This window comes from Agrobacterium sp. 5Ca50, from assembly GCF_055381905.1.
The window spans coordinates 111,612-168,339 of record NZ_AP026438.1; the positions used below are offsets into that span (position 1 = coordinate 111,612).

The window sequence follows — 56,728 nt, forward strand, 5'->3', positions numbered from 1 at the left end:
GTACAGAGATTTGGCAGCGATGGCTGCAGTTCTGATGCAGATGTCATTCATCAGTCCTGCAATGGCCGATCAGGCTATTTCCTGCGCCTCACTGACCGTGATCGACGGCGACACCATCAAATGCGACGGGCAGAACATGCGATTGCTTGGCGGCGGCGTGCCGTTCAAATCTGGAGTTGACGCACCAGAGATAGGCAGCCGCGCCAAGTGCGAGGCAGAACGGTTGCTTGCACTGAAAGCCAAAGCCAGATTGAAAGAACTGCTGCTGTCTGGCATTCCTCGTATCGAGGACAGCGGCGCAAGAGATAAAACCTCAAGCCGCCGTCCGTTGATCAACATCTACCTTGCCGATGGGCGCGAGGTCGGCAAGGTGCTTATGTCTGAAGGCTTGGCAAGGCCGTGGTCGCCCAAGCAGCGCATTGATTGGTGTAGGTGAGCCAAGCTATCTGCTGGCGCACTTTTTTAAGCCGCTCTTACCACCATATGTCGGCGCTTTTTGCATTTGCGGAACCAGGTGACCGCCAACGCCTTCCAAAACTGGATTTTGTGGGTCACGGCCAATAACTTTGCTTCTTCCTCGGCGGTCGTGAGCAAATCGATGATGGCTTCCGTAAGGTCGTCACCGGATATCTTGTCTTTGTATTCTGGATCGTTGAGCAGAAGTTCCACGGCCTTGATTTGCGGAGCGGTCATCGGCCCTCGATCAGCATTAGCCAAGACCTCCAGGACCTCACGAGCGGCGATAGGTCCTCTTCTCCCTATCATCGCGTCTATTTGCTTAATGGCTATGGTCTGGCGAGAGCCTGTGCCGGTGTAAGCGTTGGTGGTTTTAAGGACTTTCACATTTGCGCGGGCACAAACCAGTTCCAGAGTTTGAGCGTCTTCGTCGCCGGCCGCAATTGCTGCTTGGTGAAGCTGGAGATTTGTTACTCCCAACCTGTCGGTATTTTGGCCGATAAACGCCTTTGCTTGATCTACCGTGCTCTCGGCTTCGACTATCATAACGGGAATTGTCGGAACGTGTGGATTGGAGGCGGCTGCAATTGCAGTGTGTTGCCCATCGAGTACTTTGAGTATGGTTTTCCCATTCCACTCAGCGTAGGCGCAAATGGGCGGCTTGTATCTGGTCCAATCGAAATTCTCGATTATCCGCCGGATTTGCCGCATCCCTTTTTCGCTTACGTTTCGCTGATATGCGGGGTCGACGTACAATTCCGATGGCCGCACCATTTCAAAAATAGGCATCCCGGTCGCGGGTACATTGGCCGTAAGACCAGCAATGCTCACGGGTGAAACAACTCTCACATTATCTTCCATCGTGGGTTCCTCGTGTTGAACGCGGTGACCTCCATTTGTACGGACCGATTTGAAATGGCTTCCAATTGACCTTGCGCCGAAGGTTAACATCCACAACGCGGTGCCCAGCTTTGGGTCACAAAGTGGATAACCCCGCAGAGGATGAGGACGTTGTGCATTCCGCGCTTGAAAACGTCGGGCGAAAGTTTCAATCAGGCGTAACTAATGCTTCTCGACTCCCGATTGAGTCCGTGCTTATTTGTGCACGGGGAAATTTGGGGGCAATCTTGCCAAACATATCAATTACACGGGCGCTTCTTGCGCTTGCGTTGTCGTGCGCGCTTGGCGCCTGCACAACTTCGCAGGATGCATTTCGCAGCAATCCAAAATCAATCGATCAAGTAACTCTTTGCAGGACATATCTGAAAAGCACAGATCCGGTATTCCAGCAGGATTTGGCCAAGGAGTTGAGCCGGCGGAATGTACCGTTCTATCAATGCCCTGAGCTGGTTCAGCGGCAGGAAGCTGCAGCAGCGGCTATCCTGGCTGTTGCGCTTGTTGGGACGGCGGTGGCTGTCTGCGCCAATAACAATTGCGGGGGCGGCGGCTACGCACCACGGCGCTATCCGGGAAATTGCTACTCCTACTATGACCGTGCTGCGGACGGCAGCCTGTGCGGCCATCGAAGCGCTTTGTCGCGGCCTGGCGGGTGGTGAGTCTTTTTCACGGATCAAGCGATAGTTAGTACTTGTAAGCCAAACGTCTCAACTAGTTCACAAAACAGGATAGGAAATGGAGCCTGCAAAAGAATTCAACCGGTGGGAAAAGGCCAATGTTTTTCTGGCAGTTTTAACACCTCTCGCAATCGCTGGGGCAGGTTATTACCTGAGTGAAACGGCAAACGAGAGAGCTATGGATCTTAGCCGCCAACAAGCTGCGATTGCTCAAGCCAACGCTGACCGGGAAGACAGGAGGGAAAGACTAGCGTTGATCCCTACCTTCATTGATGCACTTACCGGAGACGATCAGAAGAAAAAAGAGCTCGCCATCAAAACCATACGATCTATTCTACCAGACGATGGGCCGACTTTGCTTGTTGGACTAGAGGGCGAGCAGACAGCAGCTCTTTCTCTGGAAAGTAGGGCTGTCATCGACAGTGCGGCACTAAGTCTGGCCAACGACATTTTTTCACAATCGTTTAGGAAAAGGGACCGCGCATACATGGCAATGGCGTCTGGAGCGATACATAACGATGCGGTTGTTAGTTCTCTGCTCTCAAATATTAAAGCAAATCCTCGGAACGAGGACGGTGTAGTAAATGCGCTAAGATTACTAAATGCACTTCCGCCTGAAAGCTTAACACCATTTACAGTGGGCTTGCGAGAAACCTTACCGCTTGTGTCGTCCAATGGTGATGTTACCAACGCTCTGACAACGGCCATCGAAGAGAAACTACAGTAACAGTATAGAGGTCACGAGGCGAGAAGATGGCTCTAGTATACGAGTGCACGAAGGATTTTCCTCAACTTGACTGGGTTCGTAATTTCCCAAGAGGAATAGCCTATGAGACGACCACACATTACGTTCATCTCGCAGGGGTTGATAATAACGTTTTCACGATTTCATCGGGATTAACGGTAGCCGAACGTAAATTTGGCATCACTCTCCAAGACTGGGTTACACGTCGATTTGGAGCCCAGCAAATCCAGACTACGACGACTCAAGAAGGCCACGTTGTTGGCAAAGTGTGGCGTCCGGGGCTTTACTACGCATCGGACGTCTACCAGGCAATGAACGTTACCGTTTCTGAAGTGAAGCAGAGCGAACGCAGCATTGTGCTCTTGATTCGCCGACTTAGCGAAATTCTCGACTTCATCGAGCCGTCTGGGCATGGACTTCAATCATTCGGCCACAGAATGCGCGAGCTGTTAATACTTGCATGTACAGATGCCGAAGACCATTGGACTAAGCTTCTGCGCGCGGGTGGAATTACTAAGCCGATACTGAAAACAACCGATTTTGTTGCACTTAGAGATCCATTCCACTTAGGCGAGTTTGAGGTGGAAATGCCAGGTTACACAGCCGTACCCGCGATGCGGCCTTTTGCAAGCTGGAACGATAATAGGCCCACACAGTCGCTTCCGTGGTACGACGCGTACAATAAAGTGAAGCATGATAAATCTGGGTCACTTCCACTAGCTAGTCTTGAGAATACGATTAAAGCCGTAGCCGCGAATATCGTGATGTTCTGTGCTCAGTTTGGGCCCCATATGTTGTATGAGAGCGCAGGGACTGTTGGAGGTCACTTCAATGAGTTGTTTACGGTGAAGCTTGTGAACCCTGATTTCCGCAGCTTCTACGCACCCGTTATCGATGCCTCTAAGTGGCCCAAAACATGTTGGGGCGAATCAAGAAATCTCTCTGTTCCGCGGACTATCGACCCACTTCTTTTGTAAACAGGTTCGTTTGCCGCGGAGAGACGATGGCAGTCTGCGGAGTTTACCGAGGCGCCGAATAAAAAAGCTTACGCTTTGCGTGCGCGCGTACTTGGTCCGGGTTAAGCCGCCAAGCAGTGCGTGATTATGCGTCTTGTGGTATTACCAAACGTAATAACGTTGCTCTTGAGCTGAGGATAACCGATCACCCGGGGGCAGCTGTGTGATTAGCAATTAAATGCCTTCTGTTCGACTCACAGATCAACGGAGGCGCGTCTTGAGTGTTTTTTGATCGGATTGTGTGGCATGCGCCGAAAACGCTCTTGCGGTCATCTGTGGTGGTGTTTGAGGTGCGTCGACTTCTCGCATAAAGCCAGTTCTCCGATAGTGGGCATGTTGCATATTGATGGGTGCTTTTTGATCTCGATATCACCGCGCATCCGCAACTGCGGAAGTTTAGCTCCTATGGTGTTGAGCTTCTTCGTTTTTTGTCCTTCGTATCCCAATAAGTCGGGCGGGCTTTTCCGTAATATTCCCCACTAATTTAGTGGAACGCGACCGCTTCGTGTAACGTGAGAAACTGGAATAACCTACCAAACTAGCGATGTTTTTTGAGCTGACTGGTTGGAAGCCCCCCTGTTTCTGCTCTGTATTATCAGTGCCGTTTGGGTGCCTCACGGACAGTTTTCCAGTCTCTATTTTAAAATGGGCATCAACTTGTTTCTAAACGATTTCACCACCTCGCGCGCACGCGCGTACTGGTCCGAAAAATCCGCGGACAGTTGACTCTGGTTTTATCCGTCCTCGTCTTTTTACGGCTTCCGAAAATTGCCTTCTATGTAGTTCGTTTTTGAAGTTCTTTCGCCTATTTCAGTCTATTTTACGCTCCAAGGGTGACTGAAAAAAAGCGGGAACAAGGCTTCCCCGTATTTGCCCCGTTATTTCGGGGGAGGGGATATAAGGATGGCTGTGTGGCGCGGCCACCACTGAGACCGTTAATTCCCCACTTCTCCAATTTTGAACTCCGCCATAACATTTGATAACAGAGGGAAAGCTTGGTTTTATTCCTGGATGGACGTCAGGATTAAGGGTGGGGTAAATGCGGCGTGCTTTATTGTCGTTTCTGGTTGCTTTGGTTTGCTCAAGTGCTGCGTATGCAAACAGCTATTTGTGCATAGGCGATGCGGCCGGCGGCCTTAAATTCCTTGACGGCGCATGGAGAGGCACTTCATTCAAATCTGGCAGTAAATTCCTCGTGGCCAGAAGCCCAGAAAACTCGAAGCATTGGACAGTCACAGAAATTGGGGACCCATTTCCCTCACATCGATGCACCATGAATACCGGCCCTGATGGTATCGATTCCGAACAACTTGTTTGCGGCGGTCTCGGTTACGGGATGATTATAAATTTCTCCAAGCTTAGGTTCACCCAAGTCTACACGATTGGCTTTATCGAGGACGACAGGAGCGGCGAAAACACGCCGTTTGTAAGCGGCGGGCTTTGCTCAAAAATCAACTGAACCTATTCTTAGAAATCGTGGAGTAGTCACTCAAAAATCGCCTGACTCGAATACTCCGGGAAAGTCACGGCCAGAAGCCAGTAGTTTTTCCGCCGTGGCCCTCAAGACATATTCGTTTACGGAAAGCCCCTCACGCTGTGTTGCATCGAACAAGGCTGTTCGAAATCCCGAGGTTACCCGGGTGTCGCGCAGCATAAGATTTACAATCTCGGTTTGGTTGCGCTCATGTCGCCCATTCACCACCGTAAGCCTCCTGAAATCCGATTGCAAAAATCATAGGGCATTCGGAACGTGGTTTGGATTTGACATGTTTGGACACATTTTTAGGAGTGGGGCACTATCTCCCCGTTAATCGGCGATGCAGCACATTATCATCTACTACTTAAGATGATTGACGGACGACTTTCTGTCTCCAGAAAAAAGATGATTTAGCAGATCCTTCATCGTCGGTCCGAGATAACGTGCGCTAACCAGCTCCAAAATCACCGCAGTGCTCAAGGATATGGATGCGACTAGTATGGCGGCGAACAATGGGTCAATGCTTGCCAATTGCACAGAGAGAACAACCAGCACAGGAAAGTGGACTAGGTACAAAGGATACGACATTTCTCCTACCATTCTGTCCAAGGCCCAATCTTTCGTTAAATGGAACAGACAAGGTATAGCCAAGAACGCTGCCAACAGCGTCAGTGAAGAGTTTATCGAGATTGAAAAAAACCGAAACTCCGGGAACAACGGATAGATCACCAATGCCACTATGAGGCCAATAGCGTTGGCTGGATTAAGAAACCTTCCTTCGACATAAAATCGATGCGCCACCATTCCGCCCACAAAGAAAGTCAATTCAAACGGGAAGAAACGGTAACGCCATGGATCGCCATCAAACCCAAACTGATAAGCGACCACGCGAAGAACGCCCATCAACAGTGCGATTATAATTAGAGTTGCTGTACATCTTCTCGAGAACCACGGCGCCAAACAGTAGAACATCAGTTCAAGGCTCAAGGTCCAAGAAGGCTCGATTAGTAAAAGGTTGTATGGTTGAGGCCCTTCACCTTGACCAAGAGCATCGACCAACGTCGTGCCCATTTCCGTGACCTTGGCGAAAAACAAGCCATCTTGCCCGAATAGAACAATGTTCGAAATCATCGCCCAGATTGTATAGAGCGGCCCTAGTTCAGTCGCGCTTCTCAAAACATTGGACTTTGAGACAACTGCCCAAGTCACCATACAAACCAACACCACCCAGTATGCGGGATAAATTCGGGTTGCTCTAGCGATGTAATAATCTGTCAGCCTTAAACTACCATCGGCTCTTCGGTACTTATCAGACAGGACCAGAGACATGTAAAAGCCTGAGATTATGAAGAAAATTTCGACGGCTACTTCACCGCCAACTAGCGGGCGAAAACTGGTCCACCATGATGGCAGATGCGCAACAACAACCGAAATTGCAAGTATAAGTCTAAGAGCTCCCATAAGGCTCGCTGACATGGTGTACTGCTGATGTCAAGCTATACGGATAGCCCTACACTCAAACTTCTTATGATAAGGCTAGACCAGAACGGCTTCAGACCACATCTCATCAACCTGGGAAGAGTGCAGCCCCAAAGCCTCGGCAACTAGCAAGAGTGTTGGATGATTACGGCTGAAGTAACTCGCATCCTCCCATTCAATCTGTGCCTCGGACTTTTGCAGGCCGTCCGGCATGGCATTGATTGCTGTTTCGACAGATGACAAGGGTATGCCATTACGCACCAGAGTGAGGCACAACTGCCTTTTGGTGATCGAAGAGCTCGGCTGTGGAGGGTTAAGGAAAGCAACAACTTCATCGTTGTTTTCGGGCAAAACCTCCGCTGCAACATCTTGCTCACAGGCATATAAACCAGTGATTACTCCGTTCGTTCTCGCAACAAAATAATTCATCATCCAATCCTCGGGATAGTAACGTCTGTCCAACCATGGCAACGGAGTGTGAAAGTCGGAGCTGTTGGATTATTTCCAACGGCTGCCGTCCTTCTACCGATTTGGCGTGATGTGTTCGTCAAAACAACTTCAGTGGCCGCAGACCCTGTCGTGTTATTTAAGGTGTTCACATCAGTGAGAATATCAATGATACCGCCTGCTGTTATGTTGCCGCCATCCGTTAAGCCCAAGGTGTACCCGGATATCGACGTGGCACTCGACATGAACAAAGTTGCGGAAAGTATTGGTCGAACCGGTATGACAGAGGGGACACTGGACAGTGTTATAGGCGACAACGCCTGCAAGCTATTTTCTGTTGCCTCCACAACAAAAGTGGTGAACGCAACTCTGCTGCCCGCTTGAGTGAATAGTCTGATATTGCCGCTACTGTCAGTAACCACCGAACCAACGCGTTGAACTCCAGTCCAACCGCTTGGCACGGTCGGAGCGGTAGCGGAAAGCGAGAACAGGGCATCAAACGCCAGCGTCGTATTATTGACGATTGAATGCATGTGGTAGGTAGTGCTGTTTGCCTTGGATCCGGCGTCAAGGCCGCCATTACCAGAGCCAGCCGACCAATTCGCATCCAGCCGCTTGGTAAACGTGCCAGAGTTGGTGACGACTTTCTGACCTGCCTTCGCAGTGCCGGCCGAAATGTCGATATCGTTGCTGGCGTCAGATGAGTTGTTGGCAAGCGTCAGACCCTGAACGAAGTCGGGAATAATATTTCCTTCCGCCGGCAGGGTCGCAGCCTTGGTGTAGTTGCTGCAACGCCAGTTGCCCGATCCGTCAGATACAAACTCTGCGAAATCACCGGCTGCCGTGGTGATGTCTGCTGCACCTGGAAGAATGAGGCTTGTGGCGTTGTAGGTCAGCGTGAGCGCGCCAGCGAACCGCAGGCGCCGGAATGTCCCAGACGCTACCGTGCCGAGGCTGGTGATGGTCGTTGTGCCGGTAACGCGGAGGTTCTGCGAAGGAACAGCGCCGATGTCTGCTGTTGCAGCGCTGGCGATATCGGTCACAGGGTCGAGGCGCAGATAGTCCTTTTCGGCAAAGAACGATGTGCCGTCACACCAGATGACCGTTGAATAGCCGTTTGGGATGACAATCGTTGTTGCACCGTTGATGGTTTCAGAGCCATTCGGATCAATGGTGACGTTGCCACCATCAGCCACAACCGCCATGTGCCAGTTTGCACCGAGCGTGGCGGCTGCCGTAAGCGCCAAGGTGTAAGTGCCGGTAAAGCGGACAATCGCGTTGTTGTCGTTGAGAACGGCGGTGTAACCGGTTGATTTTGTGCTTGCGATAGCCTTGTAGTCAACGCCGGTCCTGATCTGCGACATCATTGTACGAAGCGCATTGCTAAAGTTGGAAACGGCGTTCGTACCCTGAATGCCGATACCAGCTATATCAGTGTTATTGCCGGGTACGGCGTCCCAATCAAGAATAGAATTTTTGGGCATCTGAGGTCTCCTGTTCCGTTGAGCTTAGGAGACCTCAGCGTTTTTGTGCATTTGACATGTGTGGACACACCACATGCGCCTCAGGCCGGAACCCCGATCCGATCGATGTAACGCTGAACAGCTGGATGTGTTCGGTCATTGGTCCGAAGGAGTTCAAGCGCTTCCAAGTCGCCCTCCATGACCATTTCTAGTGCGATAGCAGAAACATGAAGGGGTGCCCCGGCACAGGACTGGCGAGCTATTCCGTGGGCACGATTCCAGCGCCTGATGGTGCGACTGCATACTCTAGCCCTGTATGCCGCTTCATCGATCCTGATTATCTCATCGGGTAGCATTGGAACGGGTTTCAAAACACGCCCTCCGAATGCGCAATCCGGCTCGAGGCATTCCAGATTGACGACTGTTTTTTTAAATCAGGCGCATAAGTCTTTTTCTCTGTTTTTGTCTTTATCTTTTTCTCAGTCTCGTCTCTGTCTCGGTATAAGTCTCTGTCTCTGTCTCTGTCTCTGTCTCTGTATATCGATAGGGTTTTGATACAGTATCGATAGCGTATCATCCTTGCCTCCTCGTCATGTACCCGGTTGCGGTGAGGCGGTTAGGCATGCCCAGAACATTTGAATCGGCAGGTTCGGTGCCTTGCTTGTCGAAATCCTTGCGCGTCATCTCAAACTCTTGTGTTGCGGCTTCTCGCAACATCTCGCTTTCAATTCCCAAAATTGCCCGCTCGACCCCAAGCGCGTGCTTCTTGTTCATGGCTGAATTGGTTTCGAACCAGCCGCTAACGAAAAGCTCCAAAGTATTCGGGTCAGAGACAACCAACCCGGCATCAGTGAGCGTGGATAAGCAACTACGGTATTTGTCCGAGGGCCAACCCAAGTCATCGAGGGCGTAACCTTCAGGTAGACGAAAGCAGCCCGCGCTGTTTTGGTGTTCGCTGGTCATGAGGTAGAGCATCAGCAGTCGCGCCTCATCGGTCGGCAATGCCTTGAAGGCTTTGCTGCGCCAAATTTTCGGGGAAACCTTTGTGAAATCGCGCATTAGCCATACGCCTTTCGAACAAGGCGGAAGTTGTGCGCCAGCTTGCACGCTTCGCATGCTTCCAGCGCCGACAATCCGAAACGGTCTTTGAGGGTTGGAACCGCCTGGGGTGGCGGCTCCTGTTGATCGGCAAGCCACTGGGCTGCGCTGGTCACTCTGGGGTTGTCGTGGGGCTCCCTCATGCTGAACGTCCGAAATCGTTGAATGAGGGCTTAACCTCTGAGATGGACTTGTAGGCCGCTGCCAACTCATTCCAAGTAGTCGGCCGTTTATCGGCTGCATCTTCAACCGGAAGGATTTCTACCTCTGTATGCAATACGTAGCGCGCATGAGATCCAGGGAACGGTCCATCGTGGTTCTCGTTCAAGGTCTCGATAACTAGGCCGTACTCCTTGCGCAGCTTGTGAACATAGGCCGACCAGCGCGGGCCGGGGTGATCAATCGGAGTGCAGCCGCGCTTGCCAGCTGTCACAAGGTTATTGAGTGCCCATCCAAACCGACCGACGAGCTTGAACGGCTGCCCATCTGGAAGAATGCGCGCGGTGGTGATGATACGCTTTGTCATGCTGCAAGACCTCCAAGGCCGTGAAGCTGGCAAATCGTCTTGGCATGCCAGAATGACACGCGGCACCGACGCATGACGGACTTGACCGCCAGCAATTCAGATTGATTTTCAGGGGTGGATTCTGTAGGGTTCCAGTTATCAAGCCCTGCCAGAGCATTGATATTGGAACCCGGATTAGCGCCTGCACGCGCTGCCGGGTTTTCCGTTTTCATGGGAAAACCTCAAGCTGCGCGCTGCTGTTTCGCGGCGTCGATAGAGCCTAGAATGTCAGACTGTGGGAAACGGCTAGACCGTCCGAATTTTAGGGGCTTCTGAATGGTGCCGTCTTTTACTCGGTTCCAGACTGAGGCGCGGGAAATGCCGAGAAGTGCGCCGACTTCCTTGTCGGTCAAAAGCCGTTCGTTGCTATTCGTCGCATCCATGTGATTTACCTCGTTAGGCTGCGGGGGTTAACGAGGGTAGACTACAATAGGCAAAATCCGCAGGCTAAACAAAGGCTTGCGGATGATTGCGGCGCCGTTGCGGAACGCTTGCGCCTGTTCTGCGGATGCGTTGCGGGTGGCCTAATGAAAGGCGCCGACCTTTTTACGTTCCCATACCAAGCGCGATATGGTCGAGGAAATGCCTTCGGCTTTGCAAGCTTCTTCGTGAGCGTCCCGCGACACATTACCATTTATCTCTGTGTGAAGCCGGTCGTAAATAAGTGCCGCAGCGTCTTCTTTGCCCTTGATTTCCTTTGCTGTCTTCGGCTTAGGGGGGGGCGGCAAAATTTGGCTTAGGCTGTTTCCACTGACAAAGATATGCGCGTAGCCGCGCCCCGCGAACCCCGCGCTAAATGGATCTTCTGGATTTAGACGGCACATGGTCAACCGGCTTTCTATGCCCGGCACGTTCCACCACTCCTTAGGTCGGATAGACGAGAACGCACCGCCATGCGTCGGCAATGTCACGCATTCTAGGTTGCCATCCCGCAGCGCGCCCTTGACGATAGAGACAACGCGCTCCCACCGCTCTTTAGCTTTGGCTCGCCTTTGGTTTTCTTCGGGTACAAGGCTTTCCCCATATCGTACCGCTTCGGCACTCAATACCTGGCGAGTTCTCAGGCCGTTATCGGCGGTACCGGGAAGGCTCCTCGCTGTGCGAAGTGGCGTCAACACTCGATAACTTTCGACCTCCCAAGACAGCTTAGACACATCGTTCGACGCGATTAACTTTGATATTTCGCGTAAAAAATTCTCTACCCCTCTGCCATATTCCGCCCCGCTCCGACTACGAGCAATAATATCCTGCTTCGTTTCGATTGGAGGGGGGGCAAACGGCTCGCTATCTGTCCACTCATGGGGGTACATAGCTCTACCGACCCGCAGCAGTGCGCGTGCTAAAAATACATATCCATACGCATCATCGGGCCATGAGCCCGGATTAGTCCAGAATTGAAACCGTTCGTTCATTCGCTGCACTCCGCGAGAGCACCTGATACCGTGAGGAAACCAAAGGTGCATTTGGCTTGTCGGCTGGCCGGCCTATCCCCACGGATTCGAAATCGCTATCCCTCCGCGACCAGTCGCAGGACTTGCCCGCCTTTGCCGGTCACATGATTTGCCCAGCGCTCGAGAAGCTTGCGGCGCTGCTCCAAGAAATCAGTACGCCGATATGCGCGCTCAACCTTGCCGCCGACGGTATGCCCGAGCGTAGTTTCAGCGATATCGTGCGGGGTATCCGTCGCTTCTGCTATCCAATCGCGCAAGGACGAGCGAAACCCGTGCGGGCGATATGCGATTTCATCGCGCTCCATCAGTCTCGACATGGTTGCGTCGGAAATAACGCCCTTCTTGATACTGGGGAACAGGAAGCCATCACGGGAGAGGGGCAACGCGACATTGATAATATCCAGCGCTTCAGGAGTGAGCGGAACGCGGAAATCTGGCGTCTTCCCTTTCCTACCCTTCATAGCTTCCCCAGGAATTGTCCACACGTCGCCGTCGATCTGGTCAACATGTAGGAAGCGCAGCGGCCGGGAACGCACGCCGGTAAGGATGAGAAGTCGCAAGGCAAGGTGCGTTATCGAACCTTCGGAAAGACGGGTGTAGAAAGCTGGCACCTCATGCCAAGGCATAGCGGGAATGTTGGTTGCTTCGTGCCGCTGCTGACCTAGAAGCGCCCGAGCCTTGGCTACAGCTTGGATATCTACTTCAAGGCCAAGGGCGGCAGCGTGGCGCATGCAGATATCGAGGCGATTGAGGGCCTTGCGGGCTGTCTCTGCCTTTGTGTGCCAGATTGGCGAAAGCACATCGCGGATTTGGCTCTGATCGATCTCGGCAACTGGCGTCTTTCCGAGCTTCGGCAGGATATGAAGCTCGAGAGGGCTGAACCACCGCCCCGCTTTCCCGTCACCCTTCAATTCAGCCTTGCGGCTTTCAAACGCGTCCTCGGCCACGTCCTTGAGAAGATGCAGGCGCTTGACCGCTTCCCGCCTCTGTTTCTCGCGCTGGATAATAGGGTCTAGGCCAGACCGGGTAACCCCGCGCCAGCGTTCTGCCTCCTCTCGGGCTTCCTTCAACGGAACTTCGGTTATTGAACCCAAGCCCATTTCTCGGCGTCTTCCGTGGATCGTCACACGCAACACCCACTGGCCGCCGCCATCCTCGCGCTTGAACAGCCAAAGCCCGCCGCCATCGGCATACTTTCCGGCCGAAGCGTTCTTCACGGAAAGCGCCGAAAGTCTGTTGAGAGTACGTGCCACCAATCCACCTTTCAATCCACCCGAGGCACCTAGACTTGCGTAGGCTTTCTTATACAGAACTAGGCTAGGATAATCAGCAGGAAACTTTGCCGGTCAAGGTGTATTAGAAGGCGCTAGACGACGCTAGAAACCGGTAGACTTCAATTCAATGCACGTAAGCGGCACCATTTCTCCCTGATATCAAAAACTGAATATCTGCAGTCGCGAGTTTTGCTGCGCATTTCATTTGCGTTCATGGCGCATGGTAGCGCTGAATATGGCGAAGAGCTCAGAGCAAATGATCGGACAATCAGCATGATTTTGCTGCGTCATATCAATCTGAAAATCTTTGAGAAAAGAAGTGGTGCCCGAACGCGGATTTGAACCACGGACACGCGGATTTTCAATCCGCTGCTCTACCAACTGAGCTATTCGGGCACTTTACCTCGTATGAGGCTCGACCTTTTCAGGTCACCGAGAGTTTTGCTCTCCCGAAAGTGAGCGGGGTTATAACATCTTGTTCGGCCATGTCCAGCGCCTGGAAGCATTTTTTTTGAGGAATTTCACGGTTAAAAAAAATGACGGCTGATTAGCCGCCAAAATTTTCACTAGTCCCTTGATAAATATGGGCTTTCCGTTCTCAATCTTCCACAGCTGGCTTGCGGCGGGTGTTCATATTCCGGCGCACATACCATGTTGCAACCGCAACCATCAGCGCAAGGACATACCAGGTGATGGCGTAGGAGAGGTGGCTGTTGGGGAATTTCAACTGTGTCAGGCCGCCGATCGGCACGCCGCCATCATTCGGGGTGGCATCGGCATCAATGTAAAATGGCGCAGTGTCGCTCAGCCCATTCGCGGCTGCGATCTCTTCAATATTGCGCGAATACCAGCGGGCATTGGCGGGATCATTTGTGCGCAAGAAAAGTCCGCCATGTTCCGGTGCACGCATCAGGCCAACCACCGTCGCAGAACCGGTTATCTGGCCCTGCTGGCGCGTTTCGGCCAAGCGTTTGTCCGTGGGCACAAAACCGCGGTTGATGATGACTGTGGAGCCATCCTCAAGCCGCAGTGGCGTCAAGATCCAGTAGCCTGGGCCATAATCGGTAACCGTATAAACGGCCGCTTCCTTTTCATTCTGGAACTCACCAGAAAGCTGAACGCGGCGATATTCATAATCTTCGGGTTTCAAGGCCGCCCACTCAGCGCGTGTGGGTGGTGCAACAGGCTCGGCATGCACACGCGCATTGATGCGCTCAATCAGATCCAGCTTCCAGCCAAGCCGCTGTACCTGCCATGTGCCGAGCGCCAACAGTGAGGTGATCAGGCAGGCGGACAGCGTATAGAGAACGGCAACAGCCAGACGTGAAGGGCCGGTACGGTGCGCAACTGGCGTGGAATGGGGTGTCGGGGTGGTCATGGGGATCTTTCCTGCCTGTTCCGGCCCTGCACTCAATGTCTGTGCCGGAAAGAAAAACGCCGTGCATTCGGGTGAATGCACGGCGCTGACATTGCCCTGAAAGATCAGGGCAAGTTTCGCATTTGCTCGATTGTCATGGTCGGCATCATGTTCTTGTTCATGTTGTACATGACCCAGAGCGAGCCGATCAGCGTGATCATCACCACAACAACGGTGAAAATCAGCGCCATGAAGGTCCAGCCGCCTTCAGACTTCGTGTTCATATGCAGGAAGTAGATCATATGAACGAAAATCTGGATGACGCCGAGGCCCATGATCAGCAGAACGGTGAAGGTCTTGTTATCAAGAACGTCGCCCATAACCAACCAGAACGGAACAGCTGTCAGGAGAACCGACAGGATGAAGCCGATCATATAGGACTTGAAGCTGCCGTGATCTGCGCCATCGTGATGATCGTGTTCATGATCATCGTGGTGTGCGTGTGTTTCGGAACCCATCACAGAACTCCCATCAGATATACGAAGGAAAATACGCCGATCCAGACCACGTCAAGGAAGTGCCAGAACATCGACAGGCACATCAGACGACGCTTGTTGGCCTGGATAAGGCCATGCTTGCCAACCTGGAACATCAATGTGACCAGCCAGATGATACCGAAGGTCACGTGCAGACCGTGTGTACCAACCAGCGCAAAGAACGCCGAGAGGAACGCGGAGCGCTGCGGTGTCGCACCTTCGTGGATCAGGTGGTAGAACTCATAAAGTTCAACGCATAGGAAGGCGAGGCCGAACACGCCGGTAATGCCGAGCCATATCAACGTCGTCTTGATATTCTTCTTTTCCGATTCCAGCATGGCAAAGCCATAGGTGATCGAGGAAAGAAGCAGGAACGCCGTGTTGATGGCAACCAGCTTGAGGTCGAAAAGGTCTGCACCGGAAGGACCGGCCGCATAACTGCGGCCGAGCACGGCATAGGTTGCAAACAGGGTTGCGAAGATGAGGCAGTCGCTCATCAGGTAGAGCCAGAAACCCAGCGATGTGCCGTTTTCCGGGTGGTGGTCTTCCTTCAGGTAAAAGACCGGCGCTTCGCCTGTATCGGCGGTTGGTGCGTGTGTCTGGGCCATTCTGTTACGCCTGTTCTGCGAGCAGCTTGGTGCGCTCCGCTTCTACTTTGGTCACGTCCGAAGCCGGAATGTAGTAGTCGCGATTGTAGTTGAAGGTATGAGCGATGGAGACGCCGATGATGGCAAGCAATGATAGCGCAGCCAACCACCAGATATGCCACACCAGAGCAAAGCCAAGTGCAATGCTGATGGCGCTGAGAATGACGCCCGTACCGGTGTTCTTCGGCATGTGAATGGGAATGAACCCTTCCACAGGACGTTCTGCACCGCGCTTCTTCATGTCGGCCCAAGCATCGACTTCATGCACGACAGGCGTGAAAGCGAAGTTATAGGCCGGTGGCGGAGAAGACGTCGACCATTCCAGCGTACGACCGTTGAAGGGGTCGCCGGTCACGTCGCGCAACTGGTCACGCTTCAGGAAGCTTACGAAGAGCTGGATCAGGAAGCATGCAATACCGAGTGCGATAAGGAACGCACCGAATGCGGCAATGATGAACCAGATCTGCAGCGACGTGTCTTCGAACTGGCTGAGGCGGCGGGTAACGCCCATCAGGCCGAGAACGTAGAGCGGCATAAAGGCGAAGTAGAAGCCGACAAACCAGAACCAGAAAGACAGTTTGCCCCAAAACGGATCAAGGCGGTAACCGAATGCCTTCGGGAACCAGTAGACGATGCCGGCGAGAACGCCGAACAGCACGCCGCCGATGATCACGTTATGGAAGTGGGCGATCAGGAACAGCGAGTTGTGCAGCACGAAGTCTGCTGGAGGAACGGCAAGAAGAACGCCGGTCATACCACCGATGACGAAGGTGATCATGAAACCGATGGTCCACAGCATGGGGACATCGAAATTGATGCGGCCCTTATACATGGTGAACAGCCAGTTGAAGATCTTGGCACCCGTGGGAATGGAGATAATCATCGTCGTTATGCCGAAGAAGGCATTGACGCTGGCGCCGGATCCCATGGTGAAGAAGTGGTGCAGCCAAACGATATAGGCCAGAATGGTGATCACCACCGACGCGTAAACCATCGAAGCGTAACCGAAGAGACGCTTGCGCGAGAAGGTGGAGACGATTTCGGAGAAAACGCCGAAGGCCGGCAGGATCAGAATGTAGACTTCTGGGTGGCCCCAGATCCAGATGAGGTTGACGTACATCATCGGGTTGCCGCCGAGATCATTGGTGAAGAAGTTCGTACCAACGTAACGGTCAAGCGTCAGCAGGGCGATCGTTCCGGTCAGGATCGGGAACGAAGCCACGATCAGGATGTTGGAACACAGCGATGTCCAGACGAAGATCGGCAGGCGCATCATGGTCATGCCCGGTGCGCGCATCTTGATGATGGTGACGATCAGGTTGATACCCGACAGCGTCGTTCCCACACCGGCAATCTGTAGACCCCAGATGTAATAATCGACGCCAACGCCGGGGCTGCCCTCAATGCCTGAAAGCGGCGGATAGGCCAGCCAGCCTGTCTGTGCATATTCACCGATGAACAACGAGATCATGGTGATGATAGCGCCAGCTGTCGTCATCCAGAACGAGAAGTTGTTGAGGAAGGGGAAAGAAACGTCACGCGCACCGATTTGCAAGGGAATGACGAAGTTCATCAGACCGGTAATCATCGGCATTGCCACGAACAAGATCATGATCACGCCGTGTGCCGTGAAGATCTGGTCATAGTGGTGCGGGTTGAGATAACCTTCGGATCCGCCTGAAGCGATGGCCTGCTGGATGCGCATCATGATGGCGTCGGCAAAGCCACGCAGCAGCATCACGAGGGCCAGAATGATGTACATGATACCGATCTTCTTGTGATCGATGCTGGTAAACCATTCTTTCCACAGGTAGCCCCAAACGCGGAAATAGGTGAGAATACCGAGAAGTGCCGCGCCACCGAGGGCAACAGCCGCGAAAGTTACAACGAGAATTGGCTCGTGGAGCGGGATGGACTCCCACGTCAGCTTCCCGAAAAGGAAGGACGTTTGATCGGAATTGACGACCATTTTAGCCTCTTGCGATTCAAAACAAATGTCGGCGCGGGGGTTCCGCGCCGTTGAAAGTCAGTGATGCCAGTCAGCCGGCAACCGGTTTGCTTTCCGGCAGGGCAGCCTTGATGTCAGGCAGAGCAGCAGGAACGAATGTCTGGCCTTCGATAGCCGCCGGCGTGGACTGCGAACCGGATGCCATGCCGTAAGGCGAAAGCGGGGTGCAGATCACGGAGTTCAGCGCCTTGGCGATATCGATGCCTTCCTTGCCGCCGCCGCCATTGGCGTCGATGTGCATCATGTCACGCATGCAAAGCTTGTTCGGCTCTACGCAGCGGTTGAGGATTGCGTCATACAGCTGTGGGTCGACACTGGCGAAATACTCGACAGGATTACGCTCGCTCGGCTTGGCGAATTCGAGGTATTCCATACGGCCAAAGCCCTTGCCGCCGTCCTTGACCTTGGCAACCCACTGGTCGAAGCCTTCATTGCTCAGACCGTGGAACTTGAAGCGCATGTGCGAAAAGCCAGGGCCGGAGAAGTTCGCCGAGAAGCCGTCATAAACGCCTTCCTTGTTGATGACTGCGTGCAGCTTGGTCTGCATGCCGCCCATGGCGTAAATCTGGCCAGCCAGTGCAGGCACGTAGAACGAGTTCATCGCCGTGGTACCGGTAATCTTGAAGTTGATCGGAACATCGATCGGAGCAGCAAATTCATTGACGCTGCCAATGCCCAGTTCCGGGTAGAAGAACAGCCACTTCCAGTCCATGGCCACAACCTCGACCGTCAGGGTCTTGGTTTCGGCTGTCACAGGACGGTCCGCATCAATGCGGTCGATCGGGCGGTACGGATCCAGACGGTGGGTTGCGATCCACGTCACGGTTCCCAACATGAGAATGATGGCAACGGGCGCAGACCAGATCACCATTTCAAGGCGCGTGGAGTGGTGCCACTCTGGATCGTAATCTTCAGCCTTCGCCGATTCACGGTACTTCCATGCAAAGAACAGCGTCAATGCAAGAACCGGAACGATGATGAGCAGCATCAACACTGTTGAGGTGATGATGAGATCACGTTGCTGGATGGCAATGTCCCCGGAAGGGTTCATAACCACGAGATCGCAGCCGCTGAGCAGCAGCAACGACGAAAATGCCATGAAGGCAGAAGAAAATTTCTTGATCGTGGGCACGTTCTTAAAACTCGTACTGTTTCAATTGTACCGCGAATAATTGCCAAACGTCATTATTGTAATGAGGTATTTTGTCGCGGTGCAGCGGGATCGCCGCAGCGCAACAGCCACGGCATGGCTGGGTGCATTATCTCATAGAAGGCCCTTGGAGCAAGCCCTTCCTGTAATCTTCATTTGACGGCTGTGCGCAGACTGTGTGACAATCCGCCGCAGGTAACGCAACGGAAGAGGAGCCAGCGCGTTACCCAACATGGTGCGCCATACGCAGGAGGAATAAAATGAGTTATATCAATAGTTCGCAGACCTATCCTGAAACACCTGCGACAGTCGATCCGGACCGCATCACCATCGCGGTCATTCTGGCAAGAATGACAGAGTTTTTTGACTTTTTTGTCTACGCCATCGCATCGGCATTGGTTTTTCCCTACGTCTTCTTCTCATATGCAGATCCGCTGACAGCAACTCTTTATTCCTTCGCGGTCTTTTCACTGGCCTTTATTGCCCGCCCCATCGGCTCAATGATCTCGCTGCAGATCGACAGAAAGTTTGGGCGTGCGGCGAAATTGACCGTCGCATTGTTTACACTCTGTGGTTCCACCATGGCGATCAGCTTCCTGCCGTCCTTTGCGGACGCCGGCATGATGGCGCCAGTCCTGCTCGCCGTGTTCCGTATAGGGCAGGGACTTGGTCTGGGTGGTGCATGGGACGGCCTCACCTCTCTTCTGGCGATGAACGCACCTGCGAAACAACGTGGCTGGTATGCCATGATGCCGCAGATCGGTGCGGCTATGGGTTTTGGTCTGGCAAGCGCCTTCTTCATCGTTTTCTTCACTCAGCTGTCACATGCTGAATTCCTGGCATGGGGCTGGCGTTTCCCGTTCTTCGTGGCATTGGCACTTAATGTGCTGGCGCTGTTTGCCCGTCTTCGCATGATTGTGACTCCGGAATTTCAGGCCATGGTGCAAAGCCATGAGCTGGAACCCAGGCCGGTTTTCGAAATGCTGCGGTCGCAGTCACGCATCGTTCTGACCGGTGCCTTCGTTCCGCTGGCCAGTTTTGCACTGTTCCATCTGGTCACCGTGTTCCCGCTCAGCTGGGTCACGCTCAACACCAACCAGAAGATTTCAGACTTCCTGTTCGTACAGTTCGTCAGCGCCATCATCTGTGGTGGCATGATTGTCGTGTCCGGCGTACTGGCTGACAAATTCGGCCGTCGCAAACTGCTCGGCGCGGCTGCTGTTCTGATCGCGCTCTTCAGTCTCGTCACACCGCTGCTGCTTAACTCGGGCGATATTGGCCGTTACCTGTTCGTGTTGATCGGCTTTTCGCTGCTGGGTCTGTCCTTCGGTCAGGCAAGCGGTGCGCTTGCTTCGCGTTTCAGCCGTGAATACCGCTATACCGGTGCGTCTCTGACATCGGATATCTCATGGCTCATCGGTGCCGGTTTCGCACCACTGGTGGCTCTTGGGTTCTCGTCAGAATTTGGTCTCATAGCGGCCGGACTTTATTTGCTCTCCGGCGCAGTCGCGACGCTTATTGCCCTTGTATTCAGTACGACACTCGATGCGACCTGATTGATTTTTAGCAACAAACTAACCTGAGTAACCTTGAAGCCGTGAAATTCGTAAAGGATTTCACGGCTTTTCGTATTTTTATTGCGCGGACGTTAATTAATCTTGATTTCTGAAATCAACATAGATATGTAAGTCATGCTGACATAAATTGGCGCGATGTTCGTGTCGACAGCACAGTTTGGCGCGGGTCATGAAATACGTTTCGACCATAAAATCGATGAAAGCGGCGATTGCCGGCACCGCGGTGCCAGCCAATACGCGCACGTCGATTATTCGCGCCGCGAAACGCCGATAACAGAAATCTGAAAAGGAGCAGTCAGGTCACCTGCGGCTCCGCCTGCGGGTGAAAAAGGTGACGCCTCGCTGCGCAAGTGCGCCGGAACGGGAGAGACCGATGAGCGTGAATGACCCTGATTATGGCCTTTATGACATTGCTGCCGAGAAGAGCAGCTGCGGCGTTGGCTTTATTACGCGCAAAGACGGTTTGCAGACCCATGACGTGCTGAAGCGTGGCCACGAAGCGCTTTGTGCCGTACCGCATCGCGGTGGCATGTCGGCAGAAGGCGTTGGTGATGGCGCCGGTATCTCGGTGGATCTGTCCCTATCTTTTTTTCGTCAACTGACCGGCTCTGTCAAACTGGAAGCCGATCGGTTTGGTGTCGGTAATTTCTTCCTGCCGCAAAACGCCGCCTTCCATGATGAGGCTATAGAGATCATCGAAAAGGCGCTTGAGGAGCAGGGTTTCTCCGTGCTTCTGGTGCGCGACGTCCCGGTTGATAACAGCGCCATTCGTGAAGCTGCGGTTCGTTACCAGCTTCCCATTCGCCAATGGGTGTTTTCGGCCCATGCAGGTTGCCGCGATCGTGGCGAGTTTGACTGGCGTATCCATAAGGCCTTGCTGGCCATCGAAGCCATTGCCTACACGCGCCCGGACCTGTCGGGTTTTTACCCGCTGTCGCTGAGTGCCCGCACCCAGGTTTTCAAAGGTCGTCTCAATTCGACGGAAGTCATGCCATACTTCTGCGACCTGGTGGACCCGCGCCATGAAGTACACACGATGTACTTTCACACCCGCTTCTCCACCAACACCGACCCGCATCCATCCATGGCGCAGCCATTCCGCCTGATGGCACATAATGGCGAACTGAACACCGACAAGAAGAACCGCCTGTCTGAAGCTGCTGTCGCCTTGGCACGCAATGCCAGCATCATCCGCCCCAAGGGGCAGTCGGATAGCTGCCGTCTCGACCAGACGCTGCAGGCCCGCGTTATGGAAGACGGGCTTGATCTGGTAACTGCTGTCGTTTCGATGATGCCGCCTGCCTGGGAAAATGACGAGACATTGTCGCCGCAAGTGCGGGCGATGTTTGAATATTTTTCCCTTTACGAAGAGAAGAACGATGGTCCCGCCGCGCTGATCTTTGGCGATGGCACCATCGTCGGTGCACGCCTGGACCGTCTGGGCTTACGCCCACTGCGCACGGTCGAAACAGACGAGTATCTCTGCGTAATGTCGGAAGCAGGCCAGATTGCCTTCCCGCCGGAAAGCGTCATCCATCGCGGCCGTATCGAAGCCGGCGGCATGCTGTATTTCGATCAGGCTGAGCGCCGTGCATGGTCGACCGTCGAAGCGCTGGAAATGCTGGCATCGCGCCGCGATTATCCAACGTTGCTGCGTGAAGCCCGTGTCACGCTGGAAGAACTGCCTGAGATTCCTGCAGAAAATCAGGGATCGCCCCAACGTTACAATGGCGATCTGGAACGCCATCAGCGTTATGTCGCTTATTCGCACAATCAGGAAAGCTTCAAGTTCCTGATGGACCCGATGCTGGCGACCGGCGCTGAAAAAATTTCCGCCATGGGGTATGGCAACGCCATCAATGCGCTGTCGGATCAGGAAGGCGGCGTCGCGAAATATTTCTCGCAGCGTTTTGCGCAGGTCACCAACCCGCCGCTCGACAGTATCCGTGAAGCCGACGGCATGACGTTGCGCGTTGCGCTGGGCGCTAAGCCCAATATCGGCGCAAAGGCTGCCCGCCAGATCGTCGTGCGCTCGCCGATCCTGACCCATCTCGACATGCTGAAAATCCGTGAGCAGACGGAAACGCCGGTTCGTCGTTTTGAGATGCTCTACACCCCGGTTTACAACGATCCCAAGGCCAACGAGGCCGCGTTGCAGGCGGGTATCGACAGTGTTTGCAACAAGGTCGCAGCCTTCGCTGCCGAAGAGGGTGGCATTGCTGTCATCACCGATCGCCACGTTGCCACTGATCGCGCTGCCCTGCCGATGATCATTGCTATCTCGGCATTAAACCAGAAGCTGATCGAGGAAGGCTTGCGCCTTCGCGTGTCGTTGATTGCCGAAAGCGGTCAATTCTCCTCGTCGCATCACATTGCAGCGGCCCTCGGCTTTGGTGCATCCGGCGTTTATCCGCTCGGTGTGCAGTTCCGCGCCGAGGAAAAGTTTGGTGCAGATGCCGACAAGGCCTTCAAACGTTTCGCCAAGGCTGCTGAAAAGTCTTTGATGAAGACCATGGGCAAGGTCGGACTTTGCACCGCTGAAAGCTATATCGGCGGTGAGTTCTTTGAACCGAACTTTCTCGACACCAGCGATCCGGTGCTGAAGAAGTACTTCCCCAACGTCAAGACGCCGGTTGGTGGTGTCAACTTTGCCGTTATCGCGCAGGCCGTCGCCGACTGGCACCGCAAGGCGTTGACCGTCAAGGGTGAGAACGACATTCCGCTGCTTGGCTTGTTCAAGGAACGTGCCGAAGGTGCTGGCCATTCCTATGGCACCACGGCTGTGCGTGGTTTCGTTGACATGACCGAGGAAAAGATCGCGTTCGACAAGGACGCCGAAAACGGCGTTGGCGAAAACGAAGACATGTTGCGCCTGCTGCCGCTCAACCGGCTGGAAGATGCCTTCGGCCTCAACGATTCCGCCTATTACCACAACAGCTTCGATCGTCTGACACCGGAGGCAATCGACAAGTTTCAGATCACGCCGGGTTATCGTGCCTTTACCCGCATGATGAGCGAAGAACGTATGCGCCGCCCGTCTGCGTTGCGCGATGTGCTGGACCTGCCAGCTGACGTCACCTTTGCCAATTCGCCAGCAGAATTCCGCAAGGAAATGGGCCGTTTTTCCCGCAAGGGCAACAACAGCTTCATGGTGCGTGGGCTGACGGTTGAGAGCGTTGGTGACGAAGAGTTCCGCCTGCGTCTGACCGGCCCGTCCGGTAGTGACCTGACACGGCTTGCTGCCCTTGGCCAATCACTGGTCATCCGTTTCGGGCAGGATATTGTCGGTCATTGGCTGGAGGGCGGCGCATTGGCCGTTCAGGTCAAGGGACAGGCACTGGATTACCTGTCGCTGATCCACACTGCGCCTGCCAGCATCCCGCTTGAGGATGTTCAAAAGGCAAGTGACATCACCAGACTTCTCGCTTCCGGCGCCATGAGCCATGGCGCGCTGGTTGCCGCCGCTCATGAAGCGGTGGCGCATGGCACCAACATGGTTGGCGGCATGTCCAACTCCGGCGAAGGTGGTGAGCATATCTCGCGTTACGGCACCATACGTGCCTCGCGTATCAAGCAGTTCGCGTCCGGTCGTTTTGGCGTCTGGGCAGGTTATCTTGCTGACCCGATGCTGGAAGAGATCGAGATCAAGATCGGTCAGGGTGCAAAGCCAGGCGAGGGTGGTCAGCTGCCTTCGCCAAAGGTCACGGTGGAAATCGCCGCAGCTCGTGGCGGCACGCCGGGCGTTGAACTGGTTTCGCCACCACCGCACCACGACACCTATTCGATCGAAGATTTGGCGCAGCTGATCCATGATGCCAAAGCGGCGCGTGTCCGGGTTATCGTCAAGCTCGTATCGTCGGAAGGCATTGGCACGATTGCGGTTGGCGTTGCCAAGGCCGGTGCAGATGTCATCAACGTTGCCGGCAACACCGGCGGCACGGGTGCTGCTGCCGTTACCAGCCTGAAATATACCGGCCGTTCGGCGGAAATCGGCATTGCCGAAGTGCATCAGGCACTGTGCGCCAATGGTCTGCGTGCCAAGGTTCTGTTGCGTTGCTCCGGCGCACACCAGACCGCAAGTGATGTCGTCAAGTCAGCCCTTTTGGGCGGCGACAGCTTCGAATTCGGCACCACGGCGCTGATGATGCTGAAATGCGTCATGGCCAAGAACTGCAACATCAAGTGCCCGGCTGGTCTCACCACCAACCAGGAAGTTTTCAATGGTGACCCGCGCGCTCTGGCGCAGTATCTGATGAACATTGCCCACGAAACACGCGAGATCCTGGCGGCCCTTGGTCTGCAGTCTCTGGCGCAGGCACGTGGCCGTTCCGATCTTCTTCACCTTCTCGACCATCCATCCAGCGTTGGCCAGCTTGACCTCCGGGCAATGTTGACTGTGGTTGAGGAGGTGAAGATCGCCAACCCGGTTTACATGGAAAAGGACTTCGCCCTCGATGATGCTTTTATCGAACTGGTGCGTTCGGCCCTGGTTGATGGCAAGCGTGACACCATCGAGCTTGGTGGCAACCGCTTCCTCAACAACTGCAACAAGAGTGTTGGCGGTCAGCTTGCGGTCGATATCGAGCGCATTCTGAACCATGAACTGAGTGATGAACAGGTGGCGACACTGCCTGCCGTCCGTCAGGATGAACGTGGTCGTCGTTTTCTGGAGCCCGGTGCCGTGCGTATCGCCACATCGGGGTCTGCCGGTCAATCCTTCGGTGCCTTCTGCAATGACGGCATGGTCATGGTTCACACCGGCACCTGCAATGACGGTGTTGGCAAGAGCGCCTGCGGCGGCACCATTGTCGTGCGTTCGCCAGGTGGCGGTTCGGCCGAGGCTGGTGGCAACGTTCTGGTTGGCAACTTCGCCCTGTTCGGTGCAACGGGTGGCCGCACCTTTGTTGAAGGGCAGGCGGGTGACCGCTTTGCAGTGCGCAACTCCGGTGCGACAGCGGTTGTTGAAGGTGTCGGCGACTTTGCCTGCGAATACATGACCAATGGTGCGGTCCTCAACCTCGGCAGCTTCGGCAAGGGTTTCGGCAACGGCATGAGTGGCGGTTTCGTCTACCAGTATGACCCCTATGGCGATCTGCCAAAGAAGGTCAGCCACGATTCCATTCTTCTGGGCTCGATCACCGGTGATGATGAACAGGCCGCGATCCATAACCAGGCCGTTCACCAACTGCTGAGCTGGCATTTTGCCGAAACCGGTTCTGCCAAGGCCACATGGCTTCTGGAAAACTGGGAGAGCGAGCAGCATAACTTCGTGTACGGCATGCCGCGCGCCTTGCTGCTCTACCAGGACAGCAACGAAATCCTGAAGGCAAAGCCCCGCAAGGAACTGCTGGAGGAACTGGCAACGGCGCTTGCTGCCCATCAGGTTCGCAAGTTCAAGCTGGCCTATCGTGACAAGCGGGCGGTGTTGAACGGTTCGGTACCTGGTTATGGCGAGACCGATACCGAGGAGATGTATGCGCTTCTGAACAATTACACGGTGCTCAGCATGGCGCAGGCCATTGCCATGCAGCGTGTACCATTTGCGCGTGGCCCATCCGAACCGGCGATTGAAAAGGCGGTACGCAATCTCATTCTGACCGAGGATTTTGCGCTGATGCAACGTCTGCTGAAATATGCACGTGAAGCATTGGCTGGCCATATTGACGAGCAGCTTGCTGTGATGATCGCCGCCAAGCGACTGGACGACTACAGGCAGGCGCTTTCCAAGCGCAACATCCTGTCTATGGACAGCCCGGGCACCTATGGCTGGATCATTCAGCAGAACGCCAGAAACATTGAAAAGATCGGACGCCTGCCGGGCTTCGAGGAACTGTTCGCAGCCAATGCGTTGCCGGACCTTGCCCTCGCAGCCAGACAGAACTGACTGAGACAGATTGAACTGAGTGAGAACGATGAAGATACCTTACATTCCAGAAGATGCTCCGTTCAATGGCGACCAGCGTGCATGGTTGTCCGGTTTTCTGGCCGGCCTGCACTCACGCATCAGTATTGGTGGTGAAGGCTCTACAGCCGTGGCCGCAGGTCAGTCTCCGAAGGCCGCAGCTGCGGTACTGAATGTACTTTACGGTACTCAAACAGGTAATGCCGAAGGACTGGCGATGGACATAGCGGCCGCTGCCCGCACACAGGGCATGCAGCCAGTTGTCACCGCATTGGACGATATTTCCATGGAAAACCTCGCTGTTATGAAGCGGGTGATCGTGGTTGCCTCGACCTATGGCGAAGGTGAAATGCCCGACAATGCCCAACTGTTCTGGGATGCGCTTTCCGCCGATACCGCGCCACGGTTGGAAACCGTCAATTTTGCGGTTTTGGCGCTGGGTGACACCGGTTATGACGGCTTCTGCCAGGCCGGAAAACTGATCGATACGCGCTTTGAGCAACTGGGTGCCAAGCGTCTGCATGCCCGCCTTGATTGCGATATCGATTATGAAGATGCCGCTGCCGCTTGGATTGGTGAGGCACTGCCCGTCGCTGGCGCTATCGATGGTGGTGATGCCGCGGCGAATGCAGTTCCAGTCGCTGTTGTGGAACCGGCAAATGCGAAGTCCGCATGGAACCGCAAGAACCCGTTCTCTTCGGTCGTCTCGGTCAATCGTCGCCTGTCGGGTATCGATTCCGCCAAGGAAATCCGTCACTATGAATTCGATCTCGGTGACAGTGGTCTGGAATATGAAGCCGGTGACGCCTTGGGTGTTGTCCCGTTCAATGACCCGGCACTGGTTGACGCCATTCTCCAGCGTCTTGGTGCCAAAGCCGATGATGCCGTTGCCGGTCTCGATCAGCCACTTGGCGATGCGCTGCTGAAACAGTTTGAAATTTCGACCCCGTCTCGCGATCTGGTGCAGGATGTTGGCAAGCGTGCCAATCATGAAGAGCTGAACCATATCTTGCGCAATGGTGACAAGCAGGCGCTGGACGCCTTCCTATGGAGCAAGGACACACTTGATCTCCTGTCGCTTAACTCGGCGATGGATTTGAACGCGGCAGATTTTGTGAAGCTGCTGAAGCCGCTGCAGCATCGCGCTTATTCCATCTCGTCCAGCCCACTTGCCGCCGAAGGTAGCGTACATCTCACCATTGCCAGCGTGCGTTACCACGCGCAGGGTCGTGATCATGGTGGTGTTTGCTCAACCTATCTGGCCGACCGCGTTGCGCAGGGGGAAAATGCCGGTATCTTCGTGTCGCAGAACAAGGCCTTTCGTGTGCCAGCCAACAATGACGCACCCATGATCATGGTTGGCCCGGGCACCGGCATTGCACCATTCCGTGCCTTCCTGCAGGAACGGAAGCAGCGTGGTGCCAAGGGCAAGAACTGGCTGTTCTTCGGTGACCAGCATCGTGCCAATGACTTCATATACGAGCAGGAACTGGGCGAAATGAGCAGCAACGGAGTTTTGACACGCCTTGATCTGGCTTTCTCCCGCGATCAGGCAGAAAAAATCTACGTGCAGACCCGCATGAAGGAAAACGGCAAGGCGCTCTATGCCTGGTTGGAAGAAGGCGGCCATTTCTATGTCTGCGGAGATGCAACGCGCATGGCCAAGGATGTCGACGATGCCTTGCATGATATCGTTGCCAGCCATGGCGGCCTGTCAGCGGAAGCAGCGGGTGATTACGTCAATGGGCTGAAGCGCGAGAAGCGATATCTGCGCGACGTTTATTGATTGCCTTGAAAGAAGAAATCCTCGGGGGCGGCCTCGAGGATTTTACGGAATGTTGCTGCGGATATCCCTGGATTGATCAGCAATTTGTGCAGGCAAGCGTCGTACCAGCACGCTGACGGAAGAAGTCTTCCCGCGAAATATTCACCGTCTTGACCTGCGGCGGCATAACGCTTGGCATGAACATCAGCAATTCATGCGGAATAGTCAGTTCCGACCGGACAAGAAACGTATTGGCAACTGTAAGGGCGCTTGGAATGGTCACAGCTGCACCCACAGCATAAGGCCGCGAGTCGTCCTGTGCCCAAGACCAGGCGACTGTCGGTTTTGATGACGCATCAATGGAAATGCCAGTAATTTTCAGCTTGAGCCCGGTGATGCCGTAAGGCTCAAAAATGCCGTCGGCAGCATTGATCATGGTTTTCAGATAGGCCTTGTTGACGCTGGTCTGCTGCGTCACGATATCGGCGATTGAGCCGGAGGCACGCGTCGCACGTTTTGCCACGCTCAAGCCAATCGTCAACTCGAAAGATGTGATGTAGACCATCAGCAAAATGGGCACGATAATCGCAAACTCGACGGCACCCATGCCCTCGCGATCTTTCGCCAGTCTTCTGAATATTCCGGAAAAGCTACGTTGTTGCTTCATCGTCCGCTCAATTGAATCGTGGTTCATTCTGGTAGGCCGATGTTGCGACAATCAGAAAATAGGACGGTACGGAGGCATCCGTCGGGCGAATATTGCTGATATAAGGCCGGATAAGGTCAGTAATGACCTGCCACTTGTAATAGGCGCGCAGCATGTTGATCGTGCCGGGACCGCCGGGTTCATATTTAAATGCCGACGTGTCGAGATCACCGTTCTTGACGGGCACTGAGCTCGGCATATCGGCAAAATTGGTAAAGGTACGTGCGTCGATAAACAGCTTTTGTGGTGTCTTTGCCTCCGTCGTGGAGCAAGTGATCATGATGGCAATTTCATTGCAGAACAGCTGGCGAAACTGTTCGGCTTCCTTGTCCGTCGTGGAATCGATCTTGTAGGTGATCTGCCCCGTGCGCAATTTGCGCGACATGTTTTCAACGGCATTGGAAACCAGCTGTTCGCCGGTAAAGGCAATGAAGGTTTCAACGATCGCAAAGATGATCATGAAGTAGGGAATGGCAAGAATTGCGAATTCTATCGCGGCGGCGCCATCGCTCGATTTCCGCAGTTTTCTGATCTGTCCGAAAAATCTGAATACTGAACGCATGAGGCGTGACTATCTTCATGATGCATGGCGCCTGCCGATGCTCATCAACGGCAATACGCGGTCACGTTAGAAGCTCAATGTTTAAAATATCTTGCGCTGGTCGGAAGAATGCGACGCAAATGTAGCTTTAACGGTCATTTTTTGCTGAAATGACCGGTTTCAAAACAAAAAGCCTGCCGTTGATAAAACGACAGGCTCTAATCGTGTCGTCTGAAACTGGATCAGTCGTGATCGGCTTTCGACAGTACCTCAAGCGTTGGCGTCGAGGTGATGTTGAAGCCGCAGTCGACGTAATGACATTCACCGGTCACGCCACGTGATAGGTTGGACAACAGGTAAAGTGCAGATCCACCGATATCCTCGATGTCGGCGGTGCGACGAAGCGGAGCGTTTTTCTGGTTCCAGGCAAAGATGGCGCGTGCATCGGAAATGCCTGCGCCAGCAAGTGTGCGTACCGGGCCGGCAGAGATCGCGTTGACGCGAATATCGCGCGGACCGTAATCCGCAGCCAGATAACGTACAGACGCTTCAAGAGCGGCCTTGGCAACGCCCATGACGTTGTAGTTCGGGATTACACGCTGCGAACCATTATAGGTCAGCGTCAGCATGGAACCGCCATCGGTCATCAGTTCAGCGGCGCGCTTGGCAATTTCCGTAAACGAGAAGCAGGAAATGACCATGGTACGGCTGAAGTTTTCACGCGTCGTATCGGCATAGAGGCCCTTCAGCTCGTTCTTGTCGGAAAAGCCGATGGCGTGAACGACGAAATCGATCTTGCCCCAACGTTCTTTCAAAGTCGCAAAAAGCGCGTCGACAGAAGCAATGTCTTCAACATCGCATGGCACCACGAAATCAGAATTCAGCTCTGCAGCAAGCGGCCTTACGCGCTTGCCCAGTGCTTCGCCCTGATAGGTAAAGGCAAGCTCAGCACCCTGTGCAGAGAGCGCCTTGGAGATACCCCAGGCAATAGAATGGTTGTTGGCCACACCCATGATGAGGCCACGTTTTCCCTGCATGATGCCATTCATGGCTTTTATCCGTTGTAGCGCTGGAATACGAGCGTGGCGTTGGTGCCGCCGAAACCGAAGGAATTGGACAGAACGGTATCGATCTTTGCATTGTCGATACGGCTGCGAACGATCGGCACGCCATTAAATTCCGGGTCTAGCTCGGAAATATGGGCACTCTCGCCGATGAAACGATCCTGCATCATCAACAGGCCATAGATGGATTCCTGTACGCCAGCAGCGCCGAGTGAGTGACCCGTGAGCGACTTGGTAGACTGGATGTGCGGGATGTTGGAACCGAACACTTCACGGATCGCGCCGATTTCCTTGCTGTCGCCAACAGGTGTCGAGGTGCCGTGTGTGTTGATGTAGTCTACGTCACCCTTTACGGTCGACAGAGCCTGACGCATGCAGCGGATCGCGCCTTCGCCCGACGGAGCAACCATGTCGTAGCCGTCAGAGGTTGCGCCGTAACCGACGACTTCCGCGTAGATTTTTGCGCCGCGTGCCTTGGCATGTTCCAGCTCTTCCAAAACCAGAACGCCCGCGCCGCCGGCGATGACGAAACCGTCGCGGTTTGCGTCATAAGCGCGCGAAGCCGTTTCAGGTGTGTCGTTGTACTTGGAAGACATTGCGCCCATGGCGTCGAACAGGTTGGACATCGACCAGTCGAGGTCTTCATGACCGCCAGCAAACATGATGTCCTGCTTGCCCCACTGGATCATTTCAGCAGCATTGCCGATGCAGTGTGCGGATGTCGAGCAGGCCGAAGAGATCGAATAGTTGACGCCGTGGATCTTGAACCAGGTGGCAAGTGTCGCGGACGCGGTTGAAGACATCGCCTTCGGCACGGCAAACGGGCCGATGCGCTTCGGGCTGTTATTCTTCAGCGTGATGTCGGATGCTTCAACGATGGTGCGCGTGGATGGACCGCCGGAACCCATGATGATGCCGGTGCGCTCGTTTTCGCTGATGTCTTTGTCCTCAAGACCGGAATCCGCAATCGCCTGCTTCATGGCAACATGGTTCCATGCACCGCCCTGGCTCAGGAAGCGCATTGCACGACGATCAACCAAGTCGGTCGGGTCGAGCGAAGGCTTGCCCCATACCTGGCATTTGAAACCGTGTTCAGCGAAATCTGGCGAGAATGAAATGCCGGACTTTGCGCCTCTGAGGGATGCTGTTACCTCTGCGGCATCGCTGCCGATGGAAGAAACAATGCCGAGGCCGGTGACAACTACGCGTCTCATGAACGTGGACCTTTTCTTTAGATTGTCGCTTGGCGGTCAAAATACCGCCGGGCGCCTGTCAGACTCTAACTGCCAGGTTCAGGCAGTCTTTTCTTTCGAAAGACCAACCCGAAGGTCGGATGCCTGGTAAATGGTTTCGCCATCGGCTTTCAGCCAGCCATCTGCGGTGCCCAGTACAAGGCGACCACGCATGACGCGCTTGAAGTCGATGCCGTATTCGAGAAGCTTGGTGTGTGGGCGAACCATGCCCTTGAACTTCACCTCGCCGGTGGAAAGCGCCATGCCGCGGCCTTCTTCGCCCAGCCAGCCAAGGAAGAAGCCAGTCAGCTGCCACATGCCATCGAGGCCAAGGCAGCCAGGCATGATTGGGTTGCCCTGGAAATGGCAAGGGAAATACCAGTCGTCGGGGCTGACATCGTAAGCTGCACGAATGAAGCCCTTGTCAAAAGCGCCGCCGGTTTCGGATATTTCAGTAATACGATGAACCATAAGCATGGGAGGCAGAGGGAGCTGCGCGTTGCCGGGGCCGAAAAGCTCTCCGCGGCCGCATGCCAGGATTTCCTCGTAATTGTAGCTTGATTGCCTCGTCGTCATGCTCTTTTCCGTTTCCCCAATACTATTCAACTCAAATCTGTCTAGAGCATGTGAGGTTCAAAATGAAGCGTTGCAAGGGGTCGGCGGCGCGTCATCATGATGCATGCAAATAACAAATCCTAATGTTCTTTCCGGTCCGCATACAGGAAGCAGTCCTTATGAACCAGAGAAAAAATCAAAAACACGGCCAATTCACAGGTGTTGCAGCTTCTGCAGGCCATAGAAGCTATTGAAACGTATTCTTGTAAAAGTTATATGCTTTAAGAGATTAACCTGAAATTGGATGGTTTTTAGGAACGGCCTGTATGTCACTAGACGCAAATATCGATATCGGTTCCCGGCTTCGCCGTTATGGCTTGCGCCCAACACGGCAGCGTGTTGCGCTGGGTGACCTGTTGTTTGCCAAGGGTGACCGCCACCTGACAGTCGAAGAACTGCATGAAGAAGCCGTGTTGGCTGGCGTGCCGGTTTCTCTGGCTACCGTCTATAATACGCTTCACCAGTTTACCGAAGCCGGGCTTATCCGTGTGTTGGCCATGGAAGGTGCGCGCACCTATTTCGATACCAACGTGTCTGACCACCACCACTTCTTTGTCGAAGACGACAATGAAGTGCTCGATATCCCGGTCAGCAACATTCAGATCGATAATCTGCCGGAGCCTCCTCCGGGCATGGAAATCGCCCATGTGGATGTTGTCATCAGGCTTCGCCGCACCCGCGATTGATCCGCGAATTTCCGAATTTCTTGCCTTTATTATAGAACGTCTTCCGGCGGGCGGCCTGGACGTGTGCGATAACGCGGGAAAGTCCAGCCGAAAATCAATGCGCCGCTTCTGATCGCAAATGCCGTCGTCACGCCAGCGGCCGATGCAGCATAAAGCGGAAAGCCCATGGCATTGGCTGCTGTGAAAACGCAGGCGCCTGCCAGCGCGCAGGTTATATAGACTTCAGGGCGCAGCAACACAGATGGTTCTCCCGCCAGAAGATCACGCAAGATGCCGCCGAATGTTGCGGTCAGTGTGCCGGTAACAATGGCAACGGTCGGTGAGCCGGTGGCCGCAAGGCCCTTGGCGGCGCCCATCACGCAATAGGCCGACAGACCGATGGCATCTAGCCAGATCAGTAGACGGTACCGTGACTCGAACAAGTGCGCGGTAAAAAACACCAGGACAGCCACCGAGACACAAACGAGAATGTATGTCGGGTTGAGGACCCAGAAGACCGGAGCGCGACCAAGGACCAGATCCCGCAACGTGCCGCCGCCAATACCGGTTACGGCAGCCAGAAACATGAAGCCGATAAAGTCGAGCTGTTTGCGGGATGCGGCAAGCGCGCCCGTCGCGGCAAACACGGCAACGCCTGCATAATCAAGAAAACCGAGCAGGGTCATGCAATTTACCTCGAATTCAGCAAAACGGCGTCAGTGTCACGCAAGCACAATGGCTTAATTTCTTGGGCCAAGCTTCGCAGACATCCATAGCGGAAAGCAATGCAAAGGAAAATGCCGTGAGATTGCCAATCGTAATCCTGCTTCAGTTGTTATTCATGTTGCCCTTTTTTTCGCAAGGTGTGTTGGCGCAGCAGGAATTGGTGCGGGATCCTGCCGAATATGAACAAGCCCACTTCAGCAAGGTCTGCGAGAAAGTGGAGTTTGGGGATGACTTCATTACGCAACTGGACATCAACAATGATGGCCTGATGGATGTGGTTACCAATCACGGCGCAATCACCTGCGACGGTGAGAAGGGCATGAACTGCACCGACGAAGGTTGCCCCTACAACTTCTATGTCCAGGTTCAGGAAGGCGGTCATATCATGATCGCAACGGCACAGCTCTACAGCTATGACTTCATCAAGCGTTTCGGCAACATGGTCTTCGTATTCAAGATGCATCCAAAATATTGCGAACGCACAGATGAGCGCCAGTGCGAGATGACGGTTCGCGTGCGCGGCACCCGTTTTGTGACTATTTCCAAGAACTGATCCGGTTGCACCCGCTTCAGGGGGTAGGCATCTTTCTTATTGTCACGCGCTGATTGTAACGATGCCGCAGTGAGCGCGGCATCAGCATGGTGATGAAGGCCAGTAGCGTGACGATGGCGGCAACGATCCAAAGGGACGCATAGTCCATATACGCCCCGACAACAGCACCGCATAAAGCACCGCTCAACATGCCAAGCCACGGCACAATTTGGATGGTCCAGTCCTTCTTGCGCTCACCGATCAGCCAGCGGCCAATGCCACGCCCGAAGCGGGACAGCGCCCCGGTCACATAGGTCAGCCCGATCGGCAGGCCCTCGACATGCTCGACGGCGGCATTGATCATGCCCATGGCCAGAACCACCAAATAGAATTGTACAAGTGGCAGTTCACTGGTCGGCATGACCGAGGCGACGGCCAATGTTGCACCAACTGCGGCAAGCACCGCAAAGATGCGGTTGTCGGCCCTGTGCGCAATGACAATCCCCACCGCATTTCCCAGCACAAAGGTGGCAATAGCCCCCAACAGTTTCAGGGCATGGCCCCAGTTACCGTCCTGCAAGGACATGGCTGCCCGTGTTGTGTTGCCTGTCATGAAGGAGACGAAGTCGCCGGACATGCGAAGGCCTATGGCGTCCGTCATGCCGGCGATAAAGGAAAGGGTAGCGACAAGGGCAATACCCATGCCGGTGCGTTTGGCCTTGATAAGAGAGCGGCGTCTTTGTCGTGTCATGATCTGCTCGACTGCGAATAGGTTTCGCGGGCCGGCGAGCCGTGGTGATGCGCGGGTCGGGTCCGACTCAAAATAGAGTGCTTGAGCTTTTGTTGTAGGCTTATTCCCCTGATCACTGCAACTTTACAACGCAGCTTCCCCGCTCAATCCGCTTTGTACGCGAGGGACAAGGTCGCAATGTACCTTGCCTGCGGTTGTGGTCGCGCTACACCAATTTGTGATTTTCACATGGGCTTGTGGGCAAATCCCCGTAGGTCAAGGTCCAGCTTCGTACAAAAACATCCAAAAAGTACAAGACTCTGCAAATCGGTAAATATATAGTTGCCAAACGTACTCATGTTTATTATCGGACTGCTATGAAAGAGAGCCGGGGCATCCTCGCTCAATTGAGCCAAAGGCTTGACGGTATTCATGGGTGCTCTTTTTTTACGGTAGACCGGGAAACCAATATCATGCTCGCCGAAACGTCCATCACCTCATCTGCTACCAGCGCGCGACGCAGCAATACATCCATTGCGTCTTTTTACGCTGTCGCTTTAGCAGCTCTTATGACTGCGGGTAGTGTCGCGGCGCAGACTTCGGCTCCTTCTGTAAGTTCTGAACAACCGGCAGCTGTCCAGGCACCTGCAGCGACCACCGCCCCGGTATCGCCGGCGCCGGCAACATCGACCCAGCAAAATCCTGCACAAGCAATTCCGGTTCAGGCGGCTCCTACAACCCCGGCAGCGACACCTGCACCGCAGGCCGCCGAGCCATCAACCAACGCGCCAGCAACTGGCAGTGAACAGACACCACCTGCTGCTACACCTGCGCCGAATGCGGCCCAGACTGGTCCCGCACAACAGCCAGCGGCTGCTCCGCAGTCCGAGCCAGCAGCGCAAGAACCAGAGGCCGCGCCAGCAGAAACTGAGCAGCCCGCTACCATGCTGGAGCAGATTTTCCAGAGCCCAGGCGAACGCTCCGACATTCCGCACGACCTGTCGCCTGTCGGCATGTTCATGGCAGCGGACTGGGTGGTCAAGGCGGTTATGATCGGGCTTGCTTTCGCATCGATCGTCACCTGGACCGTTGGTTTTGCCAAGATTATCGAACTGGCCGGTGCGCGCGTGCGCGTTGGCGCCGCCTTGCGCATTGTTCGTCGTGCCCGTTCGCTGGAGGAAGCTGTTCAGGCGGTTGAAAACAAGGGCGGCCCTGCAGCATTGATGCTGAAGGTGGCATCTTTCGAAACGAAGGTTTCCGATCCGGTTGTAGAACACACCGATGGTGCCGGCATCAAGGAGCGGGTGGCCTCTGCCCTGTCGCGTATTGAAAGCCACGGCGGGCGCCGCATGTCGCGCGGTACGGGTGTACTGGCGACCATTGGTTCCACCGCACCGTTTGTCGGTCTGTTTGGCACGGTCTGGGGCATCATGAACTCGTTCATCAGCATCTCGGAATCGCAGACCACCAACCTTGCCGTTGTGGCACCGGGTATCGCTGAAGCTCTGCTGGCAACTGCGATCGGTCTTGTCGCCGCTATTCCTGCTGTTGTGATCTATAACGTGTTTGCCCGTTCGATTACCGGTTATCGCCACCTGCTGGCAGACGTTGCGGCAGGTGTCGAGCGTCTCGTTAGCCGTGATCTCGATTTCCGTCGCGTTCCCCCCAGCGACAACAAACCTTCCGTTTCGCTTGTTGGGAGATAAGGGCTATGGCTGGCGGTATTCGTGAAGAAAGCGGCGACGATCTCTCCGAAAACCATGAGATCAATGTCACGCCATTTATCGACGTCATGCTGGTGCTGCTCATCATCTTCATGGTGGCAGCACCTCTGGCCACGGTCGACGTCAATGTTGACCTGCCGGCCTCGACGGCCAAACCTGCAGAGCGTCCGGATGAACCGATCTATCTGACGGTGAAGGAAGACTTGAGCCTTAATCTTGGCAATGATCCCGTCGAAAAGGACAACCTTGCCTCGATGCTGGATGGCAAGACACAGGGCAACAAGGATGCCCGCATTTTTCTGCGCGCAGACAAAACTGTCGATTACGGGCAGTTCATGGAAGTCATGAATGCACTGCGTGATGCTGGTTATCTCAAGATCGCATTGGTCGGGCTTGAAACATTGCCCGCACCGGTTTCTCAAACGGCGCCGGGTGAAACCGGAACTGCGCCAAACGCTGGAACAACGGGAACGGCTCAATGACAACGCTCCGTCAGCCGCAGGCAAGACATTCCAGATTAGGAGAAATCCTGGTCTGGTCTTTCGCTGCTGTCGTTATGCTTTCGGCACATGCAGGGCTCGCGGCACTGCTGTTGCTGGAACCAGTACCGACTGCGGCACAGGACGCGCCTCCGGCAGCAATCATGATTGAAATGGCTGCCCTGCCGGAATCGGTTGATACGACGGAAAATGTCATCAATCCCGATACGGCTGAAGCAGAAGATATCAAGAGTGACACGGTAGAACCTGTCGAAGAAGTGACCGACGTTCCTCCGCCCCCTGAGCCGCAACCCGAGCCAGAGCCTATCCCGGAGCCTGTTGTCGAGGAAACACCACCTGAGCCGGTAGAAGAGGTTGCAGAACCTCTGCCGGAAGAATTGCCGGAACCGATCGAAGAAATTGATCCGATTCAGCAGGAAATGGTTGCTGCGCTTGAAAATGTGGAAGTACCACTTCCGGTCAGCCGTCCGCCGCCTCCTGTTGAAAAGAAGGCTGAAGTAAAGAAGGTCGAAGACAAGAAAAAGAAGCCTGACACGCAGCCTAAAAAGCCGCCGCCAGCTTCAAAGTCCTCGCAGATGGCCAAGGTCGATGCGACCGAGTCCAATCGTACAGCGGCCCAGAAGACCAGTGTTGGTTCATCCTCGTCTTCCGTCTCACCTGCCCGTTGGCAAAACCGAGTAATGGCGCATCTGGAGCGTCGCAAGCGTTACCCGTCAGATGCTCGCTCCCGCAAGGAACAGGGAACGGCCTATGTGCGGTTCCAGATTGATGAGGGCGGCAATGTCCTGTCGGTTTCGCTGTCGCGTTCTTCCGGTTCTGCTGCACTGGACGAAGAAGTCGTTTCCATGGTCCGTCGTGCCTCACCGGTTCCGGCCCCGCCACCTGGCGTCAGCAAGACGATTGTCGCACCGGTGCAGTTCACCATTCGCTGAGTGGTGAACTGCATTTACAACGGATGATCCCGAATGCTCGTCTGGTCATGACAAGGGTAGCTTGCTATCGCTTGTCATGACGTGCTTTTCCGTAGACGTTTGTTTGCGGTGCAGTTGAGAAAAGGCCAGCATTTTATGAAGTTCAGTGTTTCCGATGCGGAAGATTTTGTTTCCGATATTTTTGAACAGAATGGTGTGATTTCCACCAGCGCCCGCTCTACCGCAAAAGCGCTTGTTGCAGCAGAAGCTGCCGGGCAGGGCGGTCACGGGTTCAGACGCATTCCGGCCTACGTTAAACAGACACGCGCTGGCAAGGTTGACGGCAAGGCTGTCGTGACAACGAGACGTTTGAAACCGGGCGTTCTGGCTATCGATGCTGCCCATGGCTACGCCTATCCAGCGCTGGATGCAGCGGTTTCCGAACTGCCAGCTATTGCCAGGGAGCAGGGCATTGCCTTGGCTGCCATTTCGCGCTCACACCACGCGGGTGTCATGGCCTTGACCGTCGAACGTTTTGCCGAGCAGGGTCTGGTGGCACTCATGGTCGCCAATGCTCCCGCGGCAATTGCACCATGGGGTGGCACCAAACCACTATTTGGCACCAACCCGATTGCCTTTGCAGCGCCGGTTTCCGGTCAGGACCCCTTGGTCATCGATCTGGCACTGTCCAAAGTGGCGCGCGGAAAGGTCATGGCCGCCCGGCAGAAAGGCGTAAAAATCCCCGAGGGCTGGGCGCTTGATATCGATGGCAAACCAACGACCGATGCAGAGGCGGCAATGGCGGGCACCATGATCCCGGCGGGTGACGCAAAGGGGGCAGCACTCGCCTTCATGGTGGAGATTATGGCGGCAGGTCTAACCGGGGGGGACTTTGCATTTGAATCGCCATCATTGTTTGATGAAAAGAGCCGCTCTGTTGCGCTGGGTCACACCATCATCGCCATTGATCCGTCGGTGACGGCCGGAGATATGTTTACCAGCCGTCTGGCAATGTTTGCCGCGGAGATCGAGGCGCAACCGGAGGCACGTTTGCCGGGGCGTCGCAGTCAAGGAAACCGCAAGCGCGCATATGATGACGGTATCATCATTGAAAGTGACATTCTGGAAGAGATCGCCGCGCTCTGATCTGTTAAGTGCCGTTTGCAAAAACTAGGCGGCCTGATGAGGCAATCATTCACCTCACCAGGCCGTCAACCGCAAGTGCGATCCGCCACCGGGTAAACCCGGCCACTGCGGTTACGTATGGCACCGAAGACGTCATCGCCTCGAAACACCACACGGGCTGCGCTGCAAACGCAAAACTTGGCAGCGAAGATAAAACATCCCTCCCCAAAGTGGTTCCCCAATCCGGGGTGGAGGGCATGTGATACGAAAACTAAAGCATGCTCACCGAACACAACTAACCGTTTTGGGGTGGGGACATGCAATAAGCAGAGAAAACGACTATTTTCCGCTAATACACAACGGGGTTGAGCGGAAAATACTTTTGTCGCGGATCAGATGTCGCGCTCGATAATACCCTTAAGCAGGGCTATACTGATAGCGTGCAACAGATTGTTCGCGCCAAGCTTTTGACGTGCACTCGCAAGTGCCACCTGAACTTCATCTTCCGATTTTTCAAGATTTTTGGCGATAATCGAAGGGTGAGTGCCCTCCGCCGCCATGGTGAGATAGGTCTTTTCACAGTCGGTAAGCGTTTCGGGGCGTGCGAAATCGCCCGCATGCTGTTTATGCGGAGACATGGTCATTCTTTTCAATACCATTCTGACAAACATGCTCATCGCCCGCTTGGGCGGGTCGGTGGTTTTGTCGTTATTCCAAGAATTAGGAAGCATGCTGCCAAATGCAGCACAACTTCAGCGACTGTCATGAGTGAAAAGGCACGGCGCTACGTTGCGTCCGGTCATTCAGTTGCGGAGCCTAATATACAGAGGGAGATTGGAAATATATAACCTCAGGCGCCAAAAAATGTACACTAAAGACATTTTTTAGTAATGTGTTGTCCCAATTTGGGTCAATTTACTGAATTTCCTGATTTTTATCGAACATGTCAAGCAACTTTACGATGTTTTGCTGCGTCAAAGCGGGTTGTGTTATTCAAAAATTTCGTGACGTACTTTCGCGCAGGGCTTTTGGGGTCATGCCAAACCAGCGCGACACCGATCGCGAAAAGGCACTTGGCGCCGAATAACCCAACCGGTAACAAATGTCCGCAATAGGTAATTCGCTTTCGGTCAGGAGTGTATGGCTGGCTTCACGCCTGACCTCGTCCCGCAATGTGTTGAGGTTGGTCCCGGCTTCCGCAAGCCGCCGCTGAAATGTACGGGCCGACAGGCTGAAATAGGGTGATATCTCCTCAAGAGAAATATCGCGCTCATTCATGCGCATCTGCATGTAACGCCGAACCTGACTGACAAAGTTCTGCTCGGATAAAGATGAAATTTCCGGCCGCATGGCCCGGCACTGCAAATCCATCAGCGTAAACAGGCGAATATCACCTTTGGGGTTTACCGCGTCCAGTAGATGTACCGGCACATGTACGCGGTTGATACGCCGTGAATATTCGATGTGTTTGGAGAAAGCTTTTTTGAAAAGGTTGGTGTTTTTGGGCTTAGGCCGTTCCAACTCGACCAGAAGAGTGTCAATTTCGTCGCCAATAATCTGCCGCAACCGGTTAAACGCCATCGCGAGCGACATATCGGTATATTGGTCGCGTTTGGCAATCACAGGCGCAAAAGTCCACGAGAGACTGGCGAACTTCTCGCCAAACTCCAGCTGTGTATCGCTGGCATTGGTCGCGTAATAGAGATGTTCGTCCACGAATTTCAGGTAATCGCGCACAGTTGGTGCACTCATCAGGCCATAACCGAATGGGCCAGTTGCACCAGGGGTGAGAAAACCCGCACACTGCAAACCAAATGTGTCATCATCCGCCAGCGTCGCGCAGGTTTCCAGAAGACGGCACAGGCGATCGAGACTGACACGTGCCGTCATACTCTGCAAAACGTCAGGATCAATGTCCAAGGACTTGGCAATCGGCTTGATATCGATGCCACAGGATTGCGCATAGCCGGAAATAGCCGATCCTAAACCGGCCACAATCGTTATCTCGTCTATGAGCCTTGGATGGGGCATAGCACAATTGGCGTGTAATGTTTAACAAACGTCGCCAAATGGTAATCGCGATATTGCTAGATGTCGAGTGGTTTTGAAATTTTCTTTCGCGAAGTACCCTGAATTTCACCGACCTGAACTAAAGCTTTTTTGAGGGTTCAAGAAGGCCTTTAAGATTTATCTCTGACGGTAGTTTTCCAGCATCTGAATGAGAGCTTGCCCTGCTGTCTCAAGATCGCCGCTATTGTCGATCGTGGCAACATTAAAGTTGGTGGGGATGTCAAAAACACTGCGTTGCAGCCGCAAGAGAATGTCGGCCTTGCTTTCACGGCCGCGTTTCTCGAGCCGTTCCGCCAAAACCTCGGTCCGCGCCGTAATGTTGATGACCTGCAGACGAGCAAAGGCTGACTGGAAATCGGGCAGGGTCGAGCGCGATCCGTTGACGATGACAAGATCGCCCTTCTCCAACTGCGAAAACACGTAAGCTGGTACACCGTAGCTCAGGCCGTGGGCTTTCCAGCACACAGCGAACTTGTCCTGTGCCTCAAGCGCTGCAAATTCGTCGGATGTGACGCTGTCGTGATCCTCACCACCCGCATCCTTGCTGCGTGTAATAACACGACGCACAAAATGCACATCCGCGCAGCCTTGAAAATGCTGCGCGGCCAGTGCCAGCAAACTGTCTTTGCCGGCACCGCTGGGGCCGACCACGGCAACCAATGTGCCGTGTCTGCCTTGTGTCATGGACTGGGCGGTAGGGTCGATGTCCATCAGGCGACGCGACGTCCCTGACGCCAGACGGAACGAACGACAGGTACGCCTTCTTCGCGGTGTACACGTACCAGATCGGCGCGCAGGCCAGTGCGTATAGCGCCACGGTCATCAAGGCTGACAGAGCGTGCTGGATTGGTCGTCACGAATGCAAGTGCCTGTGGCAACGATATGCTTTCTACCGAATCTGCGATGATAAATGGCGCATATAGCAGGCTGAATGGAACGTAATCGGATGACAACACATCGAGTACACCCAGCTCTGCCAGATCCTTGGCGGCAATATTTCCGGAGTGGGACTGTCCGCGCACAATGTTCGGCGCACCCATCAGCACGCTCATGCCGGCCTCGTGCGAGGCGCGGGCGGCTTCGATGCTGGTTGGGAATTCCGCAACCTTGACACCATGGCCGATAGCTTCCTGCACATGTTCGGTGGTGGCATCGTCATGGCTGGCAACGGTAATGCCGCGCTCTGCACAGCGAGCCGCCAGATAGTCACGATGTGGCGCGGAATATTGTGCCGAGGCTGATTTGCGACGATCAACGAAGCGAGCAAAGGCTTCGTCACTCAGGCCACGCTTTTTCTGGTAGTAGAGAATATATTGATCTAGTGACTGGAACTGGCGCTGGCCCGGGGAGTGGTCCATCAACGAAATCAGCTTCACATTCGGATCGTTTTCGAAATCCTCGAAATGTTCCAGCACGTCGGATGACGCCACTTCGCAGCGCAGGTGCAGAAGGTGCTCGGCGCGCAGGCGGTTCTGGCCAGCGGCTTGTTCAATGGCATCAGCCATTTCACGCATCTCGCCTTTTTTGAAACCACCATCCTCGTCGGAGCCAAGGCGCAGGCAGTCAAACACCGTGGTGATGCCGGAGGCCGCAACCTGTGCATCATGGGCCTGCACGGCGGCTGTTTTGTTCCAGGTTACGCCTGGACGTGGCGAATAGTGCTGCTCCAGATGGTCGGTGTGGAGTTCAACGAGGCCGGGGATGAGGTAATCGCCTTCGAAATCCTCACCGGTTGTAGAAGGGCCAGCGCTGATATCAGCGATAAGCCCGTCACGGATCAGGACCGAACCTGAAATGATGTCGTCTTCAAGGACGATACGGGCGTTGGAAAGAACCTGTTCGGAACGCATTGCTGGTGTCTTTCTATCGGTTGGCAAGCGAGTGCCAGGAGTGGACTTTAAAAGGCTCTCCACGCTGTTCTTCAACAAAAAGCGCAAGGCCGGTAATTGCGAGTGGACGGTTGATAAATTCTGAAAAATGCCCGTTGAGCGCGGAATGAATATCAGGGCGATCCGGCTCTTCGGTTGGACCGGTCAGGGTCATGTGGAAGCGAAATTCTTCCATCACATGCGGGTAACCCCACAGCATGAGATTGTCGCGCTGCTTGGGTGTGAGATTTTGTGGGCGGCGACGGGCGATGTCGGAGTCAGAAAGCGGTGCGCGGAATTCATCGAAAAAATCGACGATATCAGCGGCAAAATCCTGCAATGGCCCGTGCACGGAATGCGGGACAAGCGCGAAAAACGGGCCGAGCTGACCAACCACGATCTGCGGAATATCAAATGCCGTGCGCGTTTCAGCGAAGTTTTTGACAGCGGCAATCAATTGCGCTTCGGTCTTTTTTTCCGACAGCTCGAATGGCGCTTTCAGCGTGGCGTGAAATCCGTAACGTCGTGGCTCGGCCGTCAGCTCTTCGCGCGCTTCATTGTCGGCGTGGATCTCACCGGTGAAGGCATCTCGTCCCAACCAACGGGCTGCGGCAAGGTTCAAAGGGTGTGTCTGCGGAGGTGTGAAATAAACAGCGTATCGCACTGTGGGATCTTTCAAACATCATGGGAACTACAGCGAACCTCATTTGAAGCCAAAGCCGGCTTCGCTGCAAGTCAGGCCATGCGCCTAAATGATTTCCATGACAGAATGATGATGCTGTTTACGTCTCGATCGTTAATGTGCGGTTTTGCCGATCAGTCGTGAGCGAATAGCGTTGGAAATGCCATCGAACAGGAAAACCACAAACAGGATCAGCAGCACCATATAGGCAACCTTGTCCCAGTCGGCATTGGTGCCCATGGCCTCGAGCAATTTGAGGCCGATACCACCAGCACCCACGGCGCCGATGATGGTGGCAGAACGTGTGTTGCTTTCCCAGAAATACAGGGACTGTGAAATGAACACTGGCAACACCTGTGGCACCACGCCGTAACGATTGACCACCGCAGGTGACGCACCCACCGACTTGACGCCCTCGCGCTGCTTGTCATCGACATTTTCCAGCGCCTCGGCATAAACCTTACCAAGCGCGCCAGTGTCGGTGAAAAAGATAGCCGCAATACCGGGAATTGGCCCAGGACCAAAGCTGCGGGTAAAGAACAGCGCCCAGATCAGCATATCAATGGAGCGCAGGAAATCGAAAGCGCGCTTCATGCCCCAGTTGGCAAGGCGGTTTGGCGTAATGTTGCGCGCCGCGATGAAGGCGAAGGGGAACGCGATCAGAGTACCCAACAGGGTACCGACAAAAGCCATGACCAGCGTCTGCATCAGCTTGGACAGAATGTCCGCATGCTGCCAGACCTTGTTGTTGAGGAAATCGTCGGTCATGTTGGCGATGTTGGACTGGTTCGGATCCAGCCGTTCACCAACCGTCGCGAGCGCAATCAACTCACCAACGCTTTTGCCCCAGAATTCCGACTGCGTATCGAAGAAGAAGTTGGCCCAGCCCATGAAACGACGCTGCACGTAAACCTGGCTGTTGCGAATTTCAGCCTGACCTTCGAAACCGTAGTTGACGATGACCTTGCTTCCGTCCTGCTGGATGGCGGCAGGTGCATCAACCGGGGCAGTGACTATGTCCTGTGAGATGGTGACCGTATAAGGCGTGCCGGCAACGTAAACCTCGACCTTGTCGGTGGTAATGTCCAGCCGGTCATCCATGCTGCCATAGGTCACCGTATAGTTGCCATTCTGACCGGGGATCAACCAGTCGATGTCAGCGCCCGCCGGATACTGCCCACGGCTCGACCATTGTGGCACCACCGCGCCATCCTGGAAGCGCAGGCGCGGTTGCGCGCGCCAGGAGTACCAATCCTGAATATAGGACGATGCACGGTCCCAGCGGCCCTGCATCAGCGCGGGGCCGACGTTGAAGAATACGAAGCACAGCGCCAGATAGGACACCACGGCCCCAAGGCTGATGAGCAGGCCGTAGCGCTGCATGAAGCTCTTGTGGAAGACGTGAGGGTAGGTCTTTGTCAGGCGCTCGCGCTCGGAGGCATGGATCGATGGTGTGGATTTCATCAGACTGTTCCTTGCGCGCTGTCAAATGCCTGCTGGCCAATCAGCCGGCGGCGAAGCCATGACGAAAACTGGTCCACTGCGATGATTGTGATCAGCAGCAGGATGATGATGGCGTAGGTCTTTGCAGCGTGATCGCGGCCAATGGCCAGACGGAACACCTCACCAATACCGCCACCGCCGACCGCGCCGATGATGGTGGAGGCACGCACATTGATTTCAGCGCGCAGCAATGCGTAGGACACGAAGTTTGGCAGAACCTGCGGCACGATGGCGTAACGCACGCGTTCCAGCCAGTTGGCACCAGCGGCGCGCAGACCTTCATCGGGGCGCATATCGGCATTCTCGACCACTTCGAAGAACAGCTTGCCCAGCGCACCCACGGTGTGGATGGTAATGGCAACGATAGCGGCAATCGGACCGATGGACAGGATGGCGGTCAGCAGACCGGCGACCACGATTTCCGGGAAGGCGCGCATCACTTCCATGATACGGCGCACAACCCAGCGCACAATTCCAGCACCAACCAGATTGGTCGAGGCGAAAAAGCACAGGATGAATGCAAATCCGGTGCCGATCAGTGTCGAAACAAGCGCGATATTCAGGGTGATGATCAGCTGATAGATAAAAAACGGAATATAGAAATTGTCCGTCACATAAACCCGGTCAGCCGTGTAGTTGTATTTGAGTGAGCCATCATCATAGGGCGATGGCAGATCGAACATGGCGCGGAAAATTTCCAGCGGACTATCCGGCACGAATGTCTTGATGAAATCGAACAGATAAGGAAGACGTTCAAAGAACTTGCCCGAATTTGCATTGTTCGCGAAGTTCAGCGATGCGCCGAGCGCGATCAGGAAAACGACGATCGAAATGGCCGTATAGATCCGTCGTGTTCTCAACTGCTGCTGATAATGACGCATGACGGTGGACGCGGATTGTCCCAGCCCGCCCAGTGTCGAAGTCGTCGAATGTCCGCTCATGCTGCATCTTCCTGTTGCGAAAAAAAGCGGCGGCTTAGAAGCCGCCGCTCTGTTTTTATCCGTACCAATCAGCCGCCGATAACGGACTTACGGGCGTCGATAATGGTCTGGTAGAAGGAAGCATCAACCTTGATGTATTCCTTGTTGTCGCCCTGTGTGAACGCCTTGAAGCAAGCGTTGTCGTTCTTTGGCAGAGCCAGGAAGAAGTCTTCAACCTTGGTCTTCATTTCTTCGCCGACCTTGTTGGAAACCATCAGCGGGCCGTTAGGGATCAGAGGGGACTTCCAGACTTCGACGATATCGTCCATGTCGAGGTTGCCCTTGTTGACCATCTGGTGAAGGTTGCCACCGGTGTAGCCTTCTTCCCACTTGCCAACGCCCGAACCGAAGGTCGTGCCAACGTCGAACTTCTTGTCGAGAACGGCGAGAACGAGGTTCTCATGGCCGCCGCCGAAGCCGCTTTCAGAGAAGTATTCCTTGACGGAAGCGCCGATTTCCTTTGGCAGGGCAACGTTTGGAACGAGGTAGCCAGAGGTGCTGTCAGGGTCAGCAAAGCCGATCTTCTTGCCCTTGGCGTCAGCCAGAGACTTGATACCGCTGTCCTTGCGGGCAACCATGATGGAGTAGTAACCGGAAGAGCCGTCAGCCTGGGTGTAGGTGAGGATCGGGTCAACAGCGTTTGGATCTGTCAGAGCGATCTTGGCGTAGGAAGACGCGCCCATGGAAGCGATGTCGATGGTGCCGCCGAGCAGACCCTGGATAACGCCGTTGTAGTCAGGCGATGGGAAGATCTGAACTTCGGAAACGCCGGTCGCAGCCTTCAGGCCTTCAACCAGGCACTGGGTGTTGCGGATCTGGTCGGCTTCGTTTTCAGAGCCGTCGAGACCGATGCGCAGAACCTTGACGTCCTGAGCCATAGCGGCACTTGCAAGCATACCAACGGCAGTTGCCGCGAGAAGAGCTTTCTTGAACATGAGATCATCTCCTGATGTCCGGTTGCCCGGTTTTGCTGATGAGTGATGCCCTTGACGCGGGCGTAACGATACTGTGCGGTCTTCAAACCCCGGCGACAGCCAGAGGCTCCAGACCGGCAGATTGCTTTGCATCGGCTTCAAGCCGAGCTCCTGGTATGGTGATGCTGGTAGAGGTCATGCTCTCGTCGATGCCTGCCCCATGCGAATCCGTACCGTAAATTTCCTTGACGGCGGCAGCCGTGAGTTCCGAAGGCGTGCCGTCAAAAACCACACGGCCAGCCGACATGCCGATGATGCGTTCGCAATAATTGCGCGCCGTATCCAGAGTATGCAGGTTGGTCAGTACGGTAATGCCTTCGCGCTCGTTGATGTCGCGCAGTGCGTCCATCACGATCTTGGCGTTAAGCGGATCGAGCGACGCGATTGGCTCATCGGCCAGTACCATCTTTGGAGACTGCATCAAGGCGCGGGCAATCGCCACACGCTGCTGCTGACCACCCGACAGGGTGCCTGCGGCCTGCAGGGCCACATGTTCGATGCCAAGGCGCTCAAGTGCGGAAATCGCCATGATGCGTTCGTCATGGGAAAAAATGCTGAGGAGGCTGAGCACGGTCGAACGATGGTTCAGGCGGCCCAGCATCACATTGGTCAACACGTCGAGACGTGGCACAAGGTTGAACTGCTGGAAAATCATTGCGCAGTCGCGCTGCCAGTTGCGCAGCGAGGAGCCGCGCAGGCTGGATACTTCCGTGCCGTTGAAGCGGATGGAACCGTCGGTCGGATCGACCAGACGGTTAATCATGCGCAGCAGCGTGGACTTGCCGGCGCCCGAACGTCCGATGACGCCGACCATCTGTCCTTGAGGAATTTCCACGTTCACGGCATTTACAGCAACGTGATTGCCGAACCGGCGTGTGACGTGTTGAAGTTCAAGGCTCATTGTCTGTCCCGTACGCTATTGCTTCGGGACTTGGACCTAACACCACCCTGTGAAGCGGAAGTGTCAGTTTGGTGAAGAAATTGTTACAAACGCCAGATCAGCCCGCCGCGCGGTACTCATATCGATCAACGAACGATTGCGCATCCATCGAACGAAAATCCTCAAGCGCTGACCGAAGCGTCTGGTGGTCCCAGTTCCACCATGCCAGGCGGTCCATGCGCTCACCCAGTTCCTGTGAAAAACGCTCGCGGATCAATTTGGCCGGAACACCACCGACGATGGTGTAGGGTGCGACATCCTTGGACACCACGGCACCCGCACCAATCACCGCGCCATTGCCGATTTTGACACCGGGCAGGACGGTTACACCGTGACCGATCCAGACATCATGGCCGATGACGACGCGCCGTTGTCGCCGGGCTTCAAAGAAATCCGTTTCGTCTTCGGCATCGTCCCAGTAACTGGCGGCGCGGTAGGTAAAGTGGTGCAGCGTGGCGCGCTCCACCGGATGGTTGGTGGCGTTGATACGCACCGAGGCGGCAATATTGGCAAAACGACCAATAGTCGCGCACCATATTGCACCATCCTGCATCACATAGGAGTAGTCGCCCATCTCCACTTCATGGATGCGGCAGCGTTCGGATATTTCCGTGTAGCGACCAATGGTCGAATTCTGTACATCGGCCGTCGGGTGGATAACGGGTTGAAGACCAACCTTCACACTCATGCTGCAATCTTTCTCGGCGAGAATTGGGCCACGTCAATGATGCGGTCGGCAACCGCTTCACGCACTTCTTCGTCATGGAAAATGCCGAGCAGTGCGACGCCCTGCTGTTTCTTCTTCTGGATCATGTCGATGACAACGCGGCGGTTGCGTGCATCGAGTGAAGCCGTCGGTTCGTCCAGCAGCAAGATGGAATGGTCGGTAATGAAGCCGCGGGCAATGTTGACGCGCTGTTGCTCACCACCGGAGAAGGTGGCAGGTGGCAACAACCACAATGCCTCTGGCAGATTGAGGGCGCACAGCAGTGCCCGTGCCCGTTCACGTGCATCTTCCAATGGTACCTGTCTTGCCAGCAATGGTTCGGCAACAACGTCGAGTGCGGAGACACGCGGCACGGTCCGCAGGAACTGACTGACATAGCCGATGGTGCTTTTGCGCACTTCCAGCACGGTGCGCGGCGGCGCAATGGCAATATCGATCACCCGGCCTTGATGGCTGATCAGGATCTGCCCGCTGTCGATGGCATAGTTGCCGTAGAGCATTTTCAGGATCGAGCTTTTGCCGATACCGGATGGGCCACCCAGCACGGCACATTCGCCGGTGGCGACTGAAAAATTGACATTCTCGACCACGGGCAGAACGATGCCGTCGCGAAGATGCATGGTGAAGCTTTTGAAGACTTCTGAAACCACGAGAGGCGTTGTCATGAGAGTATGCCTTTCAGACTTGCAGGATCGAGGAAACGAGCAATTGTGTGTAGGGCTGGCGAGGGTCATCCAGCACACGGTCCGTCAGACCGTGTTCGATGACGTGGCCATCCTTCATTACCATCATGCGATGTGACAGAAGACGTGCAACTGCCAGGTCGTGAGTAACAACGATAACCGCAAGACCAAGATCGTTGACCAGTCCGCGAACCAGATCGAGCAGACGGGCCTGCACGGACACATCCAGGCCACCGGTTGGTTCATCCATGAACACAAGACGTGGCGAGGTCACGAGATTGCGGGCTATCTGCAGTCGCTGGCGCATACCTCCCGAAAAGGCGCGAGGCTGGTCGTCAATGCGGTCAATGCCGATTTCCACCCGTTGCAGCCAGTCCGACGCCGTATCGCGGATGTTGCCGTAGTGGCGTGCGCCAACCGCCATCAGCCGCTCGCCGACATTGCCTCCAGCCGAAACGGTCATTCGCAGGCCATCGGCAGGGTTCTGGTGCACGAAACCCCAGTCGGTGCGCATCAGCAGGCGGCGTTCTGCTTCGTTGATGTGGTAGAGATTGCGGGTCACGTCGTCGCGCATGCGATATTCAACTGTGCCGGCGGTCGGCAGAAGGCGCGTCGAGATACAGTTGAGCAATGTCGTCTTGCCCGAACCGGATTCACCGACGATGGCCAGCACTTCACCGGGCCATAGTTCGAAAGACACATCCTTGCAACCAATCCGGCCACCGTAAAACTTGGAGACATTGCTCACTTTCAGCAAAGGCGTATCGCTGTTCATTCTGCTGCCTCCGGCATGTCTGGTGAAAGGTGACCGCGGTGGCCGTGGTCACGACGGTCCTCGCAGTGGTCGGTATCCGAACAGACGAACATACGTCCGCCCGCATCATCCAGAATGACTTCATCTAGATAGACATTGTCAGCGCCGCACAGCGCGCAGGGCTTGTCGAATGTCTGGATCTCAAACGGGTGGTCGTCGAAATCGAGGCTGACAACCTCGGTATAGGGCGGGACCGCGTAAATGCGTTTTTCACGACCGGCACCAAATAGCTGCAAGGCATCGGACATGTGCATTTTCGGATTGTCGAACTTTGGCGTCGGTGACGGGTCCATGACGTAACGGCCAGCAACCTTCACCGGATAGGCATAGGTGCGGGAGATACGGCCATTATGGGCAATGTCTTCATATAGACGTACATGCATGAGACCATATTCTTCGAGCGCATGCATGACACGGGTTTCCGTTTCACGCGGCTCAAGGAAACGCAACGGTTCGGGAATCGGTACCTGATAGACGAGCACCTGACCTGCCGTCAGTTTTTCCTCGGGAATGCGGTGACGGGTCTGGATGATGGTTGCTTGGCTGGTATGGGTGGTGACAGCGACATTGGCCACCTTCTGGAAGAAGGCGCGGATGGAAACCGCATTGGTGGTGTCGTCGGCGCCTTGGTCGATAACTTTCAGCGTATCGTCCAGTCCGATGATGGCAGCTGTGACCTGCACACCACCGGTGCCCCAGCCGTATGGCATGGGCATTTCGCGCGATGCAAACGGTACCTGATAACCCGGCACGGCGATGGCTTTGAGAATAGCGCGGCGGATCATTCGCTTGGTCTGTTCATCCAGATAAGCGAAGTTGTAACCGGCTAAATCATCCTTGAATGAAACTTCAGGCGGCATTGTGCGTTATCCCTTCATGTAAAAGGAGTACAAGCTCATGGATACTGGCATTCTGATCGGTTTGTTCTTTGCACTGTTCATTGCGCTGAACATCGTTTGTGCAGTTTGGTATGCGGAAAGCCTGCGTAGCAGGAACAAGCTCATTCAGCAGCATCGGCAATACTTCCCGTAATATTGGCGGCCACGCTGTTTTTTGACGCTTGATAGTCGGAGCGCATTTTTCGCACCAACGCGAGTTCCGCTTGAAAATCCACGTAATGCGGTAGCTTGAGGTGCTCTACAAAGCCGGTTGCCTGGACATTGTCCGCGTGGGAAATGACGAATTCCTCATCCTGAGCGGGGGCAGTGATATCCTCGCCAAATTCCTCGGCGCGAAGCGCGCGGTCCACCAGTGACATAGACATGGCTTTGCGCTCGCTCTGGCCAAACACCAGCCCATAACCGCGGGTAAACTGCGGTGGCGCCTTGGACGAGCCCTTGAACTGGTTGACCATCTGGCATTCCGTGACGCGGATTTCTCCAAGCGAGACAGCAAAGCCCAATTCCGGCACGTCGATTTCCACTTCGACTTCGCCGATACGCACCTCACCCACAAACGGGTGGTTACGGCCGTAGCCACGCTGCGTGGAGTAGGCGAGTGCGAGCAGAAAACCCTCGTCGCCACGTGCCAGCGATTGCAGACGCAAGTCGCGCGGCATCGGGAATTCCATCGGCTCGCGCGTCAGGTCACCGGCCTTATGATCCAATGGCATTTCGCCATCGGTTTCAATCAGGCCTTCGGCTGCCAGAATGTCGGACACTTTGGAAACAGTGTCGATGCCATCGCTTTCGAGCGCCGCTTCTTCAACAAAGCCGTCTTCCAGTAGCGATGGGTCAAGCAGACGGTGCGTGTAGTCGAAGGTTGGGCCAAGCAACTGACCACCGGGCAAATCCTTGTAGGTGGCGGAAACGCGGCGTTCGACCCGCATAGTGCCCGTCTCAATCGGCTTTGATGTGCCAAAGCGCGGTAGTGTCGTGCGGTAAGCGCGCAGCAGGAAGATCGCCTCGATCATGTCGCCGCGCGATTGTTTGATGGCCAGTGCTGCAAGTGCGGTATCGTGAAGCGATGCTTCGGCCATCACGCGGTCAACCGCGAGGCCAAGCTGCGCAACGATCTGCTCAATGGTCAAAGCTGGCAGGGAACGGTCGCCGCGACGACGGTCGGCCAGCAGACGATGGGCATTGGCAATGGCGGTCTCTCCGCCTTTGACGGCAACATACATCGATCAATTCTCCATCAGGTCTATGCGCGTGCTGCGCGGCAGGCAGAGGAAACTGTCACCACTTGTCAGGATGACATCTATACCGCGTGGAAAGGCCAGTCGGTTTTCCGCCCACATATGCAGAAACGCTTGCGTCAATCCTTGTGGTGCAATCTGGCGCTCGTCGCGAATACCGGGACCGGTCAACCGAAAAGGTGAACCACCGATAAGCGCCGCAACCTCGATCAACAGTGTCGTCGAGCGGTCTGGATATTCCTGCGTGCCGACTGAAAACAAGCCAAGCGAGGTCAGGGCCGCGCCTGCTTCAAACACCGCGAAACGGGCTCCACTTTTGTCGGTTTCCAGTTCGGCACCGGTATGGAAGGAAAGCCAGCCGGGAACGCCTGACTTGGCCAGCTCACCGTTCATCCAGAATGGCGTGTCTTGGTCGCAAAGCGTCAGCAACACGGCACCTGCGGCCTTGCCCAGCGGTGCTGGCGGTTTGACACGGGCGTCAGCCACATGAATGGTACCGGGCTGCGCCATGCCATCCATCAGCTTGCGAAACACGCCCTGGGATTCAAAAACGGGATCGGCAAAACCGCCCGACAAAATATCGCCCTTGTGGTCCATCAGTCGTCTCCCCGAACCATGGTGAAGAAATTGACGCGCGTTGCCGCGGTCTCCTGTTTCTTTTGGTTGGCGGTGGCCTGAAGGCGCTGTTCAACCGGCGACAGCAGATTGGTTTCAATCATGTCCCGCGTTGCCGGTTCCTGCCAAAGGGCGTCGAAGATCGCGGAAACCCAGGCCTTCTTTTTGTTGGTGCCAAGTGCATGTGCGTGACCGACCGTGCCGGAGGCCAGGCGGATCGTGGCACGTGTCATGGTTGCTTCACCAAGGTTGAATGCATCGCCACCGCCACCAATGCGGCCGCGTACCATGATGAGGCCGGTTTCCGGCCCACGCACCTTTTCAGCTTCGGGCGACTGTTCCAGTCCGCCCCACACGCTCATCAGTTCTTCCATGCTGGCGCGTGCAAGCAGGGCTGCGACCCGCTGACGACCTTCAATCGATGGTATGTTCTTTGTTTGCATCTTATCCTCAAATGTCTATTGATATAGACAACCATACAAGATAGGATATTGCTATCCGACTGACATGACAAGCGTGTGACATATGACTGTAACGGCTTCGATGGGCGCCAATGTGCGCAGGAAAAACGGCGTCGCTCTCTGGCGGCAGATTGCCGACCGCATTCGGCAATCTATTCTGGCCGGTGAGTATGATGAAGCTGGCATGCTTCCCCCCGAAATGGTGCTGTCTGAAACCTTCAGCGTCAACCGGCACACGGTACGTAGCGCCATCTCGGCCTTGGCGGATGAGGGGATCGTTCAGCCACTGCAAGGTCGTGGCACGATGATTGTGCGCAAGGATCGGCTGAGTTTCCCGATTTCAAAACGAACCCGCTTTTCCGAAGGGGTTGGCGACCAGGTTCGCGAAATGCAGGGGCTGCTGTTGTCGTCATCAATTGAGACGGCACCAATCGAAGTCGCTCGACAACTGGGACTTGTGCAGGGTGCGACCGTCATCTGTCTCGAACTGTTGCGCAAGGCCGACCGTCGCCCGGTATCACGCTCGACCACGTGGTTTCCTGCCGACCGGTTTGAAGGCATTGCCGCAGCCTACGAAAAAAGCGGATCGATTACTGCGGCTTTCAAGGCGGTGGGCCTCAACGACTATATGCGCGCTTCGACAAAGATCTCTGCCATGCATGCCAGCGCCGATGATCTCGCCGCACTTGAGCTTTCACCGGGGGCAATCCTTCTGGTGACGCATGCACTGAACACCGATCTGGATGGTAAACCGGTGCAATATGCCATCAGCCGTTTTCCGGCAGACACGGTGGAATTCCGGATGGAGAACTGATTTTCAGGACTTACACATTCAACAATGTGACATAAAAAAGGTCGGAGCGCAGAACGCTCCGACCTTTTCAATTGCGTGTTGCCAGGACTTAATGCGCGGCGGACATGTCGCCGAGAACGTCCTTGGAGATAACGGTGGAATCCGCTTTCAGCTTGTAAACCATCGGCACACCGGTCGCGAGGTTGAGCTTGAGGATCTCTTCCTTGCTCAGGCGATCCAGAACCATCACCAGCGAACGCAGCGAATTGCCATGAGCGGCAACCAGTACGTTTTCACCACGCAGCACGCGCGGCAGAATTTCGGTGAGGTAATAAGGCCAGACGCGCGCACCCGTGTCGCGCAGGCTTTCGCCACCAGGAGGTGGTACGTCATAGGAACGGCGCCAAATATGAACCTGTTCTTCGCCCCACTTTTCGCGGGCGTCGTCCTTGTTCAGGCCCGAGAGATCGCCATAGTCGCGCTCGTTCAGCGCCTGGTCGCGGATCGTTGTCAGGTCAGGCTGTCCAACATTGTTGAGAACGATCTGGCAGGTCTTCTGCGCACGAGTCAGGTCCGACGTAAAAGCGATGTCGAACTTAATGCCGTAATCTGCCAGTGCCTTGCCACCTGCATTGGCTTCCTGCACGCCAAGCTCGGTCAGGTCGGGGTCACGCCAGCCCGTGAAAAGGTTCTTCAGGTTCCAGTCGCTCTGGCCGTGGCGAACAAGCACGAGAGTTCCGCTCATAGTCAATTCCCTCCGTAAAAATGAAAATTATCAGGCTTCAGACAGCCCCAAAACATCGAGCATTGAATAAAGACCGGGCTTCTGGCCACGTGCCCATATGGCTGCTGCCAGTGCGCCGCGTGCAAAAATCGACCGGTCGCCGGCATAATGCGACAGCGTTACACGCTCGCCTTCGCCGGCAAAAATCACTGAGTGGTCGCCAATAACCGAACCGCCGCGCAACGCTGCAAAACCGATCGTGCCTTCGACGCGTGCGCCAGTATGCCCATCACGCACCCGCACCGACGATGATGCCAGATCGATCCCACGACCTATTGCTGCTTCATTACCCAGAAGCAATGCGGTGCCGGATGGTGCGTCAACCTTGTGTTTGTGGTGCATTTCAACCACCTCAATGTCCCAGGCATTGGCAGGCAAAGCCTTTGCCGTCTGGCGGGCCAGCACACCGAGAAGATTAACACCAAGGCTCATATTGCCTGACTTGACGACGCGGGCATGACGGGCCGCCGCTTCAAACTTGGCTTCATCTTCCGGGGAGCAACCGGTAGTGCCGATCACGTGCACGATGCGAGCCTGTGCTGCAAGTGCAGCAAAGGTGACGCTTGAGGCAGGGGAGGTGAAATCGATAACACCTTCTGCATTCACGAATGCTTCCAGCGGATCGCTGGTGATCGAAACACCGTTCACGCCGAGGCCGGCAATCTCACCGGCATCCTTGCCGATAAAGGCAGAGGTCTCGCGTTCAATGGCAGCATGCAGCGTGACACCCGGGGTCTCGTGAATAAGACGGATCAGGGTTTGTCCCATACGACCGGCAGCGCCGACCACCACCAGTTTCATGTCGTTGCTGCTCATGCGTCAGTTCACTCTTCTGCAGATGACTTCAGACCGCTGCCGGTCGATTGAAGATTATTGAGGTGAGCGTAAAGCCCGTTTTCCTGCTTCGCAAGCTCTTCATGCGTGCCTTGCTCAAGCACCTGGCCGTCATGCATCACAACGATCTTGTCGGCCCGGACAACGGTGGAAAGACGGTGGGCAATCACGATGACGGTGCGTCCGTTCATCGTCGTTTCCAAGGCTTTCTGCACGTAGGATTCCGATTCCGTGTCCAGCGCCGAGGTCGCCTCATCGAGAAGCAGGATCGCCGCATTGCGAACCAGCGCGCGGGCAATTGACAGACGCTGACGCTGGCCGCCGGAAAGGCTCATGCCATTTTCACCGACCGGTGTGTCATACCCCATCGGCTGAGCCATGATGAAATCATGCGCATAGGCCTGTCTTGCCGCATCTTCAATCTCGGCATCAGTCGCATCGGGGCGGCCATAACGGATATTGTCGCGAATGGTACCTTCAAACAGATAAGGTTGCTGCGAAACATAAGCGATGTGGTGGCGCAGCGATGCCTTCTTCACATCGGCAATATTCTGCCCATCAACCAGAATTTCACCCTCCAGCGGGTCGTAAAACCGTGGGATGAGGCTGATGATGGTCGACTTGCCAGCGCCTGAAGGACCAACCAGCGCGGTCGTCTTCCCACCTTCCGCCACGAAGGACACGTTACGGAGAATGGAATTTTCCTTGTTGTAACCGAAGGACACGTTGCGCAGCTCGATTGTCGCATTGGCAACGGTCAGCTCACCGGCATCCGGCTTGTCCCGCTGCAGCGGCTGCAAATCCA

The 56,728-nt window shown here is 54.9% G+C and carries 54 protein-coding genes, 1 tRNA gene and 1 pseudogene (1 of these 56 running past the window's edge); 14 read left to right on the top strand and 42 right to left on the bottom strand.

What is annotated here, in order from left to right; genetic code table 11:
• The first annotated feature begins 61 nt into the window (after positions 1-61).
• On the top strand, positions 62-436 hold the full coding sequence (locus tag ACZ5FM_RS00575; protein WP_464040504.1) for a thermonuclease family protein: 375 nt from the start codon (positions 62-64) through the stop codon (positions 434-436).
• Positions 437-462: 26 nt separating this feature from the next.
• On the opposite strand, the gene ACZ5FM_RS00580 is transcribed toward ACZ5FM_RS00575, so the two are convergent.
• Positions 463-1,317, bottom strand: a complete 855-nt coding sequence (locus tag ACZ5FM_RS00580) for a hypothetical protein (RefSeq protein WP_464039429.1) — start codon at positions 1,315-1,317, stop codon at positions 463-465.
• A 771-nt stretch (positions 1,318-2,088) separates the two neighbouring features.
• Between ACZ5FM_RS00580 and ACZ5FM_RS00585 the strand changes: the two genes are divergently transcribed.
• From ACZ5FM_RS00585 to ACZ5FM_RS00595, 3 genes are all read left to right on the top strand, one after another.
• Positions 2,089-2,757 (top strand): hypothetical protein, encoded by a 669-nt coding sequence (locus ACZ5FM_RS00585; RefSeq protein WP_464039430.1) that lies wholly within the window; start codon positions 2,089-2,091, stop codon positions 2,755-2,757.
• Positions 2,758-2,783: 26 nt separating this feature from the next.
• A complete protein-coding gene (locus ACZ5FM_RS00590; RefSeq protein WP_464039431.1) occupies positions 2,784-3,752 on the top strand; it encodes a hypothetical protein in 969 nt (322 codons plus the stop codon).
• A 1,078-nt stretch (positions 3,753-4,830) separates the two neighbouring features.
• Positions 4,831-5,250 carry a hypothetical protein gene (locus ACZ5FM_RS00595; protein ID WP_464039432.1) on the top strand — a complete coding sequence of 140 codons (420 nt, stop codon included), beginning with the start codon at positions 4,831-4,833 and terminating at the stop codon, positions 5,248-5,250.
• A 378-nt stretch (positions 5,251-5,628) separates the two neighbouring features.
• Here the strand turns inward: ACZ5FM_RS00595 and ACZ5FM_RS00600 are convergent, their stop codons facing one another.
• From ACZ5FM_RS00600 to cyoA, 15 genes and pseudogenes are all read right to left on the bottom strand, one after another.
• Complete coding sequence (locus tag ACZ5FM_RS00600) at positions 5,629-6,744, bottom strand: acyltransferase family protein (protein ID WP_464039433.1); 1,116 nt, start codon at positions 6,742-6,744, stop codon at positions 5,629-5,631.
• A gap of 60 nt (positions 6,745-6,804) precedes the next feature.
• Positions 6,805-7,179: a hypothetical protein gene (locus tag ACZ5FM_RS00605; protein ID WP_464039434.1), complete on the bottom strand. Its 375-nt coding sequence runs from the start codon at positions 7,177-7,179 to the stop codon at positions 6,805-6,807.
• Positions 7,176-8,678 carry a hypothetical protein gene (locus ACZ5FM_RS00610; RefSeq protein ID WP_464039435.1) on the bottom strand — a complete coding sequence of 501 codons (1,503 nt, stop codon included), beginning with the start codon at positions 8,676-8,678 and terminating at the stop codon, positions 7,176-7,178. The genes ACZ5FM_RS00605 and ACZ5FM_RS00610 overlap by 4 nt, the downstream gene beginning before the upstream one ends.
• A gap of 552 nt (positions 8,679-9,230) precedes the next feature.
• Positions 9,231-9,716 carry a hypothetical protein gene (locus ACZ5FM_RS00615; RefSeq protein ID WP_464039436.1) on the bottom strand — a complete coding sequence of 162 codons (486 nt, stop codon included), beginning with the start codon at positions 9,714-9,716 and terminating at the stop codon, positions 9,231-9,233.
• Between the two features lie 277 nt (positions 9,717-9,993).
• Positions 9,994-10,281, bottom strand: a pseudogene (locus ACZ5FM_RS00620) (winged helix domain-containing protein); the annotation flags it as partial.
• A complete protein-coding gene (locus ACZ5FM_RS00625; RefSeq protein WP_464039437.1) occupies positions 10,278-10,493 on the bottom strand; it encodes a hypothetical protein in 216 nt (71 codons plus the stop codon). The gene ACZ5FM_RS00625 and the pseudogene ACZ5FM_RS00620, both read right to left, overlap by 4 nt.
• A gap of 9 nt (positions 10,494-10,502) precedes the next feature.
• Complete coding sequence (locus ACZ5FM_RS00630; RefSeq protein ID WP_333631540.1) at positions 10,503-10,703, bottom strand: helix-turn-helix transcriptional regulator; 201 nt, start codon at positions 10,701-10,703, stop codon at positions 10,503-10,505.
• Between the two features lie 141 nt (positions 10,704-10,844).
• Entirely contained in the window at positions 10,845-11,732 is an 888-nt protein-coding gene (locus ACZ5FM_RS00635) for a hypothetical protein (RefSeq protein ID WP_464039438.1), read from the bottom strand.
• Between the two features lie 95 nt (positions 11,733-11,827).
• Entirely contained in the window at positions 11,828-13,024 is a 1,197-nt protein-coding gene (locus tag ACZ5FM_RS00640; RefSeq protein ID WP_464039439.1) for a tyrosine-type recombinase/integrase, read from the bottom strand.
• Between the two features lie 341 nt (positions 13,025-13,365).
• Positions 13,366-13,441 (bottom strand) — tRNA-Phe (locus ACZ5FM_RS00645).
• A 202-nt stretch (positions 13,442-13,643) separates the two neighbouring features.
• On the bottom strand, positions 13,644-14,423 hold the full coding sequence (locus tag ACZ5FM_RS00650; protein WP_464039440.1) for an SURF1 family protein: 780 nt from the start codon (positions 14,421-14,423) through the stop codon (positions 13,644-13,646).
• Positions 14,424-14,527: 104 nt separating this feature from the next.
• On the bottom strand, positions 14,528-14,920 hold the full coding sequence (cyoD, locus tag ACZ5FM_RS00655) for a cytochrome o ubiquinol oxidase subunit IV (RefSeq protein ID WP_250983452.1): 393 nt from the start codon (positions 14,918-14,920) through the stop codon (positions 14,528-14,530).
• Entirely contained in the window at positions 14,920-15,546 is a 627-nt protein-coding gene (gene cyoC, locus ACZ5FM_RS00660; RefSeq protein WP_250983453.1) for a cytochrome o ubiquinol oxidase subunit III, read from the bottom strand. Before cyoC ends, cyoD begins: the two co-directional genes overlap by 1 nt.
• A 4-nt stretch (positions 15,547-15,550) precedes the next feature.
• A complete protein-coding gene (gene cyoB, locus ACZ5FM_RS00665; protein WP_250983454.1) occupies positions 15,551-17,554 on the bottom strand; it encodes a cytochrome o ubiquinol oxidase subunit I in 2,004 nt (667 codons plus the stop codon).
• A gap of 70 nt (positions 17,555-17,624) precedes the next feature.
• Positions 17,625-18,692 carry a ubiquinol oxidase subunit II gene (cyoA, locus tag ACZ5FM_RS00670; protein WP_192487819.1) on the bottom strand — a complete coding sequence of 356 codons (1,068 nt, stop codon included), beginning with the start codon at positions 18,690-18,692 and terminating at the stop codon, positions 17,625-17,627.
• 311 nt (positions 18,693-19,003) lie between these two features.
• Between cyoA and ACZ5FM_RS00675 the strand changes: the two genes are divergently transcribed.
• The 3 genes from ACZ5FM_RS00675 to ACZ5FM_RS00685 all read left to right on the top strand — a co-directional run bounded on the left by ACZ5FM_RS00675 (position 19,004) and on the right by ACZ5FM_RS00685 (position 28,008).
• Complete coding sequence (locus ACZ5FM_RS00675; RefSeq protein ID WP_464039441.1) at positions 19,004-20,299, top strand: MFS transporter; 1,296 nt, start codon at positions 19,004-19,006, stop codon at positions 20,297-20,299.
• Positions 20,300-20,693: 394 nt separating this feature from the next.
• Positions 20,694-26,204 (top strand): glutamate synthase-related protein, encoded by a 5,511-nt coding sequence (locus ACZ5FM_RS00680; RefSeq protein ID WP_464039442.1) that lies wholly within the window; start codon positions 20,694-20,696, stop codon positions 26,202-26,204.
• Between the two features lie 28 nt (positions 26,205-26,232).
• The gene (locus tag ACZ5FM_RS00685) at positions 26,233-28,008 is read left to right on the top strand and encodes a sulfite reductase subunit alpha (RefSeq protein WP_464039443.1); all 1,776 of its coding nucleotides are present in this window, start codon (positions 26,233-26,235) and stop codon (positions 28,006-28,008) included.
• A 76-nt stretch (positions 28,009-28,084) separates the two neighbouring features.
• Here the strand turns inward: ACZ5FM_RS00685 and ACZ5FM_RS00690 are convergent, their stop codons facing one another.
• The 5 genes from ACZ5FM_RS00690 to fabA all read right to left on the bottom strand — a co-directional run bounded on the left by ACZ5FM_RS00690 (position 28,085) and on the right by fabA (position 32,106).
• Positions 28,085-28,654: a TadE/TadG family type IV pilus assembly protein gene (locus ACZ5FM_RS00690; RefSeq protein ID WP_259147711.1), complete on the bottom strand. Its 570-nt coding sequence runs from the start codon at positions 28,652-28,654 to the stop codon at positions 28,085-28,087.
• Between the two features lie 7 nt (positions 28,655-28,661).
• Positions 28,662-29,255 carry a TadE/TadG family type IV pilus assembly protein gene (locus tag ACZ5FM_RS00695; protein ID WP_192486851.1) on the bottom strand — a complete coding sequence of 198 codons (594 nt, stop codon included), beginning with the start codon at positions 29,253-29,255 and terminating at the stop codon, positions 28,662-28,664.
• Between the two features lie 221 nt (positions 29,256-29,476).
• Complete coding sequence (fabI, locus tag ACZ5FM_RS00700; RefSeq protein ID WP_192486852.1) at positions 29,477-30,283, bottom strand: enoyl-ACP reductase FabI; 807 nt, start codon at positions 30,281-30,283, stop codon at positions 29,477-29,479.
• A gap of 5 nt (positions 30,284-30,288) precedes the next feature.
• A complete protein-coding gene (fabB, locus tag ACZ5FM_RS00705; RefSeq protein WP_464039444.1) occupies positions 30,289-31,512 on the bottom strand; it encodes a beta-ketoacyl-ACP synthase I in 1,224 nt (407 codons plus the stop codon).
• Positions 31,513-31,590: 78 nt separating this feature from the next.
• Entirely contained in the window at positions 31,591-32,106 is a 516-nt protein-coding gene (gene fabA, locus ACZ5FM_RS00710; RefSeq protein WP_192486854.1) for a 3-hydroxyacyl-[acyl-carrier-protein] dehydratase FabA, read from the bottom strand.
• A gap of 305 nt (positions 32,107-32,411) precedes the next feature.
• Between fabA and irrA the strand changes: the two genes are divergently transcribed.
• Positions 32,412-32,831: an iron response transcriptional regulator IrrA gene (gene irrA / locus ACZ5FM_RS00715; RefSeq protein ID WP_192486855.1), complete on the top strand. Its 420-nt coding sequence runs from the start codon at positions 32,412-32,414 to the stop codon at positions 32,829-32,831.
• 29 nt (positions 32,832-32,860) lie between these two features.
• On the opposite strand, the gene ACZ5FM_RS00720 is transcribed toward irrA, so the two are convergent.
• Complete coding sequence (locus ACZ5FM_RS00720; protein ID WP_250983461.1) at positions 32,861-33,496, bottom strand: trimeric intracellular cation channel family protein; 636 nt, start codon at positions 33,494-33,496, stop codon at positions 32,861-32,863.
• A 116-nt stretch (positions 33,497-33,612) separates the two neighbouring features.
• Between ACZ5FM_RS00720 and ACZ5FM_RS00725 the strand changes: the two genes are divergently transcribed.
• Positions 33,613-34,089: a hypothetical protein gene (locus ACZ5FM_RS00725; protein WP_464039445.1), complete on the top strand. Its 477-nt coding sequence runs from the start codon at positions 33,613-33,615 to the stop codon at positions 34,087-34,089.
• A gap of 16 nt (positions 34,090-34,105) precedes the next feature.
• On the opposite strand, the gene ACZ5FM_RS00730 is transcribed toward ACZ5FM_RS00725, so the two are convergent.
• Positions 34,106-34,819 (bottom strand): YoaK family protein, encoded by a 714-nt coding sequence (locus tag ACZ5FM_RS00730; protein ID WP_464039446.1) that lies wholly within the window; start codon positions 34,817-34,819, stop codon positions 34,106-34,108.
• Positions 34,820-35,271: 452 nt separating this feature from the next.
• On the opposite strand from ACZ5FM_RS00730, the gene exbB reads away from it, so the two are divergent.
• The 4 genes from exbB (at position 35,272) to ACZ5FM_RS00750 (ending at position 39,079) form a co-directional block, all read left to right on the top strand.
• Positions 35,272-36,504: a tonB-system energizer ExbB gene (gene exbB, locus ACZ5FM_RS00735; protein ID WP_464039447.1), complete on the top strand. Its 1,233-nt coding sequence runs from the start codon at positions 35,272-35,274 to the stop codon at positions 36,502-36,504.
• Positions 36,505-36,509: 5 nt separating this feature from the next.
• Complete coding sequence (gene exbD, locus ACZ5FM_RS00740) at positions 36,510-37,004, top strand: TonB system transport protein ExbD (RefSeq protein WP_275640485.1); 495 nt, start codon at positions 36,510-36,512, stop codon at positions 37,002-37,004.
• Positions 37,001-37,954: an energy transducer TonB family protein gene (locus tag ACZ5FM_RS00745; RefSeq protein WP_312946289.1), complete on the top strand. Its 954-nt coding sequence runs from the start codon at positions 37,001-37,003 to the stop codon at positions 37,952-37,954. The genes exbD and ACZ5FM_RS00745 overlap by 4 nt, the downstream gene beginning before the upstream one ends.
• Before the next feature lie 135 nt (positions 37,955-38,089).
• Positions 38,090-39,079, top strand: a complete 990-nt coding sequence (locus tag ACZ5FM_RS00750) for an Ldh family oxidoreductase (protein ID WP_464039448.1) — start codon at positions 38,090-38,092, stop codon at positions 39,077-39,079.
• A 371-nt stretch (positions 39,080-39,450) separates the two neighbouring features.
• Here ACZ5FM_RS00750 and ACZ5FM_RS00755 read toward each other — a convergent pair whose 3' ends face one another.
• The 16 genes from ACZ5FM_RS00755 to phnG all read right to left on the bottom strand — a co-directional run bounded on the left by ACZ5FM_RS00755 (position 39,451) and on the right by phnG (position 53,494).
• Positions 39,451-39,696, bottom strand: coding sequence for a LuxR C-terminal-related transcriptional regulator (locus ACZ5FM_RS00755; RefSeq protein ID WP_464039449.1), 246 nt, complete (start codon positions 39,694-39,696; stop codon positions 39,451-39,453).
• A 355-nt stretch (positions 39,697-40,051) separates the two neighbouring features.
• Positions 40,052-41,089, bottom strand: coding sequence for an AraC family transcriptional regulator (locus ACZ5FM_RS00760; protein ID WP_464039450.1), 1,038 nt, complete (start codon positions 41,087-41,089; stop codon positions 40,052-40,054).
• Positions 41,090-41,245: 156 nt separating this feature from the next.
• The gene (gene phnN, locus ACZ5FM_RS00765) at positions 41,246-41,839 is read right to left on the bottom strand and encodes a phosphonate metabolism protein/1,5-bisphosphokinase (PRPP-forming) PhnN (RefSeq protein ID WP_312946279.1); all 594 of its coding nucleotides are present in this window, start codon (positions 41,837-41,839) and stop codon (positions 41,246-41,248) included.
• Positions 41,839-42,978 (bottom strand): alpha-D-ribose 1-methylphosphonate 5-triphosphate diphosphatase, encoded by a 1,140-nt coding sequence (locus ACZ5FM_RS00770; protein WP_464039451.1) that lies wholly within the window; start codon positions 42,976-42,978, stop codon positions 41,839-41,841. Before ACZ5FM_RS00770 ends, phnN begins: the two co-directional genes overlap by 1 nt.
• 13 nt (positions 42,979-42,991) lie before the next feature.
• Positions 42,992-43,660 carry a DUF1045 domain-containing protein gene (locus ACZ5FM_RS00775; protein WP_464039452.1) on the bottom strand — a complete coding sequence of 223 codons (669 nt, stop codon included), beginning with the start codon at positions 43,658-43,660 and terminating at the stop codon, positions 42,992-42,994.
• A gap of 132 nt (positions 43,661-43,792) precedes the next feature.
• Positions 43,793-45,142: a phosphonate ABC transporter, permease protein PhnE gene (phnE, locus tag ACZ5FM_RS00780; RefSeq protein ID WP_464039453.1), complete on the bottom strand. Its 1,350-nt coding sequence runs from the start codon at positions 45,140-45,142 to the stop codon at positions 43,793-43,795.
• Entirely contained in the window at positions 45,142-46,062 is a 921-nt protein-coding gene (phnE, locus tag ACZ5FM_RS00785) for a phosphonate ABC transporter, permease protein PhnE (RefSeq protein WP_192487822.1), read from the bottom strand. Before phnE (ACZ5FM_RS00785) ends, phnE (ACZ5FM_RS00780) begins: the two co-directional genes overlap by 1 nt.
• A gap of 128 nt (positions 46,063-46,190) precedes the next feature.
• A complete protein-coding gene (gene phnD / locus ACZ5FM_RS00790) occupies positions 46,191-47,096 on the bottom strand; it encodes a phosphonate ABC transporter substrate-binding protein (protein ID WP_192486867.1) in 906 nt (301 codons plus the stop codon).
• Between the two features lie 82 nt (positions 47,097-47,178).
• Positions 47,179-48,036 carry a phosphonate ABC transporter ATP-binding protein gene (gene phnC / locus ACZ5FM_RS00795; protein WP_192486868.1) on the bottom strand — a complete coding sequence of 286 codons (858 nt, stop codon included), beginning with the start codon at positions 48,034-48,036 and terminating at the stop codon, positions 47,179-47,181.
• Between the two features lie 97 nt (positions 48,037-48,133).
• Entirely contained in the window at positions 48,134-48,763 is a 630-nt protein-coding gene (locus ACZ5FM_RS00800) for a transferase hexapeptide repeat family protein (RefSeq protein WP_250983473.1), read from the bottom strand.
• On the bottom strand, positions 48,760-49,467 hold the full coding sequence (gene phnL / locus ACZ5FM_RS00805; protein WP_275640492.1) for a phosphonate C-P lyase system protein PhnL: 708 nt from the start codon (positions 49,465-49,467) through the stop codon (positions 48,760-48,762). Before phnL ends, ACZ5FM_RS00800 begins: the two co-directional genes overlap by 4 nt.
• A 13-nt stretch (positions 49,468-49,480) precedes the next feature.
• Positions 49,481-50,260: a phosphonate C-P lyase system protein PhnK gene (phnK, locus tag ACZ5FM_RS00810; protein ID WP_250983474.1), complete on the bottom strand. Its 780-nt coding sequence runs from the start codon at positions 50,258-50,260 to the stop codon at positions 49,481-49,483.
• Complete coding sequence (locus ACZ5FM_RS00815; protein WP_250983475.1) at positions 50,257-51,159, bottom strand: alpha-D-ribose 1-methylphosphonate 5-phosphate C-P-lyase PhnJ; 903 nt, start codon at positions 51,157-51,159, stop codon at positions 50,257-50,259. The genes phnK and ACZ5FM_RS00815 overlap by 4 nt, the downstream gene beginning before the upstream one ends.
• Positions 51,160-51,299: 140 nt before the next feature.
• Positions 51,300-52,421 (bottom strand): carbon-phosphorus lyase complex subunit, encoded by a 1,122-nt coding sequence (locus tag ACZ5FM_RS00820; RefSeq protein WP_464039454.1) that lies wholly within the window; start codon positions 52,419-52,421, stop codon positions 51,300-51,302.
• Positions 52,422-52,424: 3 nt separating this feature from the next.
• Complete coding sequence (gene phnH / locus ACZ5FM_RS00825) at positions 52,425-53,033, bottom strand: phosphonate C-P lyase system protein PhnH (RefSeq protein ID WP_464039455.1); 609 nt, start codon at positions 53,031-53,033, stop codon at positions 52,425-52,427.
• Entirely contained in the window at positions 53,033-53,494 is a 462-nt protein-coding gene (phnG, locus tag ACZ5FM_RS00830) for a phosphonate C-P lyase system protein PhnG (RefSeq protein ID WP_464039456.1), read from the bottom strand. The genes phnH and phnG overlap by 1 nt, the downstream gene beginning before the upstream one ends.
• Before the next feature lie 100 nt (positions 53,495-53,594).
• On the opposite strand from phnG, the gene phnF reads away from it, so the two are divergent.
• Positions 53,595-54,326 carry a phosphonate metabolism transcriptional regulator PhnF gene (phnF, locus tag ACZ5FM_RS00835; RefSeq protein WP_312946816.1) on the top strand — a complete coding sequence of 244 codons (732 nt, stop codon included), beginning with the start codon at positions 53,595-53,597 and terminating at the stop codon, positions 54,324-54,326.
• Between the two features lie 88 nt (positions 54,327-54,414).
• Here phnF and ACZ5FM_RS00840 read toward each other — a convergent pair whose 3' ends face one another.
• The 3 genes in view from ACZ5FM_RS00840 to ACZ5FM_RS00850 are tightly spaced (at most 30 nt apart) and all read right to left on the bottom strand, a layout consistent with a single transcriptional unit that may run on beyond the window.
• Complete coding sequence (locus ACZ5FM_RS00840; RefSeq protein WP_259147682.1) at positions 54,415-55,050, bottom strand: 2,3-bisphosphoglycerate-dependent phosphoglycerate mutase; 636 nt, start codon at positions 55,048-55,050, stop codon at positions 54,415-54,417.
• Between the two features lie 30 nt (positions 55,051-55,080).
• Entirely contained in the window at positions 55,081-55,905 is an 825-nt protein-coding gene (gene dapB / locus ACZ5FM_RS00845) for a 4-hydroxy-tetrahydrodipicolinate reductase (RefSeq protein WP_312946251.1), read from the bottom strand.
• 8 nt (positions 55,906-55,913) lie between these two features.
• On the bottom strand, positions 55,914-56,728 hold the final stretch of the coding sequence (locus tag ACZ5FM_RS00850) for an ABC transporter ATP-binding protein (protein WP_409515567.1). Its footprint extends 958 nt past the window's final position; 815 of the gene's 1,773 nt are visible here — the last part of the coding sequence; the start codon falls outside the window, past its right edge; its stop codon occupies positions 55,914-55,916.

Bases quoted from the DNA above. Each gene is read 5' to 3' on its own strand.
- dapB (WP_312946251.1), bottom strand. From the start codon at position 55,905: ATGAGCAGCAACGACATGAAACTGGTGGTGGTCGGCGCTGCCGGTCGT.
- ACZ5FM_RS00585 (WP_464039430.1), top strand. From the start codon at position 2,089: ATGGAGCCTGCAAAAGAATTCAACCGGTGGGAAAAGGCCAATGTTTTT.
- ACZ5FM_RS00680 (WP_464039442.1), top strand. From the start codon at position 20,694: ATGAGCGTGAATGACCCTGATTATGGCCTTTATGACATTGCTGCCGAG.
- ACZ5FM_RS00800 (WP_250983473.1), bottom strand. From the start codon at position 48,763: ATGAGTGTGAAGGTTGGTCTTCAACCCGTTATCCACCCGACGGCCGAT.
- ACZ5FM_RS00650 (WP_464039440.1), bottom strand. From the start codon at position 14,423: ATGACCACCCCGACACCCCATTCCACGCCAGTTGCGCACCGTACCGGC.
- cyoD (WP_250983452.1), bottom strand. From the start codon at position 14,920: ATGGGTTCCGAAACACACGCACACCACGATGATCATGAACACGATCAT.
- exbB (WP_464039447.1), top strand. From the start codon at position 35,272: ATGCTCGCCGAAACGTCCATCACCTCATCTGCTACCAGCGCGCGACGC.
- phnE (WP_192487822.1), bottom strand. From the start codon at position 46,062: ATGCGTCATTATCAGCAGCAGTTGAGAACACGACGGATCTATACGGCC.
- ACZ5FM_RS00750 (WP_464039448.1), top strand. From the start codon at position 38,090: ATGAAGTTCAGTGTTTCCGATGCGGAAGATTTTGTTTCCGATATTTTT.
- phnH (WP_464039455.1), bottom strand. From the start codon at position 53,033: ATGGACCACAAGGGCGATATTTTGTCGGGCGGTTTTGCCGATCCCGTT.
- ACZ5FM_RS00720 (WP_250983461.1), bottom strand. From the start codon at position 33,496: ATGACCCTGCTCGGTTTTCTTGATTATGCAGGCGTTGCCGTGTTTGCC.
- ACZ5FM_RS00755 (WP_464039449.1), bottom strand. From the start codon at position 39,696: ATGTCTCCGCATAAACAGCATGCGGGCGATTTCGCACGCCCCGAAACG.
- phnN (WP_312946279.1), bottom strand. From the start codon at position 41,839: ATGGACATCGACCCTACCGCCCAGTCCATGACACAAGGCAGACACGGC.
- cyoA (WP_192487819.1), bottom strand. From the start codon at position 18,692: ATGGCATTTTCGTCGTTGCTGCTGCTCAGCGGCTGCGATCTCGTGGTT.
- ACZ5FM_RS00630 (WP_333631540.1), bottom strand. From the start codon at position 10,703: ATGGATGCGACGAATAGCAACGAACGGCTTTTGACCGACAAGGAAGTC.
- ACZ5FM_RS00595 (WP_464039432.1), top strand. From the start codon at position 4,831: ATGCGGCGTGCTTTATTGTCGTTTCTGGTTGCTTTGGTTTGCTCAAGT.
- fabB (WP_464039444.1), bottom strand. From the start codon at position 31,512: ATGAGACGCGTAGTTGTCACCGGCCTCGGCATTGTTTCTTCCATCGGC.
- phnG (WP_464039456.1), bottom strand. From the start codon at position 53,494: ATGCAAACAAAGAACATACCATCGATTGAAGGTCGTCAGCGGGTCGCA.
- irrA (WP_192486855.1), top strand. From the start codon at position 32,412: ATGTCACTAGACGCAAATATCGATATCGGTTCCCGGCTTCGCCGTTAT.
- ACZ5FM_RS00745 (WP_312946289.1), top strand. From the start codon at position 37,001: ATGACAACGCTCCGTCAGCCGCAGGCAAGACATTCCAGATTAGGAGAA.
- phnL (WP_275640492.1), bottom strand. From the start codon at position 49,467: ATGACAACGCCTCTCGTGGTTTCAGAAGTCTTCAAAAGCTTCACCATG.
- phnK (WP_250983474.1), bottom strand. From the start codon at position 50,260: ATGAACAGCGATACGCCTTTGCTGAAAGTGAGCAATGTCTCCAAGTTT.
- ACZ5FM_RS00590 (WP_464039431.1), top strand. From the start codon at position 2,784: ATGGCTCTAGTATACGAGTGCACGAAGGATTTTCCTCAACTTGACTGG.
- cyoC (WP_250983453.1), bottom strand. From the start codon at position 15,546: ATGGCCCAGACACACGCACCAACCGCCGATACAGGCGAAGCGCCGGTC.
- fabI (WP_192486852.1), bottom strand. From the start codon at position 30,283: ATGAATGGCATCATGCAGGGAAAACGTGGCCTCATCATGGGTGTGGCC.
- ACZ5FM_RS00690 (WP_259147711.1), bottom strand. From the start codon at position 28,654: ATGAAGCAACAACGTAGCTTTTCCGGAATATTCAGAAGACTGGCGAAA.
- phnF (WP_312946816.1), top strand. From the start codon at position 53,595: ATGGGCGCCAATGTGCGCAGGAAAAACGGCGTCGCTCTCTGGCGGCAG.
- ACZ5FM_RS00820 (WP_464039454.1), bottom strand. From the start codon at position 52,421: ATGTATGTTGCCGTCAAAGGCGGAGAGACCGCCATTGCCAATGCCCAT.
- fabA (WP_192486854.1), bottom strand. From the start codon at position 32,106: ATGACGACGAGGCAATCAAGCTACAATTACGAGGAAATCCTGGCATGC.
- ACZ5FM_RS00730 (WP_464039446.1), bottom strand. From the start codon at position 34,819: ATGACACGACAAAGACGCCGCTCTCTTATCAAGGCCAAACGCACCGGC.
- ACZ5FM_RS00610 (WP_464039435.1), bottom strand. From the start codon at position 8,678: ATGCCCAAAAATTCTATTCTTGATTGGGACGCCGTACCCGGCAATAAC.
- phnE (WP_464039453.1), bottom strand. From the start codon at position 45,142: ATGAAATCCACACCATCGATCCATGCCTCCGAGCGCGAGCGCCTGACA.
- exbD (WP_275640485.1), top strand. From the start codon at position 36,510: ATGGCTGGCGGTATTCGTGAAGAAAGCGGCGACGATCTCTCCGAAAAC.
- cyoB (WP_250983454.1), bottom strand. From the start codon at position 17,554: ATGGTCGTCAATTCCGATCAAACGTCCTTCCTTTTCGGGAAGCTGACG.
- ACZ5FM_RS00695 (WP_192486851.1), bottom strand. From the start codon at position 29,255: ATGCGTTCAGTATTCAGATTTTTCGGACAGATCAGAAAACTGCGGAAA.
- phnD (WP_192486867.1), bottom strand. From the start codon at position 47,096: ATGTTCAAGAAAGCTCTTCTCGCGGCAACTGCCGTTGGTATGCTTGCA.
- ACZ5FM_RS00580 (WP_464039429.1), bottom strand. From the start codon at position 1,317: ATGGAAGATAATGTGAGAGTTGTTTCACCCGTGAGCATTGCTGGTCTT.
- ACZ5FM_RS00685 (WP_464039443.1), top strand. From the start codon at position 26,233: ATGAAGATACCTTACATTCCAGAAGATGCTCCGTTCAATGGCGACCAG.
- ACZ5FM_RS00635 (WP_464039438.1), bottom strand. From the start codon at position 11,732: ATGAACGAACGGTTTCAATTCTGGACTAATCCGGGCTCATGGCCCGAT.
- ACZ5FM_RS00815 (WP_250983475.1), bottom strand. From the start codon at position 51,159: ATGCCGCCTGAAGTTTCATTCAAGGATGATTTAGCCGGTTACAACTTC.
- ACZ5FM_RS00770 (WP_464039451.1), bottom strand. From the start codon at position 42,978: ATGCGTTCCGAACAGGTTCTTTCCAACGCCCGTATCGTCCTTGAAGAC.
- ACZ5FM_RS00625 (WP_464039437.1), bottom strand. From the start codon at position 10,493: ATGAAAACGGAAAACCCGGCAGCGCGTGCAGGCGCTAATCCGGGTTCC.
- phnC (WP_192486868.1), bottom strand. From the start codon at position 48,036: ATGAGCCTTGAACTTCAACACGTCACACGCCGGTTCGGCAATCACGTT.
- ACZ5FM_RS00600 (WP_464039433.1), bottom strand. From the start codon at position 6,744: ATGTCAGCGAGCCTTATGGGAGCTCTTAGACTTATACTTGCAATTTCG.
- ACZ5FM_RS00575 (WP_464040504.1), top strand. From the start codon at position 62: ATGGCCGATCAGGCTATTTCCTGCGCCTCACTGACCGTGATCGACGGC.
- ACZ5FM_RS00840 (WP_259147682.1), bottom strand. From the start codon at position 55,050: ATGAGCGGAACTCTCGTGCTTGTTCGCCACGGCCAGAGCGACTGGAAC.
- ACZ5FM_RS00615 (WP_464039436.1), bottom strand. From the start codon at position 9,716: ATGCGCGATTTCACAAAGGTTTCCCCGAAAATTTGGCGCAGCAAAGCC.
- ACZ5FM_RS00605 (WP_464039434.1), bottom strand. From the start codon at position 7,179: ATGATGAATTATTTTGTTGCGAGAACGAACGGAGTAATCACTGGTTTA.
- ACZ5FM_RS00675 (WP_464039441.1), top strand. From the start codon at position 19,004: ATGAGTTATATCAATAGTTCGCAGACCTATCCTGAAACACCTGCGACA.
- ACZ5FM_RS00760 (WP_464039450.1), bottom strand. From the start codon at position 41,089: ATGCCCCATCCAAGGCTCATAGACGAGATAACGATTGTGGCCGGTTTA.